A 56418-nucleotide genomic window follows, 5' to 3' on the forward strand; every position below is an offset into this window, starting at 1 on the left:
TCCCCGACGGCTCACCGTCGCGCCGCAGCAGGATGAACAGTCGTCGATAGCCGAACCGGCGGCGTTCCTGGGCAAGCCCGCGCAGGCGGTCGCGCAGGCCGCTGTCGTCGGGCCGAACGGAGCGGTAGCGGATCATGGTGCGATCCACCGCGATCACTGCACAGGCCCGACGCTCGCTCATCGCGAAGCCACTCCGCAGATGGGCGACAGCTTCCCGCTTGGCGGCGGGCCCTACCATTCTTTTCCCAGAAGATCGCGGAGCGCGGCCTCGTTGAGCATAGATTCCGCCAGCAGCTTCTTCAGCCGGGCGTTTGCTGCGCTGCCCTTCGGGTCTCATCCTCAAGCGCCTTCAGCCGCCGGGCCTCCGACACATCCAGGCCGCCGTACTTGGCCTTCCATTTGTAGAACGTGGCGCTCGAAATGCCGTGCCTGCGGCACACATCCGCCGTCGCTGCCCCGACCTCCTGCTCCTTCAGGATGCCGGTGATCTGTTCCTCGCTGAACCTGCTGCGCTTCATGTCGTCCGTCCTTTGATAGGCCGGACTCTACTTCAAACTGGAGGAGATTTCTCAAGGCAGGTCAGTCAAAATCGAGTTTCCGGAGGCGTCCAAGTTCCATAGCAGGTCAAGCCTCACGCAGTTTGCCGATGATCTCCTCAGCTGTATGTCTCTTCTTCGGCATCGAATGTCCCCTTCATGGTTCGTTGAATTATTACATTCAACCTGGAGCCATTCACGGGGGGAGGGTCATCATCCCCATCCAATGAAATCGAATAGGGCGGTCAGAACAGAATCCACCGTCGCATCATCTTCCATACAGTTATATTTATTCTCGGAAATACACCAATCCGAAAAAATCCGGTTTATATCCGTAATGCCGGAGGAAGCCAGGGCGTCGGCATCGGACAGCCAATTATAGCACGGGCTGAAGCCGCATTCGGGGTTGATGGCGGTACTGTTCCATGCGACCGCCCCTTTTCGGTAAGGTAGCCTGCTCCGCCCCAGAACCACACTGTAGATACCGATGATGTGGATATCCGTGGCGCCACCGAGCTGGACGGGGCCGCTATCCGTTGAAATGAGCACATCGGATTTTTTCATCAACGACAGCGTGCCGAAGAGGCTCAGTCGATTGACGGCGTTTAACAGTCCAGGGACCTCAAGGGTATAAGCACCACGGCCGGGAACGTCGTTGGAATTACCGATTGCAATGACCTGATGACCTTGCCGCAGTATTTTATCGCATAAGGCCGACCAATTCCCGATATCCCACGTCCGATTCAAATCTCCTTTCGCCACATGCAGCAAAATCCTTTTCTTTCCGGCAGGGACCGCCGGAAAGCCCGCCAAAATACTTTCGGATTCCATTTCCCCACGGTCGGTCTCCAGGACAATGTCCTTCATCTCCGGAGACGCGGTTAGGCCGAAGTAATCGAGATAGGCATCGATCTGATGCTTGCCTGCTATGCCAAACGCCGCAGGATTGAGGTTTGCCCGGTGCACACCCCCGCTATCCCCATACCTGTCGTAAAGGATACCCAGCTCATCATCGCCGGTAAAAACCCCGCTCAAGTATGGGCAAGACTCCGCAAGATCCTTATATTGTGGCACCGTAAGGAGATATATAGGCTTCCCGGAGATTTCCTTCAGGGCCTTTGCCGCCCCCAATGTCATCAAGACATCGCCCATTCCTCCATGGCGCTCGAGGCAGATCGCCCCCAGGTGTTCGAGCGACCTCCCGTGGTGGAATGGTTTGCGGGCTCTGAGAGTTATCCGGGTCCACTGAACAACATTCATATTGGAGCGGGCATTGTGGGCCAGATCTTCCTGGGTTAGCTTCCCGCTATTCAGGATATCCATCCAATACTGATCGAAAAACGACTCCACGTTCGTCGTTTCGAAATCCACCTCGATGTATTTTGCCAGTGGCGTCCCCGGAAGCTTCGACGCTTGCCACCGCTCAACCAGGCTAAGATTAAAGCACTGGAACATCTCGGGAGTTATCGGGCGAACGTGTGTGGGGTCGCCGAGAAAATCCGCATGTGCCGGATGAGGCACATGGATTTCGATGATGCCGTCCGGCTTGGCGATACGATAAATCTCGGAGATTATATTGAGGAAAGATATCGAGTCCCGCCCGAGATGCTCCAGAACATGTTTGAGCAGAATAATATCCGCGCAATTATCTTCGATGGGCCAGGGGGTTTTCTCCAGGTCGAACACAAGATCCGGATCGGCTGCTCCAAAAAAATCCACATTCAGCCAGCCAGGCCGATAATCGCGACCGCATCCAAGATTTATCTTCAACCCACTCTCCCCCGATGGAGCTTTCATCCGTCCCGGGGCAAGCAATAGTGGAGCACTACTTGTCCCAAGGCGGAGCGTTTTCGGTGAGCTTCCTAGCTTGACATCGCCCCACCTTCACCAGCATCAAGCCGAGATGCCCTGAGAGCCAACGATACCCTTCTCATTGACACATGAACACATAAACCGATGTGCCACGGGAATCGTCCTCCGGCCTGAAGTAGAGTCCGGCCCAGACCCGCGCCGCCCTCGCGGCCCGGGTGGCCGGCGACGGCGGCACTAGGCCGTAAACTCATAAACAGGCTTCCCTCTCGTGCCGCGCCGTGATTCAACGATTCCTCCTGGCATGGAGGGCGTTGATGGCGCGGCGACGGTACGAGTTGACGGATCACGAATGGTCGATCATTGAGCCCTTGCTGCCGAACAAGCCCCGAGGCGTGCCCCGTGTTGATGACCGTCGGGTCCTGAACGGCATCCTGTGGCGCTTCCGCACGGGTTCGCCTTGGGCCGAGGTTCCCGAGCGCTACGGCCCATCGACCACCTGCTACAACCGGTTCGTCCGTTGGCGCAAGGCGGGCGTCTGGGACCAGCTTCTGGAGGAAATCTCCAAGGCTTACGATGGTGACATCATCATGATCGACTCGACCTGTGTCCGCGTTCACCAGCACGGGGGCACGGGAAAAAAGGGGCTCTCGACAATGGCGGCATGGGACGTTCCCGTGGGGGGCTCACCAGCAAAATCCACGCGCTCGTCGATGCGGAAGGCCGTCCCGTCACCCTGCGCCTGACCGCCGGGCAGGTCCACGACAGCGTCGAGGCCGAAGCCTTGCTCGATGGAGCCTTGGGCGACGGCTCAACCCTGCTGGCCGACAAGGGCTATGACAGCAACGCCATTCGGGCCTTGGCCGAGAAGAACAAGACCTGGGCCAACATCCCGGTCAGGTCCAACCGCAAGGGCACCTTCGCCTTTTCCGCCTGGGTCTATCGCCAGCGCAATCTGGTCGAACGCTTCTTCAACAAGATCAAACACTTCCGGGGGATCGCCACCCGCTATGACAAAGACCCACGGAATTTCCTCGCCGCCGTAAAGCTCGTCGCCCTGCGCATTTGGTGCGCCGCGTAATGAGTCTACGGCCTAGCGTTTGGCAGCGGAGCGATCTCCTCATAAGGAGCCTTGTCGGCCTTCGGCTTCTCGAAGCCAATCAGCGGATTCTGACCGATATTTCGATTATCCTTGTCGCCCCGATCTTTGTTTTCCTCCTTGGCGCGATCTTCGGCGTTTTGCTGCTGAAGCTTGTCGAGTGCGGCATTTTGAACAGCAGACAGGCGAAGGGTGCCGGTTCCCCAACCGTCCTTCAGAGCGTCCCATTGCGGGCTATTTAAGGGAACGATGCCAGCACGCATGGCGCTAACCAAAAGGTCCGCATCGTTATAAAGGTTGCCCCGGATGTTCGCCATCAGGTCCGCAACTCGCTGTGCGTCCGAGGCCAGCATGTCCGAGCCATAGATGCCGCGCCAGACTGTATTGTTGGAGTTGTTGGTGAAGGGTTGCGGGTCTGTGATGCCGGCCAGGGTCGCGGTCGGATACAACAACGCGGCGAAGATTTCGTCAGCGCTGGCGTTTCCGAACTTCCGATAGGCTTGGATCATGATGTTGGCGCGGATTTGGCCTTCGCCTCGGGTCAGGCTGCTGCCATATGATCCGCTCCACAGTAAGTTATTCGGATCATTGGTGATAGCCACATCCCGGACGGTGTAACCGTCGAGCACATCTTTATAGAGTTGATTGGCGAGCGCCTGCGGATCGGTGTAGCCCTTATAGCGATTCCAGGCATTGAGCATGACATCTGCCTGAATCTGGGCGGCTGTCGCCGTGCCGCCATTGGCGGTTTTCACCGCCAGCCAGTAGCTGTTGGTGCTGTAGGAATCGGCCCAGTTGTTGGAAAGGATAGTTGCATACAACCCCTGAGCATCAAGCCCAATCAAGGGATTGTTGTTTTGGGGCGGGTTGGGATCGACATTACCACCCCCGCCATTGCCGGGGTTGCTGTTGTTTCCGCCTCCACTTCCGTTACTGGCTGAAGCGACTGACTTGAGGGTCGGAGCGCTGCCCGCCGTCAAATTCCAGACGGAGGTATCCCATCCCGCGTTGATGAAGGTGGTTGGGTTGTTTATCTGGGCGGTAGTCAGGCCGGTACCGCCACCAGAACTGGTGCTTTGGCCGGTGGTTTCAACGTTCCAAAAGCTGTTGGTGATTGCCGTATTTAGACTCCATCCGACCAACCCACCGTGTGCAGATGCATCCGTTGGCGATATTGATCCAGAGGAAAAGCTGTCACTAATTGATCCTGCATTGGCCCCCGCAAGTCCACCAATATATGGGCCACCAGTTAATGCGCCAAAAAACAAGCTATTGCTGATTGCCCCCGTATTCTGACCGGACAATCCTCCCGTATTATATGCGCCTTCTACTGTTGCCGTTGACATGCTTTCACTAATTTCTCGTGAATTTGATCCCGACAATCCGCCGACATTGTTTCCAGGGCTATATACGGTACCAGATGTGTATCCATTGCGAATTGATCCTCCATTTATTCCAGCTATACCGCCAGCCTGACCTCCTGTTGCCCTAACAGCGCCAGAGACGCCGCTATTAATTATATAGCCATCATTCTGGCCCGACAATCCGCCAACAGTAATATTTCCTGTAATGCGGGCACTGTTAAGGAATAAATTTCGAACTCCGCTATATTGACTAATGATGCTAACAAGGCCAATATAGTACCCGCTGCCATATGACATTGTCATATCAGATATGCTATGTCCAAGGCCGTCAATAAACCCATAAAAAATCTGCGGGCTTACGTTGTTACCATTGGGGACATAGCCAATCGGCCGGAATCCATCACCATTATTCCATGATGACGTCATAGACGCATCAATGTTATTCGCCAATGCATAATAGCCATTAATATAATTTCCAGTAGAATAATAACCATCAGAATTGATCGCTTGGAGCTGCTCTACTGTTCTGATCAGCGTGTAATCATTCCCACTGATCCTCAGCCCCCCCGTCCCGGTAAAGGTGACGGAACCATTACTGCCCGTCAGCACATTCCCCGTCCCGATACCCGTATTATCCGGGGTCATATTCAGTAGACCGCTGCCGCCATGGGTGACGGCGGCATTGACCTGAATGTTGCGATAGGCGCTGAGCGACAGATTGCCGCTGCCGGTCCAGCCCAGAGCCGAAGCGACGATGATATCACCGCTGCCGGAACTGGCGGTGCCGGGACCCGAGGTGCCGTTGGCGGTGGTCAGCAGCGAAACATTGGTGCCGGTATTCAGGCTGCCGCTGATGGAAGATGCCGCATCGGCATCCACAGTCAGGTCGTAGGGATCGAGCAACCATTGGCCCGCAAGACCGCGACGGGCCGAAGCGTCGATCCGGATATCCGAGCCGCACTTGGCCCGAAGCAGCGGCATCCCGACATCCCAGCGGTTACCGTGACCGCAATGCTTTCGGGCCAGATCGTAAAGCCTGCGTTCTAGACCCATGGACAGGCCGAAATAGTCAGGGTCGATCGTGAGTATCCGTCTCTCGCTGACGATCGCCCGGAAAAGCCAAGCATTCAGGGCAATCTCGACAGCCGCCCGTATGCGGCCCATCTGGCGAAATGATCGCCCCACGTTGCGGATAGAGCGCAACAAGGCAGAAAAAAATACATTCCTCATTCGCTGGCAGTGCGGCCTTGCGGCAATCACCGCCGAAGCAGAAGACCCCGATTGGGCGCCCAAGCTATCGGCCGACGAAGCCGCGCTTGCAGCCCGCTACACGCAGATCGAGCTCAACGGCGTTCCTGCATCAGGATCTAGTCGCATCAACAGGCTCAGCCAAAGAAGCATAAATGGCACTTTTTTTCTGCCCGAGAGATTGTCGGCTGCTATTCCCTGGATATACGAACCAGCGTCATCATCGTGTGCAAGTAATATTTTGATCACGTGCCGCAGGCGACTAAGCGCCACTGATTCATTCTCATTTTTCCGGAGACGTCGGGAGTTTGTCTCAAGCCAGGTCCGCAAACATGGAACAAAGAGGTTCGCAACTGCGGCGGGAGCGTGGCTTAGATCCTGAAGAAAAGTTGGGAATCCCTCTGGCCCAACAATGGCATCAAGCTCTTCCTGGAGATCGGGGCTAAGTGTCTGCTTAACCGCATCCGGATGTGCTTCCGTCAGGCTTTCAAGCCAATGGGGAATAACCATGCTCGAACGTCGACTTAGCCAATTGGGGCCGACCAAGAGCGGACAGGCAGTCAACTGGTTCGCCGCTCTATTTGGCGATCATGGAGACCTCCTGATCGACCTGAAGCATCCAGAATTTACGCCAGCCCTGCTCCTACGTCTCATTCGGCTAGCCTATCGCTACATCCGCCCAGCGGACGACATCAATCATGAAGGGGTTTTCACTCCCGGCCCCCGGGATGACGCCCAGAGCGCACGCAACACCATTCTAAGCGTCGTCTGACCTGCCTTGGAAATCTTCCTCCAGTTTGAAGTAGAGTCCGGCCCATCAGAGGACGGACGACATGAAGCGCAGCAGGTTCAGTGAAGAACAAATCATCGGCATCCTGAAGGAGCAGGAGGCCGGGGCGGGGACGGCGGATGTGTGCCGCCGGCACGGCATTTCGAGCGCCACTTTCTACAAATGGAAGGCCAAGTATGGCGGCCTGGAGGTGTCGGAGGCGCGGCGGCTGAAGGCGCTTGAGGATGAGACCCGAAGGGCAGCGCAGCAAACGCCCGGCTGAAGAAGCTGCTGGCGGAATCCATGCTGAACGAGGCCGCGCTCCGCGATCTTCTGGGAAAAAAATGGTAGGGCCCGCCGCCAAGCGGGAAGCTGTCGCCCATCTGCGGAATGCTTTCGAGATGAGCGAGCGTCGGGCCTGCTCGGTCATCGCAGCGGATCGCACCATGATCCGCTACCGCTCGATCCGGCCGGACGACAGTGCCTTGCGCGACCGCCTGCGCGGGCTTGCCCAGGAGCGTCGCCGGTTCGGCTATCGACGGCTGTTCATCCTGCTGCGGCGCGACGGGGAGTCGTCAGGGATCACCCGCATCTACCGGCTTTACCGCGAGGAAGGGCTGGCGGTGCGCAAGCGCCGCACTCGGCGCAAGGCCATCGGCACCCGCGCGCCGATCCTGGTGGAGGCCAAGCCCAACGCCCGCTGGTCGCTGGATTTCGTCCATGACCAGTTGGACAACGGGCGGCGCTTCCGCGTGCTCAACATCGTCGACGACGTGACGCGGGAGTGCCTGGCTTCGGTGCCCGACACCTCGATCTCGGGCGTACGGGTGGTCCGCGAGCTGACGGCGCTGGTGGCCCGGTGCGGCAAGCCGGAGATGATCGTGTCCGACAACGGCACCGAGTTGACCAGCAACGCCGTGCTGAAATGGGCGCAGGACCACTGCATGCAATGGCACTACATCGCCCCCGGCAGGCCCATGCAGAACGGATTCGTCGAGAGCTTCAACGGCCGCATGCGCGACGAACTGCTCAACGAAACGGTGTTCACCAGCATGGCCCAGGCCCGCGCCGTCATCGCCACCTGGGTCGCCGACTACAACACGACCAGGCCGCACTCGGCCCTGGGCTACCAGACACCGGCGGCCCACGCTGCCAAACTCAAAGCAATGGGGCCGGCCTCTCCGCCCCTCCGGGGCTCCGAGCCCGGCCCCATTGCTCAGACCGCGCCACACGGCGTAACTTCGCCCAAGGCTCTACTTACGGCCGGATGAAACTTCCAAGGCAGGTCACTCCCCTCAGCTTTATCCTGTCATAGGACGGGGTGTGCTCAAAATTCGGCGAGGTCACAGATGCTCGGATCTGCTCGTCGGTCATCACCTTTCGGACCTGGGCATCGTGCGGATGCGTTTCTCCCCTATGGATCGCCTGAGCGATTTCCCAGTGTTCGCGCTGATAAACGGACGCCGGGGTGGTCTCCCTGAGGATGTCATGAAAGACGTCATGATAGGTGCGGAGGATATAGAACCCGTCCTCCCCATTTCGATTGAATGCATGCCAGAACTCGCTGGCCGGCCGGTCCTGCCCGATGATGCTCGCGCCGGCAATGAATATCTTCTGGTAGTTCTCAAACCGGCGCGTCATGCCGGCCGAGAAACTCGACATGCTCATTTCCTCCAGAAAGACCGACTCGGCACTGACCAGTTCAGCCGGAATCGTCCACCATTTGATCTGAGTCCGTCTCCCCAGGCGCGGATCAGACAGCGTTCCTCGGACAGCATGGATCAGGACGTCATACTGGAACAGGCCATCCTCCACGTATCGAGTCTGAAAGTCCTCGCTTATGCTGTAGAAAAACGAGTTCTCATGCATGTGTAGGCGGTCAAGATAGGGAGAGTGTGACCAAGCATAGATGAAATGAGGCAGATCAAGGCGTGCCATGGCTGTCTTCGTCGCTGTCCGGATGTCATCCAGATCGGAAAGCGCGAGGATCTCTTCCTCGAATTCCCTGACGCATTTCTTCATGCGGAACATCTGGAGACCTGCATGCCGATGAACCTATCGGCAGGATATCACGGCTCTCGGCCATGTCATGCATCGCCCCTACGCCAATCTACGCCAATACCCCTTCCATTTCTGAAGTGTCCGCCGCTGGGTTGTTCCTGCTGAAAGCACGGCGGTAGGTTGGCGGCAGAACCACCTTGCCGGGGCGAACGACCCCAGCGAAGGATTGCGGACCCCACCGATGCACAATGCTCTGTCTCCCGACCGCATGACCGCCGCCGAGCGCCTGGACGAGGTCGCCGACATCCTGGCCGTCGGCCTGATCCGGCTGAAGGCGCGGAAGTCCAGTCGTCTATCTGCTGACCGCGGAGAGAGTTCCGTCGACTTCACGGCCCGCCAGAGCGGTCATGTCCCCGTCAACCGACGGAGGAAATCATGACCGAGGAACCCCTGCTGGCCCGCCTTGCCGCCCTGAAGACCGCACCAATCCCGGACCTGAAGTCGCTGTGGCGCGACCTGTTCGAGGTCGAGGCACCGCCCTACAACCGCACTTTCCTGGAAAGCCGGCTGGCTTACCGCCTTCAGGAACTGGCCTATGGCGGGCTGGCGGTCACCACCATCGCCCGCCTCGAAAACATGGCCGAGGATTTCGACACCACCAAGGGCCGCCGCAAGAAGGAACTGGACCGGCCCATCGCCGGCACAAGGCTGGTGCGGGAATGGAAGGGCGTCGAGCATTGCGTCACCGTCCGCGAGGATGGCTTCGAATACCAGGGCCGCCCCTACCAGTCGCTGTCGGCGGTGGCCCGCGCCATCACCGGCACCCGTTGGAACGGCTTGGCCTTCTTCGGCCTCAAGAACTGGAGGAAGGGGGCATGAAGACCGCCGCGCCCAAGCCGATCCGCAAGCTGCGCTGCGCCGTCTACACCCGCAAGTCCACCGAGGAGGGGTTGGAGATGGAGTTCAACAGCCTCGATGCCCAGCGGGAATCCTGCGAAGCCTACGTCGCCAGCCAGAAGGCGGAAGGCTGGGTGCTGGTGCCAACCCATTACGACGACGGCGGCTTCTCCGGTGGCACCCTGGAACGCCCCGGCCTGAGGCGTCTGCTGGCCGACATCGAGGCCGGGCTGGTCGACGTGGTGGTGGTCTACAAGATCGACCGCCTGTCGCGTTCGCTGATGGATTTTTCCAAGCTGGTCGAGGTGTTCGACCGCAACGACGTCACCTTCGTCAGCATCACCCAGTCGTTCAATACCACCACGTCGATGGGCCGCCTGACGCTCAACATCCTGCTGTCCTTCGCTCAGTTCGAACGCGAGGTGATTGGCGAGCGGGTGCGCGACAAGGTCGCCGCCTCACGGCGCAAGGGAATCTGGATGGGCGGGCCGCTGCCCTTCGGCTACCGCTGCGCCGACCGCAAGCTGCTGGTGGTGGAGGAAGAAGCCGCCATCGTCCGCATGATCTTCGAACGTTTCGTCCGCCTCGGCTCCGCCACCATGCTGGTGCGGGAACTGGCCACCGAGGGCGTCACCCGCCGCGGCAAGAAACTGGACAAGGGCGGCCTCTACAAGATGCTGGCCAATCCGCTCTATATCGGCAAGGCGGTCCACAAGGGCGTGGCCTACGACGGCGAACACCAGCCCATTATTGATCAGGCCCTATGGGACAAGGTCCGCTCCATCACCGAGGTTTCCCCCCGTGTCCGCGCCAACCGCACGCGGGTGCAGACGCCGGCCCTGCTGAAGGGGCTGATCTTCGCCCCCGGCGGCCGCGCCATGACTCCCAGCCACACCCGCAAGAAGGGGCGGCTGTACCGCTATTACGTCACCACCAGCATCATCAAGGAAGGCCCCGAGGCCTGTCCGGTCGGTCGCGTCCCCGCCGCCCAGGTCGAGAACGCGGTGATCGATCAGTTGCGCTCGCTGCTGCGCACCCCGGAGATGGTGGCCCGCACCTGGAAAAGCGTCCGCGCCGAGGGCGAGGCCATGACGGAGAAGGACGTCGCCGCCGCCCTGGGCCAGCTTGATCCCCTCTGGGACGAACTGTTCCCCGCCGAGCAGGCCCGCATCCTCCAGCTTCTGGTCCAGCGCGTCGATATCTCCACCGACGGCGTCCGCATCGCGCTGCGCACCGAGGGGCTGGCCCAGCTTGCCGGCGAACTGAAACCCGCCAAGGGGCGGAGGGCCGCGGCATGACCACCGTGTTCGTCCCCATGACCTTCCGCCGCATCGGCGGACGCAAGCGCATCGTCCTGCCCGATGGCAGCCTGTATAATCCCGAGACACGGGTGCCGGTCGACAGCCCCATCGTTCGGTCGCTTGCACGAGCCTTCCGATGGCGGCGCCTGCTGGAATCCGGGCACCATGCCTCCATCAACGAACTGGCCAAGGCCGAATGTGTCGACCGTGCCTTCGCCAGCCGCGTCCTCCGCCTGACCCTGCTGGCCCCCGACATCGTCGAGGCCATTCTCGCCGGACGGCAGCCCGAGAAGCTCACCGTACGGGCTTTGCTGGAGCCGTTTCCGGCGGAGTGGGCGGAGCAGCGGCGGGTGTTGGGTCTGGGTGGATGAATGCTTTACCGCCAGACCTGGACGCCCGCCATGCCGGTGGCCACGCTTCAGCCCGACGCCTGCCGTGCTGCAGACCACAGAGCGCCGATATTGCAGCGATGATCGCCCGTTGATATTGTTGGGCATCGGCTGACCGGCCGTGCCGTCCACACTTGGCGAAGCCTTCGGGGCAAGGGTCTTTATCTCCTGGCATTCTCTTTTCGAGCGCCCAGGGCCAAGTGGACACGTCTTTCTCCGGCGCGAGAAGGAGGATGGCATGCGTTATCACTTCCCGAATCTGACCCGTCCGAAGAAGGCCGCGAAGCGCCTTTCTGCGGCTTTTCCTGAACTGCAATTAGCCCGCATTCAGCGGGCCATTGCTGTGGCCTGCGGCTACCGCGACTGGCACGAGCTTGAAATCAGCCACGCCGCCGCCGAGCCGAGCGTACTGGACGAACTCCTGACAGAGGCCGCCTTCCGGGAACGGGCCGTCGCCATGTCGCGCAGCTTGGCAGCGGCGTTGAACGTCCAAGACGGCGACGTGCAGGCCACCTTGCCCGACATGAGGCTGAGCGGGAATCGTGCGTTCACCCGCGAAGACCACGAAGCCATCCGGACGGCTTGTTGGCGGGCTGGGCCAATTCCCTGGCAGGCAGGTCGCCATCCTGGAGCGATCTTCCGCATCAAGAGCGCGGGTTTTTCCAAAACCGAGGCCCGTTGGTGGCGCAAATCCAGTGGCGGCGTAGGTTTCATCGACCACTCGACTTCCAATGGCGTATGCGCCACGTTCGAAGCGGTCGTCCCCCGTACCCGGATGGAAGACTTCGTGCCCCGGCGCTTTTGGCTACCGTATGGCTGGATGGAGAAGAAGGATGGCAGCCGGGTGCTGTTTTCCCGCGACTATCTCCCTCTCTGGCGAATCACCGACGGCAAGGTGGAGAGGCTCAAGCCAACATCAGATGTGTCGGCGTTCCGAGAACGGCATTGGTTCCGGGAAGGGGATGGGCCGTGGTCCTATGGCCCGGCCAGAGAGGCCGCCGAGCGGATGCTCGCGGACTACGGCGTCACGGCGCTTCCGCGGCTGGCCGACGTTCTACCGATACTGATCCAGGATGAGTACATCGACGTCAAAGGTGCCGCCAGGGTTCTGGATGGCGTGCGGGAACTGACATAGGTCTGGGGCAACGGGGGAGAGGTCGGTCACGGCCTTTCCCGACCGCCCACGACCGCCGTCAGCCACTGCGACAGGTCGAAAACGGGGATGGCAGAGTCCATCAAACCCAGGCGGATATCGGCGTATCGTCGGCTGGTCCGGTCGCAGGCGAGCATCGACCAGCGGGTTCGGTCATCTTGGTCGGGGCAAGCTGGCGACCAGACAACCCCGACGTTCTCTGTGCCTCGGACGCCGATCTCTCCCAGCTTCGATGCCAGCTTCCAGGCGCCGTCGTCCGTGGGCAGCAGGGCGATCCAATAGTCCTCGGTCAGCACCTTCAACGCCGCCAGGTCGAGGACCAGCGGGGTGATCCTGGCCGGGATCGGTGACCGGTCCAGGAAGGAATAGTGGTGCAGCCAGGCGATCCTCCTGGCCGTGCCGCAGTTGCGAGCGATCAGCCTGCCGCTCCAACTTTCTTCGTACAGGTTGAAGCGCCCTTCCCGGACACAGCCAGACTCCGCCCAGACCCGTTGCCGGATCATGGCGATGTTGTCGGCGCTCGGTTCCAGCTTGCTGATCGAATCAGAAGTCGGCCACAGGCGCGACAGATTGCCGATGAACCGGCCCTTGGAAGCCGCCAGGCCCGTGATCTCGCGGAACCCCACTTCAGTGTCTCGCTCGGAGCCCTTGGTCATCAGCCCGGCCAGTGCCCCCTCGACGGCACCTGAGCGGTCCAAGACTCCGCCTTGAAGGTGATGGAGGATCTCGTAGGAGGTGGTCAGGTCCGGATCTTCGATGAACCGCCATTTGGTCGGCCCTTCGACAGCCCAAACGGCTTGCCTGATCGCCCTCGGCGAGGCTAGGCCGTAAACTCATAAACAGGCTTCCCCTTCGTCGCGCGTCGTGATTCAACGATTCCCTCTGGCACGGAGGGCATTGATGGCACGGCGGCGGTACGAGTTGACGGATCACGAATGGTCGATCATCGAGCCCTTGCTTCCGAACAAGCCTCGCGGCGTGCCTCGGGTTGATGACCGTCGGGTCCTGAACGGTATCCTGTGGCGGTTCCGCACGGGCTCGCCTTGGGCGGAAGTTCCCGAGCGCTACGGCCCATCGACCACCTGCTACAACCGGTTCGTCCGCTGGCGCAAGGCGGGCGTCTGGGACCGGCTTCTGGAGGAAATCTCCAAGGCTTACGATGGCGACATCATCATGATCGACTCGACCTGTGTCCGCGTTCACCAACACGGGGCCACGGGAAAAAAGGGGCTCTCGACGATGGCAGCATGGGACGTTCCCGTGGGGGGCTCACCAGCAAAATCCACGCGCTCGTCGATGCGGAAGGCCGTCCCGTCACCCTGCGCCTGACCGCCGGGCAGGTCCACGACAGCGTCGAGGCCGAAGCCTTGCTCGATGGAGCCTTGGGCGACGGCTCAACCCTGCTGGCCGACAAGGGCTATGACAGCAACGCCATTCGGGCCTTGGCCGAGAAGAACAAGACCTGGGCCAACATCCCGGTCAGGTCCAACCGCAAGGGCACCTTCGCCTTTTCCGCCTGGGTCTATCGCCAGCGCAATCTGGTCGAACGCTTCTTCAACAAGATCAAACACTTCCGGGGGATCGCCACCCGCTATGACAAAGACCCACGGAATTTCCTCGCCGCCGTAAAGCTCGTCGCCCTGCGCATTTGGTGCGCCGCGTAATGAGTCTACGGCCTAGCCACCTGAACACCACAGAGGCCGCCCGCGCGGTCGGATGTACCGCGCGCTATGTCCGAATGGTACGCAACCAATAACCGTGCACACGAAATCTCTTCGTTTGCACACAGAGCGTCAGAGCCCCCCGAGAGCCAGAGCGCTACATAAGGCAAGCCATGCCCAAGACCAATGTTTACGATGACGAGGAAGTGAGGGAGTTCGTTGACCAGCTACATCGGCTGGCGACCTACAGTGAAATGGCAGAGGTTTGCTTAGAGAAATTCGGACCGGACAGGGCTTGGTCGCGCTCGAAAATCGTCCGCTATTGGCAAACCGAGCGGCCAGCCCACAAGGGCTACCGGAACCGGATCGACGGCAACAAGGAATTGCGCAATTTCATTGACGAACGTTTGGGGAGACTGACCCTGGACGAGTTGGCGACTGAATGTGTGAAGGAGTTCGGAGCCAAGAACTCGCCTTCACGGTCCAGCATTCACCGCTATTGGGACCGAGTTCGGCGACGGCGCAAGTAGCCGCTCTTGAAAGCGACAATCGGAGAGCATATTGTGAAGCCTGCTGAGGAGCAGGTTGTCCACCAACCCTCCCCTCTCCTCAGATAAGGGCCTGCCGGGTGGACCGGACAGACCCTTAGCATTTCAGGGGGGCCGATCCCGCCAAGTCGCGGTCTATCGCGGTATATCCCGCCTCTCCACGACCTTCCTGACAAGATTCTACAACCTTATTGAAACTCACAGCCAGCGGGCCAGCCTCCCCCCTCCCCCGGGTTCGGGTTCGAGGACCATCCGCCAGAACGCGGCCGAACCCTGTCGGGCCGCCTCCACCGGATCAGCCCAGGTCAGCGCGCCCACTCGCCCGTTCCCCAGGACCTTGCAGCCGCAGGCCATGGCTTCGGCCGCCAGCCGCCCGAAGCCATGATAGGCCACCGGGGCCATGACCACATGGCGGTAACGGTTCAGCAGCGCCGGCATGGCCTCGTACTCCACCGCGCCATAGGCCAGGACGTCCATGTCCAGCCCGTTCGCCCGCATTATGGACTCGGCCTCGGGGCTGTTGTGGCGCAGCGGGTCGGCGAAGGCCAGGGCGCGGTCCGGGCGGTCGGCCCAGGGCACCATAACGCGAAAGCGCTCCAGGTCGATGGGGGGGGCGATGACGCGGGTGTCGCGCGGTAACGCGATGATCGAGCCGATCACCCGCCTTTGGCCCGGCGACAGGAAGCGGACCACGGAACAGCTCCGGTAGAGGCGGCGAAAGGCATCGGGAATAGCGCGGCCGCAGCGACAGCCCAGGTAGCCCAGGGGCTCGGCCCGGACACAGCGCGCATCGCGCATGGCGCAGGGCTGAACGTCATGCTCGGAGACCACGCTCCGGCCGGAATAGCCGCGCAGGCGCGTCGCCCACAGGTCGGCGAAGGCGTATTCCGCCTCCTCTCCCAGGCCGCCCTCGGGCCGCAATCCGGCGATGACCACCGCATCGAAGCGGTCGAGCCCAGGGTCTGCGTCGGGTGTCACGGCAAAGACCTCCACCCCGGCCGGCCGTTCGGCCATCAGCTGGGACAGCGTCAGTTCGGCCCCCCCCCTGGTGGACGGCAGCGGCCTGGCATGGACGAACAGGACCTTCATCGCTCTCCCCGCCTCAGGCCGCCCAGGCCTCGGCCAGCGCCGCTCCGACCAGGGCGGCGCTGGCATTCCAGCAATATCGCAGGACATGCCGCCGCCCGGCCTCGGACAAGCGGCCCCTCAGCTCCTCGTCCTCGGCGATGCGCGCCAGGGCCGCCGTCCACGCCTCGACATCGAGCGCGGGCAGTATGAGGCCGCCCGGCCCCGCCGTCTCGGGCAGGGCACCGGCATCGGACACCAGGACCGGGCTGCCCCGGCACAGGGACTCGGCTACCGGCATGCCGAAGCCCTCGTAGAGCGACGGCGTGCAGTGGGCCAACGCCGCGCCGTAGAGGCCGGGCAGCAGGTCTTCGCGCACATAGGACAGCAGGCGCAGTTCGCCCCTGGCCATCAGGTCACGCCACGGGCGACCGCCGCCCCACTCGCCCCAGCCGCTGGCCCCCGCCAGCACCAGGGGGACTCTTTGCCGCAGGGCCTGCGGCAGGCGGGCATAGGCAGCGACCAGGGTGTTCAGGTTCTTGCGCGGCTCCAAGGTGCCGACACAAAGGAAATAGGACCGCTCGACCAGTCCCAGCTCCGCCAACGCCGCCGGGCCGGCCGGTGCGCTCTCCAGCAGGGACGGCCGCAATCCGGGCGGCGCCACCCGGATCTTCTCGGGCGCCACGCCGTAATGCCCGGCCAGCTCGCGGGCGGTGAAGGGGGAAACGGCGATGATCCGTGGCGCGGCCTCCAGCACGGCGCCCAGACCGGCCAGCCAGGCCAGACGGCTGGGAGGATGGGTGCCGGGATGGCGAATGAAGGACAGGTCGTGAACCACCGGCACACAGGGCTCGAACGAATAGGTGGGGCGAAAATTGGGCGCGAAGCACACCGCCCGCCCGCCCGGCACAACCGGCTTGCCCAGCCGCCACAATCCGGCCCGCACGGCATGCCAGGCCAGTCTCGCCCCCGGCACCCGCCGCAGCAGGCTGCCGGAGAGGTTGGGCGGCGGACGCAGGTTCCGGTTCCAGCCCAATCCGGTGAAATAGCGCCATTCGGCATGTCCGAGGGTCGAGGGCAGGCGCTCGATGATGGCCCTCGCATAGTGCCCGACCCCGGTCAGGGGCGGCATGAGGCAGGAGGCATCCACCAGGACCCGCATGGTCAGCCCGCCTCACGCATGGTCGTAGAAATGGGGAGACAGCCGCCGATACACGGCAATTCCCACGGGCAGCCACACCAAGCCATGCAGCGAGGCCACCATCATCAATGGCCAGGCCAGCGTCCCCTCCAGCAACAGACTTCGCCAGGCCTCCATCAGGCCGGCAAGGGGATTGAGCATCATCATGCCCCGCCATCCGGCGGGCACCTGATCGAGCCGGTAGATCACCGGCGTGCAGTACAGCAGGAAGGCCAGCACGACGCGGACCAGATGCTCCATGTCCCGCAGCACCATGTTCAGACTGCCCACCAGCAGGGTCAGGCCCAGCAGCACGACGGCCTGGATGGTGAACAGCACAACGATGCCGGGCAGCCAGTCCCATTGGGGATGGATGCCGTACACCGCCAGGATCACCGCCACCACCGGCAGCGAGGCGGCGAACTGCCAGCCGTCCTGCAGCACTTGCCCGGCCGCCAGCAGCCAGTGGGGAAACCGCACTTTCTTGATCAGGTCGCGGTTGCCGGCAAAGGCCCTCGTCCCCGCCACCACCGAATTGCCCGCCCAATGCCAGGCGAACAGGCCGCTCACCAGAAAAGCCACCATATCCTCCCGGCCCAGCGGCAGCACCACATGAAAGGCGAAGGCGAAGACCAGGGTCAGGCCCAGCGGATGGCCCAGCGACCAAAGATAGCCGAGCCACGAATTCTTGTAGCGCACCTTGATCTGCATGGCGGCGATGACAAGGCCCATTTCGGCCAGACGGCTGCTTGTTCCCGTCATGGCAGGGAATCCGCCGCCGGCGGCAGCAGGCCCAATGCCGCCAGGACATCTCCCGGCGGCCCGTCATGGGTGATGCGGTGCCGGCCCACAGCGATCATCCGCCGGCAATTGGCCAGGATGTCATCCACCAGATTGCTGACGATGACCAGGGTGACCCCGTCGGCATTGAGGCGGCGCAGCCGCTCCTCGCAGCGGCGGCGAAACTCCACGTCCCCCACCGCCAGGGTTTCGTCCAGCAAGATGATGCCCGGATCGGCATTGACGGCCACCGAAAAACCCAGCCGGGCGACCATGCCCGAGGAATAGGTGTAGACGGGCTCGTCGATGTAATCTTCCAGCCCGGCGAATTCCACGATCTCGTCGAAGCGCGCGGCCACCTCGCGGCGCCGCAGCCCCAGCAGCACGCCGTTGAGCAGCACGTTGTCGCGGCCGGAAAGGTCGGGATGGAAGCCGGCACCGAGTTTCAGCAGGGGCACGACCCGTCCGCTCACCCGGACCTGGCCGGCGCAGGGCCGGGTCACGCCGGCCATCAGGGCGAGAAGGGTGGTCTTGCCGCAGCCATTGGGGCCGAAGATCCCGACCGCCTCGCCCCTGCCGATGTCGAGGGAGATATCCTCCAGCACCACGTGGCGGGCCGCAATCCGCTCCGGCCGTCGCCGCAGCAGGGAGTACAGCGCGGCCTTGACGCCACCGCCCTTCCGGCTGGCGGGAAAGCTCTTGCTGACCCTGTGAAGGCTGATGACCGTGCTGTCAGATGACGAGGTGTTCGTTCCGCAGGAGGGTGACATAGCGTTCAACCTGCTCCTCCAGCGCCGGTTGCGGGCCATAGGCCTCCGCAAGCAAGCGGACGATATCGCCCACCGCCGTCTCGCCGTCGCACAATTCATAAATCAACATGGCGATAGGGTTGAGATAGTGTACCCGGCCACGCCCGGCATCGTGCACCACGATGCCGCCGGCCGCCTCGGCGACTTCCAGATCGTCACGCCTGCGCGGAAGCCCTGGCGTCACCCCTCGCCGCCCCCGCCCGATCCAGCGGCATAGGCGGTGCTGCCCACATGGACGTTGATGGAATCCATGTCGAAGGACACCATGGCCGGCACCGCGAAGGCCGAACCGGCCAGCAGACGCTTCATGAACTTGCGCCGCTTGGGGTCGACCCGTTCAAGCACCTTCTCGTCATCCATTCGCTGAATCTCCCGCCCGACAAGAACCACGGAACAGATCAAACAGTAGCGTCTTCGATTCCTCAAGGGAGCCATTATACAAGAGGAACGTCCTCGAGCAATGAATCAGGCGAAACGGCGCCGAAAGCCAGGTGATGGACCGGTCGGGAAAGGTGGTTCGGCGCGTCAGGCGCCGCACCGCCTTGGTCGCCTCGAGGGGGGCGATCCTGGATGACTGCCCATGGGCCGGCCGGATGAACACGATGTCGTCCACCAAGCCGGTGGAAATCCGCCATGGACGGCCGAGATCGCGGGGAGATATGGCCCGCACGGTCTTCCCGTCCGGATCGGGCTGGGCCGGCAGGTGGGGCCGCAGGGCGGTGAGGCCGGGAATCAGCCGGAACGTGCCCTCGCGGGCATGGAAGCGACGCGGCCACGGCGTGGCCATCAGCCTGTCGTCGATCAGCACCATTTCGTCGGCGTGGACCTCCACCCCGTCAGCCAGCAGGCCCAGCATCAGCGTGGTCTTTCCCGCCCCCTTGCGGCCGACGAACAGCACGCGGCGCCCATCCAGGGTGGCCAGGCCGGCATGAACCCGCATGTGCGGCGCCAGGCTATCGTGCACCGCCTGGTGCAGGACGCTGTAAATCAGGTCGCGGGCACCGTCGGGATCAAGGGCGATACCGGCCGGTGCCCCGTCGGCCGACACCACCAGCCGTCCCGGTGACCGCGTCTCGACCGCGAAATGTATCCGGGCGATGGCGTCTCCGCCCTGTTCGGCATCCTGGGCGAGAAAGCGCAGCGAGTGGAGCAACTCGGACGAATCGCACGAGATTTCCACCTCATGGGTGAGCAGTCGAAAGCGCAGTTCACCCCCCGTCATGGCACCCCCCGCCGGGAAGCAGTGATCGCAGGATCGCCGGGGCCAGGTCCAGCGGCTCGCCCGCCCAGGGAAAGCGGAACTGGACCATGCCGGGGCTGCCGTTGAGCTCGAGGATGGCCCAGTTGCCCACGCCCGGAGGCTCGTCCGGGCGCGACAGGATGGCATCCACCGCGGCGATCCGCATTCCCGGCAAGGCCTGACACAGGCGCTCGATGTGGCTGGCGTAGCCGGGGTGCTGTCCGACGATCCCCACCAGACTGTCCCCTCCCATGGCGGCGTTCGACGCCTCGCGCAGGTGCACCCGCCGGCCCAGGGCGGGAATGCTCGTCTCGTCGAGTCCCTGACGGGCCAGCATTCCTCTTTCCAGCTCGCCGATGGTCACCGGCCCCTGGCCGGTTTTCCTGTATTTCAGCCGGTTCTTGCGGGCCAGCAACCGAAGGATTGTCGACCGGCCGTTACCCTCCACATGGGCGGGGCGGTCGACGCGGATTCCGACCACCCGGGGACGGATATAGAAAAAACGGACGGCTTGGCCGGGAACATGGTCTTCCACCAGAAGGCGCTTCCCCGCGGCCGCGATGCGCTCCGCCGCGTCCCCGATGGCGTCAGGATCCGTCAGGTTGGGAAAGACCTTTTCCCCCAGGCTGCCGTCCACGGGCTTCAGGCACACCGGGCGGCGGCGCGACAGGGCGTGGGCTATTGCCGCCCCGGCCTCATGCGGGGGGAAAGCCATGCCTTCGGGCACCGGAAAACCGAGAATCCCCAGCACGATTTTCGATGCCAGCTTGTCGATGGTCATCGGCCGGCAGCCGGCGTTGAGGTGACGGCAGTCCTGCAGGGGAGCGCCGGGCGGGCCGACCAGTATTCTTCCGGCCTGGAAATGGGCGATGCGGTCGGGCAGGTCGACGGCCAGCCACCAGCCCGGGTTGACCGCGCCGCCCGGCGCGGCCTCGTGACGAAGAGCCCGAGCCGGCAGCTCCAGGGCACGCGCCGCCTGACACAGGCAGGCGACCTGAAGGTCGCCCTTGCGGGCGAAGTCCAGGGCCAGCCCATCGGATTGGAAGGCCGACAGGATCGGGCGAACCGTCATCAGGCGACAATGGGGGCGGGCGCCGCCCAGTCGGGGAGGAGCAACGCATCCATAAGGGCGCCGGCCACATCCTGGGGCTCCCCCTGCCAGGGGAAGTGAAAGGGCACCATTCCGGGACTGCTGTTGGCCTCCAGAACCACGTAATTGCCGTCGGCGGCCGGAGCGGTGGGGTCCAGAATCTTGGTGTCCACGGCGGTCACCCGCAGCCCGGCGATGGCGTTGCACAGGCCTTCGATCTTCTCGACATAGCTGGGGTGCAGGAGGTCGCGGCAATTGATGCCGTCGCCCCCCCTGTAGCCGTTGGACACGGAACGCAGGAACAGCCGGACTCCCTCCGGCGGCACATGGTCGAGCCCAAGCCCCAGACGCTCCAGGTGGAACATCAGGTCGTCATCGATGGCGATGGGGACATGGCCGGTGCGGCGCACCTTCTCCATATTTTTCGCCTGGATCAGTTGCCCGATGGTGGACACGCCATCGCCATCCACATTGGCCGGCAGGTCCATGCGCACCCCGGCCACCCGGGGATGGATGTAATGGAAACGCACGGCGGCGCCGGCCCAGGACCGCTCCACCAGCACGACACGCCCGCGCGCCGTCACCTGGCGAAATGCCCGCCGCCAGTGCGCCTCTTCGCTCAGATTGGGAAAAACGTCGGTGCCCTTGCCCCGCCCGTTGGACTTGATGCAGATCGGACCGCCCAGCCCCCGGCAGTAGGCGATCGCATCCTCCTCGTTCTCGGCACGGAACAGGCGCCCCTCGGGCACGGGAAAGCCCAGGATGGTGAACAGATCCTTGGAGACCTGCTTGTGGTTGGTGACGGGCACCAGCATGCCGTTGATGTGCCGGCAATCCTCCCGCCCGACGCCGGGGGGACCGACAATCAGCCGTCCCTGCTTGAAATAGGCCACCTTGTCGTCCAGGCCCAGACGCAGCCAGGGCTCGCCCTCGCAATCCGTGACCGCGTCCAGTCTTGGGCCATCGATACCCCGCCGGCGCGCCGCCCGGATCAGGCAGGCGGCATGGAGGTCTTTCCGCTCGACAAAGTAGCCGGCCAGCGGATCACCAGCCAGAAACACCTTGACCCTGTCCGTACCGTATTCTTCCATGCCCCCTCCGTCGTGCCCCCGAATGTGCAGCCTCCAAGACGATGCTGCAATCATGCTGGTGGCGTAGGAAGGAGAATCGGCTGATGAGCGCCATGGTGCCGCGATCGGGCGTCTGGGCCGCGATGACGGCGGGTCTCGGCGCGGCCTGCCTGCTGCTGGCCGGTTGCGGCGCGTATTTCCTGCCGCGCCAGCAGAAGGCCTCGGCCATGGCGGCGGCGGCCGGCTGGGACTACCGGCTCCTGACGGCGGGGCCGTTCGCCCTGGCCAGCGCCACAGGTCCATCGGCCCAGGGCAGCCAGACCCTGACCGTCTATCTCGAGGGCGACGGTCTGGCCTTTCTGGGCAATGGCCGGAGCTCCCCCGATCCCACCCCCAATGATCCCTACGGCCTGCGACTGGCCTTGTCCCATCCCGGGGGACAGGCCGCCTATTTGGGCCGGCCGTGCCAGTATTCCCTGGTCGCGGCCTGTACCCCCCGGTACTGGACCAGCCACCGCTATGCCCCCGAAGTCATCGCGGCCGTCGGCGATGCGCTGTCGCAGTTGAAGCGACGAACCGGCGCGCGGCGGCTGATCCTGGTGGGGTATTCCGGCGGCGGCGCCCTGGCCGCGCTGCTGGCGGCCAGACGGGACGACGTGGCGGCCCTGGTCACCATCGCCGCCAATCTGGACCTGGGGGAATGGACCCGGCGCGAGGGGCTCACGCCGCTATGGGGCTCGGAAGACCCGGCAACCCAGGCCGCCGCCCTGCGGGGGCTTCCCCAGGTCCACCTGGTGGGGGGCCGCGACGAGGTCGTTCCGCCCTATGTGATGCGCTCGTTTCTGGCCAAGATGGGACCGGGAGCGACACCCGCCATGGAACTGCCCGAATTCGGGCACGATTGCTGCTGGGCCGACGACTGGGGCCGTCTCGCCCGCCTGCCGGCCATCACCGCGTTGCCCGGCTGGCGATCACCGTGACCCACGCCATGGATCGCGCCGACCTGCTCGCCCCCATGGCCCCCGAATTCCGGCTGCTGTGCCTGGCGGCGAGGGCAGCGGGACCAGAGGAATTCGCCGCCACCTGCGCCAAGGTCGGGGATTGGGGCGCGGTGTGGTCGGGAGCGCTGTTTCATCGGCTTGTCGCCCCGCTTGAAGCCACCATCGGCCGGGCGGCCCCCGGCGTGGTTCCCAAAGGATTGGTGCAGGACCTCCAGCGGCAGGTGATCGTCGAGAGCCTGCAATGCCGCAAGCTGGCCGCCGAGCTGACCGTGCTGGTCCAGCGGTTCGAGGCCGCCGCAATCCCGGTCCTGGTCCTCAAGGGCATCGCCCTGTCCATCCATCTCTATGGAGCGCCGGCCAGCCGCGGGCTCGGCGACATCGATCTCCTGGTGGCCCCAGCCGAGTTGAAAAGGGCGGACAGGGTGCTGCGCCAGGCCGGATACCGGCGCAAGGGCGCGGCGTTCATCGAGTACCCCGCCGGTCCCCGACATGCCCGCATCAAGGACATCTGCTACGTCCATGGCGACACCAAGGTGGTCGTCGAACTGCATCAGCGCCTGACGGAAAACCCCCACCTTCTGCCTTGGGCGCATGAGGACCTCTGGCGGCAGAGGGAATTCGTGGAGGTCGAGGGCACGGCGGTCCCGGTGATGCCCGCCCACCTCCTGCCGGTCTATCTGGCCGTTCATGGCGCCGGCCACTGCTGGGAGCGCCTGCGCTGGCTTGCCGATCTGGCGGATCTTCTGCGCCCCGGCCGACAGGCGAAGCAGGCGCTCGCCACCGCCCGCGAGATGGGCCTGGCAAGGCCGTTCGGCGACGCCCTTGCCCTATGCCATCATTGGCTCGGCCTGCCGGTCGACGCATCCCTTCTGCCGGCACCAGGGACCCTGTCCCCCTTCATCCGCCGCTTCTTCGCCGGCAACCGCTGGAATCATTCCCCTCGCCCGGGTGACCTGGAATGGCTGCGGCGGCAATCCCTGTGGGGGCGCCTCCACCGTCTGTCGCTGCGGACCGAGTGGCGTTACCAGGCATGGGAGCTGGTCGCGACATTGATCTGGCCGCCCGACTGGGAGGTCATCCGCCTGCCCGATTCCCTGTTCTGGCTATACCCCGCGTTGCGGCCGCTGGGATGGATTCTGCGGCGCCGTCATCGGCCATGACCGGCCCGCTTCCCGGTGCGACCGAGTGATACCCACCACACCGTAAGCAACCTTATTATATATACGACAATCAACCCAGGGTCATATTTGAAACAACGACAGGCCCATCGATAACGGCGCAGCTCACTACAAGTTGGAACAAGATATTACCGATCCGGGATCGAAACGCCATTGCCAGTGCCGCACGGCTTCATTAATAATAATTCAAGTCTATGTCCGACGACTCCGCTGTGGGGGCAAATTTGAAGAAGCTAACGCTCCTTGTAGTGGCTATTGCAAGCATGGCCGGTTCAAAGGTCATGGCTGCCGGCACCTATAACTCCACCAACTCGGTCGCTTCACCCCAGGTGTCGCAGCAGTCGTCATCCCAAACCGCGACGCAGATTTCGTCGCGGATCAGTCAGGCGGTGTCCGGCGCGACGGGCGGTACCGGCGCCACCGGCGGCTTTGGTTCCGGCGGCGGCACCGGTGGCGGCACGGGCGGCTTCGGTTCCGGTTCCGGTGGCGGTACCGGCGGTACTGGTGGCGGAAGTGGTGTTGGAGGCTCGTCCCAGGGCAGTTCCCTCGACGACGGCGTGATCGGCCGCTCGGCCGGTTCCGCCGACAAGGCGTTCGGGCTGTGGTTCAATGTCGGAACGGCGCGGGCCAGCGACACTCACGCCTTCGAGTCGTTCCACGGCACCATCGCCACCTTCGTGGGCGGCGCCGATTACCGCGTGAACGACAAGATGTTGGTGGGAATGGCGGTCGGCTATGAAATGGCCCGCATCACCACCACGTTCAACAACGGCGCCATGACCGCCGACAATGCGGCGATCGCCCCCTATTTCGGCTATTCGTTCAACGACTATCTGAGCCTGGATGCCACGGTCGGCTACGCTTTCGTCAATTACGGGCTGACCCGCAACAGCGGCGCGATCAAGGGCAGCACCGATGGCGGCCGTGTTTTCTCGTCCACCAATATCACGGCGCACACCAGCCTGGACAACTGGCAGCTGAGCTCCGGGCTTGGCTATCTGTATCTCCTCGAGCACCAAGGCAGCTATACCGAAGTGGGAGTCGGGGGGAACGCGGTCTCGGCGGTGAACATCCGCCTCGGGCAGTTGCGCTCGGTCAACAAGATCGGCTACCTGGAGAAGACGGAATGGGGCTCGATCATGCCCTATCTGCTGGTGCGCCCCGAGTATGACGTCAGCAAGACTCCGGCGTCCCTGCTCGACGCCGCGACCAGCACCAAGGCCACCGGCGACCGCTTCGGGACGACGTTCGGCCTGGGCCTGGGCATGAACATTGGTGACGACAGCTCCGTCACCCTCGAAGGCACCACCAGCCAGTTCCGCCGCTACCTGGGCATGGATGGACTTTCGGGCACCATCCGTCTGGCATTCTGAGCGTCCGGGACTACCTTCTTAAAGGAGAGGCGCGTTCGCCCGGCGGATGCGCCTTTCTTCTTACGATTGCGGCATCTGCGGCGGATCACGGAAACGGGTGGAGTTGATGAAGGTCGCCATCATCGTCGACTGGCTGTCGGTGATCGGTGGAGCCGAGCGGGTCCTGGCCGAGATGACGGCGCTTTATCCCTCGGCCCACCTCTTCGCCGTGGTGGATCATCTGCAGGACCGCGCCATCCTGAACGGCTGCCCGGTGACCACGAGCTTCGTGCAGGGGCTGCCGGGAGCCGGCCGCCACTACCGCCGTTATCTGCCTCTGATGCCGTTGGCGGTGGAGCAATGGAACCTCGGCGGCTACGACCTCGTTCTGTCCGCCAGCCATGCCGTCGCCAAGGGCGTCATCTCCACCCCCTGGCAGGTCCACATCGCCTACATCCACACCCCCATGCGCTTCGCCTGGGACCTGCAAGACGAGTCCCTGGAACAGGCTGCCCTCAGCCGCCCCGGAGGTTGGATCGCCCGCTGGCTGCTGCATCGGCTGCGCCTGTGGGATCAGATTTCGGCGCAACGTCCCGACCACCTGATCGCCAATTCCGCCTTCGTCGCCGACCGCATCCGCAAGTATTGGCGCCGCGAGGCCGAGGTGATCCATCCCCCGGTGGCATGCGGGCGCTTCGAGCCCAGAGCGAGCCCCGAGGATTTCTATCTCAGTGTCTCGCGTCTGGTGCCGGGCAAGCAGATCGAATTGCTGGTGCGGACCTTCGCGGCCATGCCGGACCGCCGCCTGGTGGTGATCGGCGACGGACCGGAATTGAAGCGGCTCCGCCGGATGGCGAGCCCCAACGTCAGCATCATGGGCTGGCAGCCGGACGAGGTGGTCGCCGATCACATGGCCCGCTGCCGGGCCTTCATCCTGGCCGCCACCGAGGATTTCGGCATCGCGCCGCTGGAGGCCCAGGCGGCCGGGCGGCCGGTGGTGGCCCTTGGGCGGGGCGGGGCCCTGGAAAGCATGAACGGGCTGGACCACTCACGCCCCAACGCCGTCTTCTTCGCCGAGCCGACGGTTGCCTCCCTGCGGGACGGACTGGACCGGTTCGAAGCCAACGCCGCCCGGTTTTCGCCCCATGAGTGCCGCGCCAATGCCGAGCGCTTCGCCCCGCAGCGCTTCCGTGACGCGCTGGCCCAGGCGGTGAACAAAGCCATGGCGGCCCAGGGACGGCGGTCCCCATGATCGCGGGGATCGTCGCATGCGTGGCGGGACTGGGGCTCGGCCTCGGCTCGGTGGCGTTCTCCCTTCCCGTTTTCGCCCTGGGCGTCTGGCAGCAATCCGAACCGATGGTGGTGGCGGCCCATGCCGGCGCGGCCTTGTGCTGGCTCGGCCTGGCCCTCGCCTGCCCCCCCACCGCGCTGGCCGAGCGGCTGCGCTCGCCCCTGGTGCTGCCGCTGCTAGCCCTGGCCCTGTGGGGAGCGCTTGCGGCCCTGTGGTCCGATCACCCGCTGCGCTCCATCCTGGGACCGCCGCAAAGTGGCGAGGGGGCGCTGTGGAGCCTGGATACCGCCGCCTATGTGGTGGCGGCCTGGTGGCTGAGGGATTGCCGCCCCGCCGCCTTCCGCCGCCTGGCCTGGGGCGGAGCCGTCGCCGTTCTGGCGGTCGGACTGGTCAATGCCCCGATCCTGCGCTCGGCCACCATCCTGGGGGCGCTGCCATCCTTCTTCAGCTTTCCCAAGTTCCTCGGCTTCAGCGCGTTGGGGCTGTTCCCGGTGGCGTGGCTGCTGCGGGCCCAAGGTCGGCGTGGCTGGGTTGCCATGCTGTCGGCCGGGGTCGCCGGCCTGCTGCTGTCGGATAACCGCTCGGCCATGAGCGGGCTTCTGATGGCCGCCCTGTTCCTGTTCCCGATAAGCGGCCCTGCCCATCATGATCGCCGCCGCCTCGTTCTGCCCCTTGGCGCCTTGGCGGTCACGGCGGCGGCCGTCCTGCCCTACGTCGTGCTCCGCCATGCCGACTGGTTCCACGGCAGTTTCTCCCTATGGTCCCGATCCATATTGTTGGGCGCGGTGGATGGCCTGATCTTCGACGGCGCCCCGGCGGCGCTGTTCGGGCACGGCTGGCACGCTTACCAGGAATTCCTGGCCCGGGGCATCGCGGAGACCGGTATCTCGCTGGTGGATGGGCAATGGAAGGACCTGACCCGCGACGAATTCCACGCCCATAACGGGGTCATCCAGGCCGCCTTCGCCATCGGCCTGCCGGGTGCGTTGCTGATGCTGCTGTCGCGCGTCGCCATTGTCTGGGGGGCGGCAGGCGCCGCCGCCGGCATGGCCACGGCCTTCGCCGTCTGCCTGACCCTGACCGAGGCCACCTGGTTCATGCTGGCGGCCAGCCTGGCTTATCTGGGCCTGGCCATTGCCGCCCTGGCGCCGCCGCTGGAGCCCGCACCGGCCGCCGCCGGGCGTGGCGGAGACGCCGCCCGAATCTTCGCCCTGGCCTCGGCCCTGGTCGGATGCGGCCTTTCGGGGCTGTTGCTCATCCATGCCCAGGCGACGCGCCAACTCATAACCTGCATCAAGGCGGACCAATGCCCGTCGGCCCCGGTTCCCGACCATTTCATCGGCGGCGGCAGCGAGATCGCGGCCCTGATCAATACGGTGGTGGGAGGCCGAACGGGAGCATTCAACAATCAGTCCCTGGCCATTTTGGTCCGGCGCATGGCTCTGCGACGGGACCGCCCGCCATCAGCGCTTCTGTCCCTCGCCCTGTGCCACGTCTTCGGACGGGCGGCGTTTCTGCCCCGGACATCGCGCTTCGGCGCGCTGACCCGCGAGGACGAAACCCTGTGGCGCGATGAGGTCCTGCGATTGCTGGAGGTGGCACCGGGCCGGCAGGACATCGCCGCCATCCACCTCAACTGGCTTGTCCAGCAGGGGCGCGAAAGCGAGGACACGATCGTTCTTCCCGAACTGGAACGCCGCTTTCCCGACCATCCCGTGGTTCAGTGGTTTCGGGGATTGCGCATGATCGCCGGGGCCGATGCCGGGCAACGGCGGGCCGGCCTGATCCGCTTGCGCCAGGCCCTGGACGGTGGAATCAAGCGCTTCGTCGTGGTCCCGGCCGAGATCGAAGCCGGCATCAGCAACGCCGGACTTGCGCCGTGACGCCCAACGGCATCCGGCTGATCCAGGGATTAGCCATGGTGGTCAGCGGCACCCTGGCCTATCTGATCCGGCACGCCACGCTGGCCATGCCGCTACGCTATGGCGTGGCCATCGCCGCCGGATCGCTGCTGATGATGGGAGCCCAGCGGCTGCTCTCCCGCTTCCCCCGGCAGAGCCCGTCAGCTGACCTGTGGCGTCATGCCGAAGCCGTGGCGAGCATCGCCGCCATCCTGGTCACGGCCGCCTTCGCGTTGAAGGTATCGACCGGCTTTTCACGCTTGTGGGCGGTCTACTGGATGGCATCCTCGTGGTTCTTCCTGGCGGCCATCGACGCCGTCTGGGAGCGGTACAGGGCACCCCGGCGGATCGTGGTGGCGGGACCGGCCGCGTTCACCGAGCCGATCAAGGCCCGCCTCACCTCGGGTGCGGTCGCGGACATGGAATTCATGCCTCTGCCCGATCTGGTCCGGTGGCTCGACCGCCACGAAACGGTTGACGGCCTGGTCGATGAAATCATCGTGGTGGGCCCGGTGCCGGACGATGCGGTGCGGTCCGCGCTGATTCTTGCCCTCCACGGGAATCCGGTGGACTTGCGCTACTGCGTCGACCTTGGGGGCCTCCTTCCCGAGGGATGGGCCAACACCCCCCTGGGCGAGCTGACGGTGCCGCTGGCGCCAATTCAGCCCCTGAGGCAGCGCATGATCAAGCGGTTGGAGGATTTGGTGCTGACCCTCCTTGCCCTCCCCGTCCTGTTGCCCGTTTTGGCGGCAATCGCCCTGATGATTCGTCTCGACAGTCCTGGGCCGGTGCTTTTTCGCCAGCGTCGCCTGGGGCTGGGAGGGCGGGCTTTCACCATTCTCAAATTCAGGACCATGCTGGACGATGCGTCGTTGCAGGCCGAGGCGCCACAGGCCCGGAAGGGAGACGACCGCATCACCCGGTTGGGCCACCACCTCCGCCGTTCGGGCCTCGACGAGCTGCCGCAGATCTTCAATGTACTGAAGGGAGAGATGTCTCTGGTCGGCCCCCGCCCCCATGCCCTTCCCCACGACGTGCAGTGGTCGGCGGCGGTCGCGGGCTACACGAGGCGCTTTGAAATGAAGCCGGGGATCACCGGACTGGCCCAGATAAAAGGATGCCGTGGTCCTGTTGACCTTGGAAGGCCCATCGAGGATCGCTTGGCGATGGACATGGCATATATCGCATCCTGGTCCCTAGCCCTTGACCTCCAGATCATCATCAAGACGGTCCGGAATAGATTGGCTGGCGATACCCCGGACCTCTGAAACGGCCCCCCCCTGGAACCGTCATGCTCCAGGGGGGGGGAATCGCGCGGACCATGGCGGAGGGCCTACGCCCGCCCACCGCCCGGCACCTTCTACAGGGTCATGCGAGTCGAAGACGGTGAGGTAGCCGTCGATGCGCCGGGTGGTCACCTCCCGCTGGGGAATGGTGGTGCCGAGCGCCTTGGCGACGTGTCGTCACATGCCGCAATGATAAGCGCAAGAGATATGACGAAGGGCAGAGAAAAATGTTTGGATCGAATGGGCATCTTGGTATCCCTGGCCTGGCGGGGCCGGCTCATGAACTCTGGACGACGGCCCGCACGTACTGTACCGTATCGTACAGTTTTGGCTTTAGCAATGCGGTTTTCGGCGGCAGGGAAAGGCATCCATGAGAGACGAGCGGAAAGCGGTCCCCGGTAAACCCCAGGCACGTGGAATTGCCCGCAGGGCCGCCATGCTCAGGGCGGCGACGGAACTGTTCCTGGAGAAGGGATTCGAACGCACCAGCCTGAGCGATATCGTCGATCGCTCCAAGGGGTCCCGCAGTACTCTTTATGAGTATTTCGGCAATAAGGAAGGCCTGCTGCGGGCCATGGTCGAGGACACTGCCGCCATGATGCGTCAGAACGTCGGCATCGACAGCGTTGCGCAGGGCATGACCGAAGCCGGGCTGGTCGAACTGGGGGTTCGCTTCATCCGCGCCGTCCTGGCGCCGGATGTCGTCGCGGTCTATCGGATCGTGGCCAGCGAAGGCCGTTGGGTTTCGGGCATCGCCGAACTGTTCTATCAGGCGAGCGTCCAGGAACAGAAGAGCCGCCTATCCGACTGGTTCCGGCAGGCACGGTCTTCCGGGGGGTTCAAGGACATTTCCCCCGACGACCTGACGCGCCTTTTCGTCGGGATCGTCCTCGCCGACTTCCACGTTCGGCATACTATCGGCCTGGACCCAACCTGGGACGACGACGAGATTCAGCGCCATACCAAGCTGGCGGTGGGGATTTTCCTGGCCGGAATCAGGTTGCCGCCCGACTGAATGGAGAAGAGGGAATGACCTTTCATGCCCCGAACCAAAATTGTCGAAGCCGCCACGAGCCATCAGTCAGGCGACAGCGCCGCTAAACGTGGCAGGACGGTTTCACGAGCCTTGGTCACATCGTCGACAAAATCGATCTCGGTCCATGAAAGGTCGCTGATGTCGGTGGCGGCGAACCGCTCGGGTTCGGCCAGGATCAGGTCGCGGATCGCTTCCTCGTATTCCAGGCCGGTCTGCCCCTGTTCCACATACCGGGCACAACGGTCGGCCAGCAGAATCGCCATGGCGGGAGAGAAGCGGAAGAAACCGACCGATTCCCCGTGCCAGTCATGGGCATGCTCGGGCTTCTTGCGGAAGTCGACGATCCGTTCGTTCCGCAAGCAGATCTTCACCGGCTCGTCGCCCGGCTCGATCTCGCGGTCCAGCAGCAGCACGTTTTCGGCCGGAGCGGCCAGCAAGCGGCCGATCATGGCCGGATCGTACAGCACGTCACCATCCATCAGGATCACCGGACGACCGCACCGCAGCCGTTCGGCCTGCACCCATAACGATACCAGGCTACCCAGCCGGAAATCGGGGTTTTCGATCAGGCGGACCCGGCCTTCCAGGCCCAGCCGCGCCACTTCCCGCCGGATGGCGTCGCTCTGATAGCCGACGGTCAGCCCGATATCCTCGACGCCATGGGCCATCAGGGCGTCCAGATGGCGCTCCAGCAGGGTCTTGCCCCCGAATTCCAGCAGCACCTTGGGGCCGGGAATCGCGCCATCCAGTCTGCGGCCGACACCGGCGACCAGCAGGATGACGGCCGGGGAAGATTTCGACATGTTATCGCTGAAACTCATGTGAACCCCTCTTCACGCGGCCTTCATTTCGCCGACGATGTCCGCGACGGCTGCCAGCAGGCGCTGGAAATCGGCCGGATCGATAGCACCGATACAGCCGATACGGAAGCTATCGGCCCGACTGAGCTTGCCGGGATAGATCAGGAATCCCCGCCCGGCCAAGGCCCGGTAGAAATCCTCGAACCTGAACCAGCCCTCGGCCGGGCTGTGGAAGGTGGCGATGATGGGCGCCTGCACGGCGGGGGCGAGGAACAGCCGGAATCCAAGCCCGGTCATGCCGGCCGCCAGGGTGGCGAAATTCTCCTGATAGCGCCGCAGCCGGGCCGGCGGACCACCTTCGGCCTCCAGATGGCGCAATGCGGCGACCAGCGCCGCCACCACCTGGACCGGCGGAGTGAAGCGCCATTGTCCGTTGGCTTCGAAGCCGCGCCACTGGTCGCAAAGATCGAGGCTGAGGGACGGGCAGACATTCCGGGCGGCGGCCAGCGCCCGCCTGTCGATCAGGGCGAAGCCCAGCCCCGGCACCCCCTCCAGGCATTTGTTGCTGGAGGCCATGATCGCGGTGGCCGGATGGCGCCTAAGATCGATGGGCAGGGCGCCGAAGCTGCTCATGGCGTCCACCAGCAGCGCCTTGCCGTGACCGAGGACGATTGCGGCAATCTCGGCTAGGGGATTGAGCAGTCCGGTCGTGGTCTCGCAATGGACCATCGCCACATGGGTGATGGACGGATCATCGGCCAGCGCCCGGCCGACGCGGGCGGGGTCGACCGGCTGATCCTCATTCCAGGACAGGGTCTCCACCTGCCGGTTCAGGCGGTGGCCCATGGCGGCCATCCGCTCGCCATAGGCTCCGTTGACCAGCACCAGCAGCCGGTCGGCCGGCCCGACCAGGGTGGCGATGGTCGCCTCGACGATGAAGGTGCCGCTGCCCTGCAACGGTACCGCCACATGGCTGCCCTCGCCATGGACCAAGGCCAGCAGCCTTTGGCGCATCTCCGCCGTCAGGGCGATGAAGGCCTCGTCGCGCGACCCCCAATCGCGCAGCATGGCCTGGCGGGTTTCCGGGCGGGTCGTCAGCGGTCCCGGGGTCAGCAGGATGGCGGGCTGGGTCATCAGGCGGCGTCACCGGCTTCACCGGTCTGAAGGGCCTGGACGGCGATCAGCCGGCGAAGACGCCATCCGGTCAGCAGCGCCATCAGCGTCGCTCCGATGGCCGCGCCGACCAGGATCGGCAGCAGCCAGTTCAGCCAGGCCAGCGGCGCGAACAGATACAGCAGATCGTCGATGTCGAAGCCGAAGGCACCGGAATAGGCCTTGACGGTCAGGTTCTGCCGCTGCTCCAGGACTTCCGACCAGTGGCCGCAGAGGAACAGCGACACACCGGCGATCAGGCCGAGGACAATGGCCCAATCCCCCAGGGAGGAGTTGCGCAGGCCGACGCCAATGGCGACGAAGAACACCGGATTGACGATGTTGTCGACCAGACAATCCCAAGCCCGGCCTTCCGGCGTCGCCATGTTGCCGATGCGCGCCAGTTCGCCGTCGGCCCGATCGAGAAAAGCCGAAAGCAGCCATAGCCAGCCGCCCCACCACGTCCACTCGGAATCCCCCGGCAACAGCGCGGCGGCGGCCATCAGGCCGGTGATCAGGCGAAGGGTGGTGATGTGATTGGGGGTGACCCCGGTGCCAACCAGCGGGCGGACCAGCGGGCGGGCCAGTCGATGCGTCCACGAACCACCCATCATGACGATGTCTCCTCTATCTTGGATGGCGCGGCACCGACCAGACGCCGCCCCTCGATCCATTGCCAGGCCAGCAGCCCCGGAACCCCCAGGAACAACTCGCGGATCCGTTTCAACAGCGACAGCTCGATGGCGCTCTGCGGCCCGATGCCCAGAAGCCCGCACACCAGGATGAAGCCGCCTTCCTGAATACCCAGGGCGCCCGGCACCGCGAACCCCAGGGCACGGATGGCCTGACCCAGGCTTTCGATGATCAGGGCCTCGCGCAGATCGACCGGCACGCCGACCACGTGCAGGGCGGCCATGACCTCGAGGGCGCCCAACAGCCAGGACATCAGATGGTGCCCGGTCCCCAGGACCAGCCGGCGCGGCGATTTGTACAACTCGACGATGGCGAGATGCAGTCCCGCCACATCTTCCAGCCCCTTCCAGTTCTGCCGGCGGGCCAGCCGCAGCAGGGCGCTTTCCAGGACGAGGAACAGCCCCATCCGCTGGGCCAGGATGAAAGCCACGACGACGCCCAGCGCCGCCAGAACCCCGCCGACGATCCAGTGGACGGTTCCCATCGTGTCGGGATTGGCCATCAGCAGGCCCAGGCCCAGCACGGTGAAGATCACCTGGCTGAGCATTTCCAGGGTGAGATCGACGGTGACGGCGGCGCCGGCCTTGTTGAGCGCCACGCCGCGCAGGGCCATCAGGCGGGCGCCGACGAATTCGCCGCCGATCTGGGCCACCGGCAGCAAGGCGTTCACCCCTTCCCGGATCAGTCGCAGGCCGAAGACCACCGGACGCGACGGGACCTGGGGGGAAATCACCACCGAGCGCCACGCCAGTCCTGACGAATAGCTCTGGGGGAAATGCAGGGCGATCACCAGGAGGATTCCCCATCCGGCATTGGCGATACTGGTAGCGATTTCCGCCCCGCCATGCATCATCACCAGACCGATGGTGAGGGCCAACCCGATCAGGGTGGACAGGATGGCGGTTACCTTCATCGGGCGGCACCCTCGCCCAGGAAGTCCCGGAACCGCCGGGCAACCTCGCCGGGGCCGATCGTCGGCCGCCCCAATTTGGCCAGCGAACCGGGAGCGATGCGGACATGGATCAGAGACGGGCCGGATTGCCGGGCTGACCGGTCCAGCGCGGCCTCGAACCCCGCCAGGCTTCGGCAGGAGGCGGCATGGCGGTAGCCGCAGGCCAGGGCCACCGCGGCGAAATCCACCGAGGCGGAAACCGTGGCCTGCCCGCCGGTGGAATCGTGGACGCCGTTGTCCAGCAGGATATGAACGAGATTGGACGGGGCATACGATCCGATGGTGGCCAGGTTGCCCAGCTTCATCAGGGCGGCGCCATCGCCGTCCAGAACCACCACCTTGCGCCATGTGTTGAGCGCCACGCCCAGCCCCATGGCGCTGGCTCCGCCCATGGAGCCGACCTGATAGAGATGCTGGCGCCGGTCGGCCAGGGTGAACAGCTCGCGGCCGCATTTGCCGGTGGTGGCGATCACCGCCGTGTCATCGTCGGTGCGGGCCAGAAACCGCTCCAGAACCGCGATGCGGCTCGGCGGTTCCCCGGCGGCGGGATCGTCGAACCGCTGGCCCGGCTCGGTCTGCGGCGATGGAGCGGGCAGCAGGGGCTCGTCCGCGACGCTGTCCTTGGCCATCACCAGGGCATAGAGACCCCCGGCGCGCAGATGGTCGGCGGCCAGGGCCAGGGCCGGGGCCAGGGCGGCGGCGTCCGTGGGAAACGGCGCGGTTTCGACTCCCACCAGTCTCAACAGATCGTGGGTGATGGCGCCCATCACCGTGTGCTGCGGCTCGTCCGCGACCCCCGGCTGGCCGCGCCAGGTGGTGATCATCAGAGTCGGAACGCGGAAGGGAGCGTTGAGCGACGTCAGCGGGTTGACCGCGTTTCCCAGGCCGGAATTCTGGCACATGACCACGCCTTGACGCCCGGCCAGCCACGCGCCGGCGGCGATGGCCACGGCCTCGCCCTCGCTGGTCGCCCCCACATAGCGCAATGTCCGGTCGTTCAGCACGCCGTTGATCAGGGGCGTGAGAAAGCTGCACGGGACTCCGGTAAAGAAGTCGAATCCGCATCGGCCGGCCTCGGCTATGAACTCATGGGCGGTAATCATCGATGGATCGGCCAGACAGGGGGTTCGAGGGAATCAGGCGAAGTTTCGCGCATCCGCGACGTCGGTCAGGGTATCCACGTCCAGCCAGTGGGCGGTGATGAAATGTATCATTACCGGATATTTCGCAGCCAGCCGGGTAAACAGCAGCGGCAGGTCGGCGGTCTCCAGAAGGCCCTCGGCATCCATCGCCGCGATTTCGTCCCCGACCCAGCCGGCCCCCTGGGCGCTGAACCGCGCCAGTCCGATCCACTCCCCCGTCATGGCCTCGGGCGGAATGTCCGTCGACATGGACATCAGGTGCACGGACAGGTCGTCCAGGTAATCGCCGGAGAACGGACGGTCCGTCACCACCAGATCGCGGGGTGTTCCAGCGGGCTTGGCCTTGCCTCCCGACGCATCCACCGTCAGCACGATATCGCCCGGGGTTTCCAGCAATCCCTCCAGGATATAGTCGCGGAACAGGACGTCGCCATAGACGACGATGGTCTCGCCGTCGATCATGTCGTCGGCGCAAGCCAGCGAGAACACCTCGCCGGTTTCGGCATGGCGATCATTATCGATGGTCCGGATGCCCTTCAGCGCCACCGCGTCCTTGAGGGCTCCCCGGACTACCGCGATATCGCGGATTCCGGCACCCGACAGAGTGGTCACCAGACGCTGCAACAACGACTGCCCCCGAATGTCGATCATGCATTTGGGATGCAGGCGGGTCAGTTCGCCGAGGTTTCCCGCCGATGCCGCCAGGATGATGGCCCGCGCGGTGGCCTTGCCGGGCAGATAATGCCGTTCGGCGCTTTCCAATTCGGCATTGCCGACCAGATGGAAGATATCCTTGACCCCGGAGATGCGTCCTTCCACCTCTCCCAGGGATTCGCTTTCGAAAATCTGCCGGCTGGTCTCACGCATGGCGGAAATGGCGGCCCGCAGATTGTGATTGGCCCAGATGATGGTGGAAATGCCGGCCTGACGGAACACGTCGGAGGGGGTGGCATGATACATGGTGGGAACGATCACCAGGGGAGCCCGGTTCTGCCAATGCTTGGCGAAAGTCAGAATCTCGCCCGCATTGGACTGCTTGGAATGGATCAGGATGGCATCGGCACCGGCCGCGTGATAGGCCTCGGCCCGCCGCAGAGCCTCATCCATGCCATGGCCGGAAATCAGGGCCTCGACCCGGGCGACCAGAACGAAATCGTCGTCGCTCTGACTGTCCTTGCCGGCCATGATGCGGCCACAGAATTCGTCGACATCGGCCAGAGGCTGCCTTTCGCCGATGAAGGAGTTGGTCTTGGGGAACAGCTTGTCTTCGATGCACACGCCGGCGATCTTGCGGTCGCACAGTTTGCGGACCAGACGGCGGACGTTGTTGAAATTGCCATAACCGGTGTCACCGTCCACCAGAATGGGCCGGGCGGTCGCGTCGGCCATGTATTCCAGCACGTCCAGAACCTGAGTCCACGAGGCCTCGTTGCTGTCGCGCAGGCCGAGGCTGGCCGATATGGTCAGTCCCGAGGCCCACAAGCCCCGAAAGCCGGCCTCCTCGACGATTCTGGCCGACAGGCCGCTATGGGCCTCCATCAGGAAGGAGAGCCGGGGCGAGAAGATCTCTTCGCGAAGCGCGGCAAATCTGGTGCGGGGGGGAATGGCGGCTTCACCGAGGGCCAGGATGGTTTCGCGCTCCGCCTCCATATGCGGTGCGTCGATGTCGTCATCCACCGTCGACAGGGCGACAGAGGACTCGCTGACCACGTCGTCAAAGGAATTCACCTCGGTGATAGACATATCGAGTCTCTTCTCATCTACGGCAGACCGAGGATGCCCCGTCGTTCAATTGGCCGGTAAGCCGGCTGCAAATGTCCGAATGGCACTTGCCGTCACAGGTGGCCAGGACCGCAAGCCTCAAAAATAAGGATGGAAAACGGGCGGCGCGAGATAGACATGTCGGGTATCCCGAAAAGACTGGCGGCACACACGGCGGGGGCGGGCACGGAGGGCAGATGACATACTGTACGGTTTAGGCCGTAGACTCATTACGCGGCGCACCAAATGCGCAGGGCGACGAGCTTTACGGCGGCGAGGAAATTCCGTGGGTCTTTGTCATAGCGGGTGGCGATCCCCCGGAAGTGTTTGATCTTGTTGAAGAAGCGTTCGACCAGATTGCGCTGGCGATAGACCCAGGCGGAAAAGGCGAAGGTGCCCTTGCGGTTGGACCTGACCGGGATGTTGGCCCAGGTCTTGTTCTTCTCGGCCAAGGCCCGAATGGCGTTGCTGTCATAGCCCTTGTCGGCCAGCAGGGTTGAGCCGTCGCCCAAGGCTCCATCGAGCAAGGCTTCGGCCTCGACGCTGTCGTGGACCTGCCCGGCGGTCAGGCGCAGGGTGACGGGACGGCCTTCCGCATCGACGAGCGCGTGGATTTTGCTGGTGAGCCCCCCACGGGAACGTCCCATGCTGCCATCGTCGAGAGCCCCTTTTTTCCCGTGGCCCCGTGTTGGTGAACGCGGACACAGGTCGAGTCGATCATGATGATGTCGCCATCGTAAGCCTTGGAGATTTCCTCCAGAAGCCGGTCCCAGACGCCCGCCTTGCGCCAGCGGACGAACCGGTTGTAGCAGGTGGTCGATGGGCCGTAGCGCTCGGGAACTTCCGCCCAAGGCGAGCCCGTGCGGAACCGCCACAGGATACCGTTCAGGACCCGACGGTCATCAACCCGAGGCACGCCGCGAGGCTTGTTCGGAAGCAAGGGCTCGATGATCGACCATTCGTGATCCGTCAACTCGTACCGCCGCCGTGCCATCAATGCCCTCCGTGCCAGAGGGAATCGTTGAATCACGACGCGCGACGAAGGGGAAGCCTGTTTATGAGTTTACGGCCTAATCAGATCAGTCCCATAGACCTCGGGTCCATCATCAATGCCCATTAAGGGGGTATCTGGCCATTGAGGTCGGCCAGAGGCTCAAAGGAGATCATATCGTGGCTGTAAGAGCAGACCAGCCAGGGATGAGATCGATGGGTGGATTCCCGCGACACCCAGACAGATCAACGGCCGATCGGCACTCCCGTGTTCCAAGGGAGTGCTCCAAAATGCCCGCGAGCGCCGCCTCCGCCCCCAGGCCGGCATCGAGTTCCAGGCCGCCATCCGGCGGTTTCGCGAGGTGGTGGGCAAGAATCGCCCGTGAATGTTTTGTGTCGGCTCAACCGCGTCATGGAAGCCGCCGCCAACCCTCATTAGGCTGCGGCGAAATCACGCGATCCGCCCCCAGAGCAAATTGGAGCTCCCCATGGAATTTTTCCGCCGCCTAACCTTCCTGGTCTGCGCTCCCGCTTTCGACACCGATGACCTGGAGGGTGTGCGGGTCCAGCAGATCATCACCGAGGTCGAGAGGCTGGGGTTCGAGGTGGTACGGGCCCGGCGGATCGAGGATGCGGAAATCGCGGTACAGACCGATGCCGCCATCGGCTGCGTCCTGGTGGATTGGGAAAAAGGCGGCAAGGGGGCCGAGGCCACCGCCCTGATCAACCTGATGCGCCGTCGCGGCCTGGAGATGCCCATCGTCATCCTGGTGCGCGGCGAGCGCTTCGAGGACATTCCCGTGGATGTTCTCGACTATATCGACGGCTACGTCTTCCTGGCCGAGGAAACCCCGGAATTCATCGCCAAGAATCTGGTCAGCCGGCTGAAGCAATTCGCCGAGACCCTGAAAACCCCGTTCTTCGGCGCCCTGGTGGATTATGCCGAGGAGGGAAACCAGTTGTGGACCTGTCCCGGCCACAATGGCGGCATCTTCTACAACCGCAGCCCCATCGGGCGGATCTTCGTCGAGCATCTGGGCGAGGCGGTGTTCCGCGACGACCTGGACAATTCCGTCCTGGAACTGGGCGACCTGCTGACCCACGAGGGGCCGGCGCTGCAGGCTCAGAAGGAAGCCGCCAAGATATTCGGGGCCGAGAAGACCTATTTCGTCCTCAACGGCACCTCGGCCTCCAACAAGATCGTGCTGTCGGCGCTGGTGGCCGAGGACGATTTGGTGCTGTTCGACCGCAACAACCACAAGGCGGCTCATCATGGCGCCCTGCTGCTGGGCGGCGGCATTCCCATCTTCCTCGAGACCGACCGCAACGCCATGGGCATGATCGGCCCCATCTACACCGAGGCCTTCGACGAGCAGGCCATCCGCGCCAAGATCCGCGACAATCCTCTGGTGAAAGATCCCGAGGCCTGGAAGAAGCCCCGCCCCTTCCGGGTGGCGGTCATCGAGCAGTGCACCTATGACGGCACCATCTACAACGCCGAGCGAATCCTCGAGCGGATCGGCCATTTGTGCGACTACATCCTGTTCGACGAGGCCTGGGCCGGGTTCCTGAAGTTCCACCCGCTGTTCCGGGGCTGCTACGGCATGGGGCTGAAGGACCGCCTGGACGAGAACTCGCCCGGCATCATCTCGACCCAATCAACCCACAAGCAGATGGCCGGTTTCTCCCAGGCCTCGCAGATCCACGTGCGCGACCGCCATATCAAGGGCCAGAGCCGGCGGATCGAGCACCGCCGCTTCAACGAAACCTTCATGCTGCACGCCTCCACCTCGCCCTTCTATCCGCTGTTCGCCTCCCTGGACGTAGGCGCCCAGATGATGCGGGGCCGCTCGGGCGAGGTGCTGTGGGACGACACCATCGATCTCGGCATCGAACTGCGCAAGAAGATCAGGGCCATCAAGCGGGAGTTCGCCGAGAAGGAAAAGGACATCGCCCGCCATTGGTTCTTCGAGCCCTTCGTGCCCGATCGGGTGGTGTCGCCCGACGGGGGCGGGGCGACGGTGGCGTGGGAGGACCTGCCCACCGAGACCATCGCCGCCGATCCGCGCTGCTGGGAATTCTCCCCCGGCGCCCAGTGGCACGGCTTCAGGCACGCGACCCGGTCCGGCTATGCCATGACAGACCCCAACAAGCTGACCCTGATCACCCCCGGCTTCGATCGCAAGACCGGGGCCTACGCCGATTACGGCATCCCCGCCCCGGTGGTCGCCCAGTATCTGCGCGAGAATCGGGTGGTACCGGAAAAGAACGACCTCAATTCCATGCTGTTCCTGCTGACCCCTGGGGTGGAATCCAGCAAGGCGGGTACCCTGCTCAGCACCTTGGTGGCCTTCAAGCGCCGCCACGACGAGAACGCCCTGCTCGACGACGCCATCCCCGAATTCGTGCAAAAGCGGCCGCAACGCTATCGCGGCCTGCGCATCCAGGATCTGTGCGCCGAGATGCATGCCTTCTTCCGCGAACGCAACGTCAGCACCTTGCAACGTGCTCAGTTCTCACCCGAGCATCGCCCCCACATGGTGATGCGCCCCAACGACGCGGTCCGCATGCTGACCCGCAATCAGGTGGATTACCTGCCCATCGACCGGATCGAGGGGCGCATCGCCACCACGCTCTGGGTGGTCTATCCCCCCGGTATCGCCACCATCATCCCCGGCGAACGCCTGTGCGAACGCGCCAAACCCATGCTCGACTACCTCAAGATGTTCGAGCGGAGCGCCAACCTGTTCCCCGGCTTCGAGGCCGAGATTCAGGGGCTCTACCGCGAGATCGAACATGATGGCTCGATCCGCTTCTACACCTATGTCGCCAAGGAGTAGGGGCGGACCCCAAGCATGCGGCAGATCACATCCCGGACCATCACGATCCGGCCGTCAGCCGACGGCGACGTCCCCGCCATGCTGGAGATCTATCGCCACCATATCCGGCCGAGGTCTGATACCAAATCCTGATGAGCCGGACTCATCGGGATTTGGTTAGGCCCAACGGGCCGCGCGCCTTATGGCGCGGGAGGCAAGGGCGCCCGCGCCCGCCCGCCGATTGAGGGCGAGCCCGGTGATCGGTTGCGATCACTGGGATATGGTATGAACGTTCATCACGTAGAGAAACAGGCGCTTTTCGATGTGGACCTGGATATTCCCACCGGACAGGTCAACGCCCTGATCGGGCCGTCTGGTTGCGGCAAGCCCACCTTCCTGCGCGGCATCAACCGGATGGACGACCTGGTCGCCGTCGCTCACGGCGGCGGCTCCCTGTTCCTGGACGATGTCGACATTCAGTATCCGTCCACGGATATGGTGCGGTTGCGGGCCCAGGTCGGGATGGTGTTCCAGGGGCCCAATCCGTTCCCCAAATCCATCCACGAGAATGTCGCCTTCGGGCCGCGCCGTCATGGCCTTGCCGCCAACGCCGCCGAACTGGACGAGATCATCATCTCCAGCCTCGGCAAGGCCGGATTATGGGATGAGATCAAGGACCGCATGGGCGAGACCGGCACCAGCCTATCCGGGGAGCAGCAACACTTCGCCTGCGCTATTTCCGGCCCAGCAGAGTATTGGTCCGCGCCACCGCCTCACGGGCGGCGCCCAGCAGACCTTCCTTGGTGATCACCGCCGCCGTGGAAATGGTGGTGATCTCGGCGGCCCGGTCCAGCAGGTCGAAGGCCTGGGCCAGTTCTCGGCCGGCCTCGATCAGGCGGGTCCAGTTGTCCATGATATCCTCCCCTCTTCTTGCTTGGTTGGCACAACATCGAAAATCAGGCTGGTCGGGGAACGGGAGCGGGGCCGATGGCAGGTGACGTTCATGGCGGCACCTCCCCCCGAACAGGGATGAATCCATCCGTTCCCCGGACCGAGCCGGGGAAACGGAAACCTTCAGCATGTGGACGGCGGATGTTCGATCAGACGAACACCGAAACCGTCCTCACATACTGAGGCGACGTTCAGGATTGAATTGGGAGATCGCGCCCAAGACGTGGGTCGTCAACATGTCCACCTCCCTTTCGGGTACCGGCCCATTTCTGCCGGCTCCTCCAAAAAGGACGCGATCGTCGTCGCATAACCTACCAAGGGCCATCGGCACGTGCGTGTGCGTCACTAATGTGACTTTAGCCCCTCCCCCGGCAGGGCGCAATATGGAGAATTATTACAATTTTCCAGGGGCTTGGAGAGTCAGGTACTGCCACAGGATGGAGGCCGCCGCCAAGGCGGTGATCTCGGAAACGTCATAGGCCGGCGCCACTTCAACCACGTCCATGCCGACGAAATCAATCCCCGCCAGGCGGCGCAAGATGGCCATCACCTGCCAGGTGAACAGCCCCCCCACCTCGGGCGTGCCGGTACCCGGCGCCTGTCCCGGATCGATGGCGTCGATGTCGAAGCTGAAATAGGTCTGGCCGTCGCCGACCACCCGGCGGATGGCATCGGCCACTCCTTCCGGCCCCTGAAGGTGGACCTGTTCAGCGGTAACGATGGTGACGCCCCGCGCCAGCGTCCAGTCGTGCACGTCCCGGGGCATGGGGGAGCGGATACCGATCTGGATCATGCGCCGGGGGTCGACCAGCCCCTCCTCGATAGCGTGGAAGAACGGCGAGCCATGGGCCAGGGGCTGGCCGAAATTGTCCGGCCAGGTGTCGATATGGGCGTCGAAGTGGATCAGCCCGACCGGGCCGGTCCGCTTGGCCAAGGCGCGCAGCAAGGCGAGGGTGACGGTATGGTCGCCGCCGATGGCCAGCAGATGGCCGATGCCGCCGGCCTGTCGCTCGATCATCTCCAGCGACAGGGGGATATCGCCGAGCGCCAGGGAGAAATCGCCGATATCGGCGATGGCAATGTTCGCGGGATCGGTCCAGCCGGCCGGGTTGGCGCCATCGGCCAGCATGCGGCTGGCCCGGCGCACCGCGTACGGCGCCTCGCGGGCGCCGGAACGGTTGGTCACGCCGAGATCAAAGGGAATGCCAGCGATGCAGAAGGTTGCGGAGTTCGGGTCCGACGTGCACCCGCCGAGGAAACTCGGCGGCAGGGAAAATGTCGGCGGCACGCTTTCCTCCCTTGAACGTTTCGCCCGCTCCGGCGGGCTTTGCCGTCCTTAGCCTACCCCACAGGCTCAGAACCTCCATCACCGATTCCGTTCGGGCAATGACGCTGTTGTGAAAGGCCTGGACCCGGGTCACATCCTCTCCCACCCAAGCCGGCTTGGGAACGGCCTGCCAGGGATGCATCAGTTCCACTTCGGCCAGGCACAGGCCGGCATGGCGGCCGAGGAACCGGTCGATTTCCCAATGCAGCCCGCCCTCGCTCCAGTCGTGACGGAATTTCTCCACCGGCCGGAGGGGGCACAGGCCCAGCAGAGCCTCGGCCTGCTCTGGAGGGATCGGATATTCCGCCTCCCAGCGGGTGCCGGCGACGACGGGGGTCTTGACGGTGATGGTCCCTCGGGACTCGGTCCAGCGCACCCGCAGGGTGATGCCGGAAGCGGCGGGGAAATAGCCCTGGCGGATCAGACGCCCCGGGGCCTGCCGGGGCCACCCGTCATGAACCAGGAACTTGCGTTCCGTCTCGGTGCCGAGGATCAGATTCGCCATGGTCCGGCCCACCCATCGCGCCGAATGGAGGCGGCGAGTATCCACCCGATCATCCGCGCGGCGCAAGCGCCGCGACGGCCGCCTTGTCGGTCTTGAAGACGTGTTCCGTCAACCATTCGCGCAGGAAGGCCAGCATCTCCATGGACAAGGTGGCCTTGCCGCCGCGGAAATCCTCGATGAAGCCGCCGACCTTGTCCAGAAGGTCCCGGTGGGTCTGGCGGTGTCCCGCCAGACTGGGCAGCCCGCCCTCGGCCCAGATCCGCTCCTCCCTGGCGAAATGCTCGGAGGTATAGGAGGTCAGATTGTCCAGGATGCCGCCCAGCACGTCGCGTCCCTTGGACTGCATCATGGCGGCGCTCAGCGCGTTGACATAATGCACCAGCCTCTCGTGATCGGCGTCGATCACCGCATTGCCGGTCAGCCAGTTGTCGCCCCATTTCAAGCTGGGCATGCCGTCCTGGACCCCCATCAGGAAGTTGTCCACCGTGGCGCGCAGGACTTCGGACTGGCCGGTCATCCGCGTCGAGGTATCCAGCATGGCCGAGGCGGAGGCTTGCATCTGCGCCGCCTCTCCGACCACCCAATTGATGGAGGAGGCCACCAGGGAGGTGCCCTGGGCCGCCTCCTGGGCCGAGCGGGCGATCTCCTTGGTGGCGGAGCCCTGCTCCTCGACGGCGGCGGCGATGGAGCCCGAGATCTGGTTGACGCTGGTCACCAGGGCCGAGATTTCACCGATGGCCTCGACGGCGGCCTTGCCGGCCGCCTGGACCGAGGAAATCTGCTGGGCGATCTCGGCGGTGGCCTGGGTGGTCTTGTCGGCCAGTTGCTTGACCTCGTGGGCGACGACGGTGAAGCCGTGGCCGTGCTCGCCGGCCCGAGCGGCCTCGATGGTGGCGTTCAATGCCAGCAGGCGGGTCTGGTTGGCGATGGTCTGGATGAAGGTGACCACGGTGCCAATCCGGCTGGAGGCCTCGAACAGCGACTGGACGATGCCGTCCGTCCGCCTGGCGTTGTCGGCGGCGGTGACGGCGACCTGGGACGCCTCGTTCACCCGGGCCGAGATTTCCTCGATGGAATAGGCCAATTGCTCGGCCGCCGCCGCCATGGCCTGAACATTGGCGGTTGCCGCCCCCGAGGACCGGTCGACGTCGCGCATCCTCTGCACGGTCTGGGAGGCGAAGGCCTCCATGTCGCGGGCGGTGGCTTCGGTATGGCCGGCCGAATTGGCCACGCCGCGAATGATGGCGGCCACATCGGAATCGAAGCCGGAGATCAGGGCCTCCAGTTGCTGGCTACGCAATTCCTTGGCGGCCTGATCGGCCTCCTGGCGGACCCGCAGTTCCTCCATCTTGAGGGCGTTGTCCCGGAAGACCTGGACCGCCTTGGCCATCAGCCCCACCTCGTCGGCCCGGTGCACGCCGGGGATCTTGATCTGGTTGTTGCCCGCCGCCAGACGGCTCATGGCCTCTTCCATCAGCAAGACCGGCCGGCCGATGGAGCGCCCGGAGACGACGCCCATGGCCACGATGGCCAGCAGCGTCAGGACGCCCATCGCGGCGATCGTCACGGCAGCCTGATTGCGCGTCCGGTCCTGGCGCAGGGTGGCCTCGGCCATGCCGGACTGGGCCATGCCGGCGAAAGCGTGGATACGGGGCTGCAAGGCCGCGAACATGGTTCGCAATGTCGCGATCTGGGTTTGCCGGTCGAGATCGGCCTTGCCGTAGGACGCCATGATCGTCGAATACCGCGTCGCCATGGCGCGAAAGTCGTCCTTGGTGGAATTGGGCAGGGAGGCGGAATCGATGCCGATATCGAACTGGGCGGCCAGCCCCCTGCCTTTGCCGAGATAGGTCTCGTCCTGGTAGAGCATGAAGTCCTTTTCCGCATCGCGCAGGCGGAGCATGCGGACCTTCAGGTCGTCGGTGTTGGGCCACATGCCCAACTCGCCCTCGATGGCCTTGACCGCGGCGCGGAGTTGGCCCCGCAGACCGTCGCCTTCCGTCAGGCCGAGAGTGAGAGTGGCGTCGGCGACGATCTTGAACTGTGCGGCGGTCTGGCTGATGGCCGTTTCCAGGCCCTCGACCTCGGCCCGGTGACCGGCGGCGGCGGTCGAGGCCTTGATCGCGCTCAGGGCGCCATCCACCTGGCGGTAGCGGGTCTCGAAATCGTCGATGAACTCGGGGCGGCGCTCGGCGGTCAGGCCATTTGCGGCGGTCTGCATGGCCAGCGCTCCCGCCCGGATGTGGCTGGATTGCTCCCAGAGCCGCTGGTAGTCGGCCTGTTCGGCAATGGCTCCCGAAATCTGGCGCTCGCTCAGCCCATAGACCGCCCCCAGCAGTACGCCGGCCACGGCGACCAGTCCGATCAGGATGGTGAAGCGCGCCTGGATGCTGATATCGCGCAGCAGGGGGATGTCGCCGCTATGCCAGGATGCGGCCATCCCATCCCGCGAGGCCAGACCAAGCCTGCCCCAGGACAAGGCCTTGCGGATCGAGGCTGTGTCTGGAAGGGCAAAGCTGCGCCGAATCGACGCAGCGAAGGTGGTTACGGCTGGCTCCGTCATCCTGGTCTTCTTTCCAAATTCCCAGGCGTTCAGCCGGCACCGTGCCAGCCTGTGCCCAATGAACCTGGGGCGTATTCTTAGAAGGCCAGACGAAAGTGTGGGTTAATATTACGTTAATGTAGTGTTTCATCTTTGTGTCAGCGGCGTCATCGACTCCGTCACCAAATAATCACTTTCCGTCCGATGGCTCTTTCCTCAGGGTGATGTGATTTTTCTGTATTCGGGATGGAGGCTGTGCCTTGGACGACATCGATTGCGCTGCGGAACGAATCGAAGCCTTCAGGAACGTGGCGCTGAGGGCCGTTCTGGACAGGATGGCAGGTCCGCGCTCGTCTGGAGTTTGCAAGACCTGCTACGAACCGATCGAGCCCCAGCGAATTGCCGTCAATCCTCATGCCCGACACTGCAGCTTTTGCGCGGCCGAGGAAGAGGCGGCGGAACGCTATGCCCGGTTGTGCGGGCCTCGGCGGGCCTGATCGGCGAGGAGCATATCGCAGGCGGCGAGCAGCGCCACGCCTTCTTCAAGGTGGCAGGTATCAAGCCTTTCGCCCCACAAAAGGACTGGAGCGCCAAGCGGACGCTGTCGTGCATGGCAAGCGCCTCGGTCGCGGTCGTCCTGGATTACTTTGGACCGGTGATCGTCTTGAGTTCCTCCATATTCTCCTTCACCCGCTGGTTCAGGATCGCGGCGGCCTTTTCCGACGCGGCGGCAAGCATCTCGGACATCCGACACAGGTTTTCCAAGGTGTGTTCGGTGGCCGTCCTGGCGATCTCGGCCTGCTTGGAAAACGTAGCCTCGGGGGTGGAGACCAGTTCGGCGCTCTCCCGGATGGCGGCGTGGAGAATCTCATTCTGCCGGTTGAAGACCGCGTGGAACGCATCGATGGCGTGCTGATTTGCCTCTTCCAGTGCCGCGAGGTTCTTCATCTGGCTTTCCAGCATGGTCTTCACGCTTTCGTTGGAAACGGGCAGCGAAGACAGCAACTTGGCGAAATCGGTTCCGATCCAGAAATTCTGCAGCACGAATCACCTCCACCCCGAATGTCATAGCCGGGGGCATTATCGATAGGTGACCTTCGAAGATTGATGAATGTTTAGTGTCATCGGAAGGCGCCAAACGACTGGCCGATGACCGTTCGGTGACAAGTTTCCCGCAGATGAAAGGCGCCCTTGAATCCGACGAGTCGGTTCAGCATGGTCCTTAGCCTTCCATATTCCCCGCGAGGACCGATGTCGCAAATGGCGGTCACCGAGTTGCTGAACAAGCACCGAATCATCGAGGACATGCTGCGGGCGCAGCCCTCGCGGCGCCCCGAGCTGGTCGAAGCAGTCGTGCAGAATCAGCATGTCGCCGAACTGCGGATGCTGCTGTCCCGGCTGTCGTCGGGCGAGATCGGCCGCACGCTGGAGAGCGTCTCGCCCGACGACGCCAAGCTGCTGTGGCGCCATGTGGCCCAGGACCGCATGAACGATGTGCTGTGGGAGGTGTCTGGCGTACTCGGCGAGCACCTGGCGGGAAACGTCGAGCCGCAGTTCCACCGTGGCGAGGTCACAGCGTGCGAACTTGTCGATGGCCGGATGCGCATCGTCCAGGTGGTATCCCGCAGCGAGATGGAACGGTTGCAGCCGATCTGGATCGATGTCCTCGGCGCCTCCAAGTCGGAGCGGGGCTGGCTCGGCCGGCATTTCGGCCTGGACTTGCCCGATCCCGAGGACCTTACCGATCTGGAGGTCAGCGCCCGCTTCTATGTGGAAGAGAACGGCGAACTCCACCTTCACTCCAACTTCCTGCTCGACCGCGACGGCCATTCCCGCAGCGTGCCGGTGGCGTTCATCGTCCATGCCGAGATCCTGTTCACGGTGCGCAGCGAGGAGCTGCCGGTATTTCGCCTGCAGCGGCTGCGCATGCGCAACCAGCCGGGTGAGATATCCGACTGCAAGGACCTGCTGCTGGCCCTTTACGGGGCCGACGTGGAATATTCCGCCGACGCCCTTGAAGGCACCTACGAGACGCTGCGCCGGGTCGGCCGCAAGGTGCTGAGCGAGAATGTCAGCGATTCCGATGCCGCCCGCATCCTGGGAAACATCGCCGAGGAAGAGGATCTCAACGGCCGGATTCGTGGCAACATGCTCGATACCCAGCGGGCGGTATCGTTCCTGCTGCGGGGCAGGCAGCTCCGGTCCACCCAGATGGAGGATGCCCGCGAGATCATTCGCGACATCGAATCCCTCAACACCCATACCGCCTTCCTGTTCGAGAAGATCAATTTCCTGATGGACGCGACGGTGGGCTTCATCAACATCAACCAGAACCGCCGCGTCTCCCAGCTGACGGTGGCCGGTGTGGTGTTCATGCCGCTCAACGTCCTGGCCGGCATCGGTGGAATGTCCGAGTTCTCCATGATGACCCAGGGCATTCCCTGGCCCCTGTCCTACGGCGCCTTCACCGCCGGGATGATCCTGGTGGGATGGGGAACCTACACGATCTTGAAGGTGTTCGAGGCCAGGAACGCCAGGAAGGCGGCAAAGGCCTGACGACCGCCGGCGAAGGGCCGGCTGGCCCCGGAAATATCCGGCCACCCCGCATTCACCCGGAACAAGGCCCGAACACCACCGGCACGACGATCAGCAGGCTTTCGCCGCCCGGTGGGGGCGGAAATGGCGCGGCTCGCCGGACCGCGGCAAGTCCCGCCTCGTCGAGAATCTCGGCGCCGCTGCGGCGGGTCACGGAAATGGTCCGGCCATCGACCGTGCCATGACTGTCGATATGCAGGCGAATATGGACGGTACCGGCAAGGTTCGTCCGGCGAGCCATGGACGGATATTCCTGATTGGCCCGCAGCTTCTGCCCGACCTTATCCAGATAGCGGTCAAGAGCCTCGCTCGATGCCCCGTTTCGCATCAGGGCGAATGGCGAGGGGAGGCGGTGCAATATGCTCGTCATGGCGGTATCTCTGTCTTGGGCTTGTCCAAAAAAAAAGCGGCCGGATGGCCAAAACCACCCGGCCAGAGTGCGGCCTCAGTTACGGGAGGCTGCGCCATCGCGTCATGTCGATCCGGTGGCGCTCTCGGGAGGGCGCTGAAGGCCGATCGCCCCCCGAGGATAGGCATGCTTTTCGTGCCCGTAGCGACACGTCGCTATATCAAATTAAGTATAACGTATCACCGGTCGGCGCCCCCGGCCAGAGAATTACGCGACGGAAACACCGCCCCTGGCTTCAAAGGTTTCACGTCCGGGTTCGAGTCCGAGCGTCAGGACGCGCGACACAAATCGGAATCTCCGCTCCCCACCCCGCCCGGTTCCTGGCGATACAGCCGTATCAGCAGATCGATAAGCGACCGTCGCTCGTCGGACGAGAGGACGCGGGTAAATTCGTCTTCATGCTTGAGCACCAGGGTTTCGATCCGCTTCAACGCCGCCTCGGCCTGGCCCTGGAGGGCGCCGCGTTGGCGCTGGCCTCGGAACTGGCGGCCTTTCCCGAATTCGGCGTGTTCGCGCTGCCACCGGCGCTGGCCGAAGCGGGCAGCTTTCGGGTGATCTTCTTCATCCTGACCTTCTTCTCCATCGGCCTGCTGTCCAATTTCCGCACATTGTGGAGCCAGGGAATCGGCAAGCTGGCCGCCGTCTACGTCCTCAGCCTGTTCGGCTTCATCATCTGGGTGGGGCTGCTGGGCCGCTACGTTTTCCCGGTGTGAAGCCATCCCCTCCGGTAATACCGGACCGAGCCATCCGGCACATCGCCCCGCCCGCCCCAAGATGTTTACCTGGTAAACAATATTCTTGCCCCGGAACGGCCGCCGCCTGTACGGTTGAATCCGGGATTGACGATTGGAGCCGGCCCCTGGCCGGGGAGACAGGCGATGACGTTCGATGGCAGCGCGATCATGGTGGCCGATCCGCCCATAGCGGTCGCGGCAGTCTGTTACCCGCGCGGCCAGGGAATCAACGACATGGTGACGGCCTTCGCCCGGAATTTGGCCCGAAGCGGCGTCAGGGTCGGCGGACTGGTTCAGCGACGGGCGGCGGCCGACCGCCGCTGCGCCGGAGACATCTTCCTGGCGGACCTGGGAACCGGCGCGGACTTCCGGGTTTCCCAGGACCTGGGCCGCGAGTCCGAGGGATGCCGGATCGACCCGGCGGCCATCGCCGAAGCCAGCGGTGTCCTGCGCCGCGCCATGGCCGAGGCGGTCGATCTGCTGATCGTCAACAAATTCGGCAAGCTGGAAGGCCAGGGGGGCGGCCTCGCCCACGAGATGGTCACCGCCGCCGCCGCCGGCATTCCCATCCTGACCACCATCCGCGAAGACCGCCTGGACCGCTGGAACGACCTCATGGGGGATACCGCCTCCATCCTGGGGCCGGCCCCTGAGGAGATGGCGGAGTGGTGGCGCCGGGTTCAGGCCGGCAGGGCGATGGAGAGATGCGGGGTTCCGCCTCAGGTTCCCTCCGGCCTTGGGGTGGAGAGAACCGGCCAATAGGCGCGCAGCCACACCAGGAAGGCCGCCGACCACAATATGGCCGCCGGCAGGTGGGCCGGTCCGGGCGGCCAGGGCACCAGGCCGAGCGGCGGCAGGGTCCGCAGGATTACGGCGGCCACCGCCAGGCCCAGGGCCAGCGGCACGGCTCGCGGCACCGGCAGGGTCCGCCCGGTGTGCATCAGGCTGGCGATGGAGAAGACCGCCAGCACGCCGAGCCCCAGCCCGCCGATGAACGCCAGATGCAGCGCGGGAATTTCCGGTAGCGGCGCGCCGAGCCGGGCGGCACCGGCCAGGATCAGTCCCAGCCCGCTCAACAGGCTGGCGCCCATCAGGGCCAGAATCTCGGCGCGGAACGTCTCGCGCCCGACGAAGGAATCGGCCATGCGGTCGAGGAACGCCGCCCCCGCCGCCACCAGCAGAAAGCCCGTCACCGCCTGGGACCAGCCGGCAAGGATGCCGCCAACCGCCACCAGGACCAGACCGGGCGCCAGATTCAGACGCCCCGGATGGGGGCGGAAGGGAGTCGTCTCGCGGCTGGGATCGAGCACCATGTTGGTGACCGGCACGGTGACCCGGGCCAGCACCAGCCCCAGCAGGCCGACGAACAACAATCCGGAAATCAGCAGCCCTTTCTGGGCCAGGGCGCCGCTTCCGGCCATGAACGCCGACCGTGTCACGGCTCCGGCGATGGTCAGCAGGATCAGCCAGAACAGCGGGCCGAACAGACGGGCCGACGGCTTGCTCCGCCAGCATGCCGCGCAGTAGACCACCAGCGCTCCCAGCCAGAGGATGTCGGCCACGCCGCCGGCCACCGCCAGCAGGTCGCTGCCGACGAAGCCGGCCAGCCGGCCGATACCCCACGATCCGGCCAGCAGGAACAGCGGCCGGCGGCGCAACGGCGGCGTGTCCGTCCATTCCGGCACCGCGGTGGTGATGAAGCCCAGCAAGGCCGCACCGTAGGTGCCGAACAGCATCTCTCCGGCATGCCATGCCGATGGAGGAATTTGCCCTGCCACCGGCATGCCGAGGCCGTGCCCCCCCGTCCACAGCAGCGGCCAGACAATGGCGTGCAGCGCCGCCAGGGGAAAGAACAGTCGCAGCCCCTCGTCACCGAGGATGCCAAGATGGGACAGGCGGATCATGGCAATCGTCTCTCGTCCACGTCGTGGATGTGGCGGAACAGGTCATCCTCGGCCAGGAAGCGGGTGACCAGGCGGTAGAGCTCGCCATCGTCGCGCTCGCCGGGCTGGCCGGGAATCCGGCGCTCGCCGTTGATGCCGCGGCCGTGCAGGTCCATCACCGCGACGCGATGGGCGACCCGTACCGCCTCGATCAGGTCGTGGGTGATGAACAAGGCCCCGAAATGGGCGGCGCGGGCGGCGGCGATGACCAGATCCTGCATCCGCCGCTTCAAGGCCACGTCCAAGGCGGTGAAGGGCTCGTCGAAATAGACGAAGTCCGGCTCGACCGCCAGGGCGCGGGCGATGGCGGTGCGCTGCCGCATGCCTCCCGACAGTTCCACGGGATACTTTCCGAGATCGGCGGAATCGAGCGCCACCCGGGCCGCCGCCGCTTCCACCTTCAGGCGCCGTTCCCGCCGCCCCATCCCGCCCGCCCGCAGCGGGTAGGCGATGTTGTCCCCGGCGGTCGCCCAAGGCAGCAGGCGCGGCTCCTGGAAGACCATGCCATGGCGACGGTAGCGGCGCTCGACCCGCCCGCGCAGCGGCGTCAGCACCCCGGCGGCGATCTGCGCCAGGGTGCTCTTGCCGCAGCCGGAGGGACCGACCAGGGCGACCACTTCACCGGCCGTCACCTCCAGGCTGACCCCGCCGATGACCGTACGGCCGAGATAGGCGTGGTCGATCTGGCGAAGGGCCAACTGGGGTGACGTCGGGTCCATGACCATTTCCTCTTCCTAGAACTTCGCCTTGATACCGGCGAAGAAGGATCGACCGTCGGCCGGCAGGAACGCCGGCTGGGCCGACGACGACGCCTGATCGACGATCTGGGTGGCGGTGGTGTAGGTCTTGTCCAGCAGGTTGCGGACCTCGCCGTAGACCTTGATCTTCTCGGTCACGGCGTAGGAGCTGCGCATGGCCACCGTGGCATAGGGATCGGCCCACAGGGTGTTCATATTATCCACCGGGGTCTTGACCGGTACCCAGGCGACCTCGGCCTGAGTCGTCCAGGCCGGCGTCAGGTCGTACTGCACCACCGTGTTGACCTGATGGCTCGGCGCCCCGGCCAGACGCCGGTTGCCGCGCACCGGGTCATCGTCGAAACGGAAATCCTGATAGGTATAGGCCAGACGGACGCCAAGCTGCTCGGTCAGCTGCGCCGTGCCGCCCACCTCGGCGCCCAGATGGCGGGTGCGGTCGGCATTGAAGGCGCCCAGCGACGCCCCCGTGCTGTCGCGCAGGCTGAGGATCTCCTTTTCCAGCCACGAATGATAGCCGACCACGTCGATGCCGACGATGCCGGCCTGGCCGCGCCAGCCCGCCTCGATGGTGGTGCCGGTCTGGGCCTTGATATCCTTGGTGACGAACGAGGTCGGACCCGAATTGGCCGTTCCGCCGCTGGTTCCCAGCAGGTCGTCGTGGGAGGGCGGCTCGAAATTGCGGCTGACCGCGCCGAACACCATGTGGTTCTGGATCGGGCGGTAGGATAGGGCCAGGCTGGGAGCGAAACCGGCATACTCGCGCGAATAGCTGGTGTCCCGTCCGGCCGTGGAGCCTACCGCCCCGGTGCTGGCGTTGTAGGTGGCGCGGGCGGCGGCGCCCAGCTGATCCTTGTTGTCGCGGGTGGCGTAGGCGAAGGCCAGGGATGGCGACAGGGTGAACTTCTCGGCGAACGGCAGATTGGCGCCGGTATTGGCGGCCAGCGTCGTAGCGTCGAGTTCGTTGCGGCCGAACAGCGCGCCCCGGCCTCCCCTCTTGTTATGGTAGTATTCCCGATCCGCATTGCCGACAACATAGCGTACGCTGGTCTCGATCAGCGGCAGCGGCTGGCTGGCGTCCGGCGCGTAGGCATGGCGGACCACCGCCGTGAAATCGTCGCCGCCGGTGACCTGCACGCCCGCCGATACCGGCGCCCTGAATTCGTCGTCGGTGCGGGTGTAGCCGGCCGCCACGTCCAGGATGTGGTCGCCCAGGGCGGCGGTGGTGCGGTCGCCCAGCCGGAATTGAGTAGCGTCGCGCCGGGGCTGGTCACGCAGGATGTTGATGCCGACGCCCACCGATTTCGGCTGGTTCTCCATCACGCTTTTGGGGATCGGCCCCGGAATGTCGAAGGCCAGATCGGTATAGCCGGCATACAATCGGGTGGTGACCACGTCGGAGAGCTTGGCGCCGGCATTGGCGCTGAAGCCCGTCCGGTCCGAGCTGTTGTAGTTGCGATAGCCGTCGCGCTGGCTGCGGTCCACCATCACCAGGGCATCCAGATTATCCATCTGGCCGCCCACCTGGGCGGTGGCGTTGATCTGGCCGTAGCTGCCGCCTTCGAAGCTGGCGGCGGCGCCCGGCGTCGAGGAGCCGGTGGGCGAGACGAAGTTGAGCGCGCCGCCCAGAACCGTGGCGCCCAGTCGGTTCGAGGCATAGCCGCGATAGACTTCGATCCGGTCGGCTTGCCGGGGAGCCGCGAAGCCGACGATGTACGAGCCGTCGGCCCGGTTGATGGGCAGGCCGTCCTGCAGGGCCAGCAGGCCGCGCTGGGCGGGATTTTGCTGCATGCCCGATCCGCGAATCTCGACGCGGGGCTGGTCGTTGCCGCCGAAGAAGCCCTGCACCACCACGCCCGGCACGCCGGAAAGGGCGTCACCCACCCCGACCACGGCCTTGCCCTCCAATTGCTCGGCGGTCACCAGCGCGGTACCGCCCGGAATGGCCTCGAGACGCTGGCGGGCCAAGCCCTCGGGAGTTTCGCGCTTGCCCTCGATGGTGACGGTTTCAAGGTAGACCACCGATCCCGGCGTCACCGATTGCGCCAACGCACCGACCGGCATCACCGCCGCCACCATTGCGGTGGCCGTCACCGCCATCATTTCGCCGCCGAGCCGCATCACGGCGCGGCGACGACCGTCCCCAACTGCACTGCTGGAAGTCATTTACCCGTCTCCAAGTCTGCGAACGCCCGCGTTCGGGCCGCGCGACGCCCCCTGGTATGAAGAGACGCGGCCGGTCGCATCGCCCGCGCGCCTACCGCCCCGAAGTGTCATGCGGTGCCTCACGCGCCTTGCCGTGGCGCGAGGATGCCGTCCGGAAGCAAATCCCTCAATTATGAGAATGAGACTCATCCGCAATTTCGTTTCGTAGACCGGCCACCCGAGACCGTCAAGCAGGCCTCTCGATAGGCCTACCCTATCCAATCCGGAGGCCCTCACCGTTTCACCCCCCAGGGGCGGGCGGCATCGCGCCAGCGTTCCAGCTCGGCGTGAAGGGGGCGCAGAAGCAGGTATTCGATGGTCACCAGCCCGGCCACCGCCAGCAGTATCCAGGCCAGGGCGCCGGCCACGTCCAGGTTGGAGCGCGCCACGGCCAGGGCGCCGCCCATGCCCCCGATGTTGAGCAGCAGTTCGGCCATCACCGCCACCTTGATGGCACCGCCCAGCGAAACGGTCAGCGACGGAAAGACGAAGGCCGCCACGTGGCGCAATCCGATGGTCCACAGGCGGGTCAGAGGACCGGCTCCGAAGACGCGCGCCATATCGTCCAGCCCCCGGTCGCGGGTCATGGCGCCTTCCGCCGTGGTGACGAAGATCAGCGGCGCGCAGGCGACCACGACGGTTACAACCACCGTGCCGTTGGTCGAGCCGAACCAGATCATGGCCAATACGATCCAGGCGATGGGAGGCACCCCCAGCAGCAGGGTCAGGATCGGTCGCGACAGGCGCATGGTGGCGGGGGAGTAGCCGGCCGCCAGCCCGCCGGCCATGCCGACGAAAGTGGCCAGCACGAAGCCCTGGGCGGCGCGGCCCAGCGTCAACGCCGCGAGCCTCCAGGTATCCGGCTCCCCCAGCAGAGCCCAGCCCATGGACAGAACGGCCAACGGCGCCGGCATGATGAAATCGCCATAGCGCTCGTTGCCCGCCTGCCACAGGGCGCCGAACAGGGCCATTCCCGTCAGACCGGCCCATCCCGACCAGACGAAGCGACCCAGCCGCCCCAGACGATCCACCACCGCCCTGCCCATCATGCCCCCGTCAGAGATAGAAGTCCGCCGACGGCAGCCTGCC

52 protein-coding genes and 4 pseudogenes (1 of these 56 only partly in view) are annotated in these 56418 nt (G+C 64.6%); 23 read left to right on the forward strand and 33 right to left on the reverse strand.

The window, feature by feature from the left end; translation table 11 throughout:
- Both CP958_RS01110 and CP958_RS01115 read right to left on the reverse strand, forming a co-directional pair.
- Positions 1-518, reverse strand: a pseudogene (locus tag CP958_RS01110) (transposase); the annotation flags it as partial.
- 231 nt (positions 519-749) lie between these two features.
- Positions 750-2306: a glycosyltransferase family 9 protein gene (locus CP958_RS01115; RefSeq protein ID WP_170958785.1), complete on the reverse strand. Its 1557-nt coding sequence runs from the start codon at positions 2304-2306 to the stop codon at positions 750-752.
- Between the two features lie 356 nt (positions 2307-2662).
- On the opposite strand from CP958_RS01115, the pseudogene CP958_RS01120 reads away from it, so the two are divergent.
- Positions 2663-3426 (forward strand): annotated as a pseudogene (locus CP958_RS01120) (IS5 family transposase).
- Between the two features lie 5 nt (positions 3427-3431).
- Here the strand turns inward: CP958_RS01120 and CP958_RS01125 are convergent.
- Positions 3432-6101, reverse strand: coding sequence for a replication initiator protein A (locus CP958_RS01125; protein ID WP_141400373.1), 2670 nt, complete (start codon positions 6099-6101; stop codon positions 3432-3434).
- A gap of 33 nt (positions 6102-6134) precedes the next feature.
- A complete protein-coding gene (locus CP958_RS25685) occupies positions 6135-6566 on the reverse strand; it encodes a hypothetical protein (protein WP_141400374.1) in 432 nt (143 codons plus the stop codon).
- Between CP958_RS25685 and CP958_RS01130 the strand changes: the two genes are divergently transcribed.
- Positions 6565-6828 (forward strand): hypothetical protein, encoded by a 264-nt coding sequence (locus tag CP958_RS01130; protein ID WP_141400375.1) that lies wholly within the window; start codon positions 6565-6567, stop codon positions 6826-6828. The genes CP958_RS25685 and CP958_RS01130 overlap by 2 nt on opposite strands.
- A 61-nt stretch (positions 6829-6889) precedes the next feature.
- Positions 6890-8096, forward strand: a pseudogene (locus tag CP958_RS01135) (IS3 family transposase).
- Here CP958_RS01135 and CP958_RS01140 read toward each other — a convergent pair.
- Positions 8083-8856 (reverse strand): hypothetical protein, encoded by a 774-nt coding sequence (locus CP958_RS01140; protein WP_096700189.1) that lies wholly within the window; start codon positions 8854-8856, stop codon positions 8083-8085. The pseudogene CP958_RS01135 and the gene CP958_RS01140 sit on opposite strands and share 14 nt — an antisense overlap.
- Positions 8857-9067: 211 nt before the next feature.
- Here CP958_RS01140 and CP958_RS01145 point away from each other — a divergent pair, with 211 nt between their 5' ends.
- The 5 genes from CP958_RS01145 (at position 9068) to CP958_RS01165 (ending at position 12548) form a co-directional block, all read left to right on the forward strand.
- The gene (locus tag CP958_RS01145; RefSeq protein WP_096700190.1) at positions 9068-9265 is read left to right on the forward strand and encodes a hypothetical protein; all 198 of its coding nucleotides are present in this window, start codon (positions 9068-9070) and stop codon (positions 9263-9265) included.
- Positions 9262-9705 (forward strand): DUF2924 domain-containing protein, encoded by a 444-nt coding sequence (locus CP958_RS01150; RefSeq protein WP_096700191.1) that lies wholly within the window; start codon positions 9262-9264, stop codon positions 9703-9705. The genes CP958_RS01145 and CP958_RS01150 overlap by 4 nt, the downstream gene beginning before the upstream one ends.
- Positions 9702-11021 carry a recombinase family protein gene (locus CP958_RS01155; protein ID WP_096700192.1) on the forward strand — a complete coding sequence of 440 codons (1320 nt, stop codon included), beginning with the start codon at positions 9702-9704 and terminating at the stop codon, positions 11019-11021. The genes CP958_RS01150 and CP958_RS01155 overlap by 4 nt, the downstream gene beginning before the upstream one ends.
- The gene (locus tag CP958_RS01160; protein ID WP_096700193.1) at positions 11018-11395 is read left to right on the forward strand and encodes a hypothetical protein; all 378 of its coding nucleotides are present in this window, start codon (positions 11018-11020) and stop codon (positions 11393-11395) included. Before CP958_RS01155 ends, CP958_RS01160 begins: the two co-directional genes overlap by 4 nt.
- A 256-nt stretch (positions 11396-11651) precedes the next feature.
- Positions 11652-12548 (forward strand): hypothetical protein, encoded by an 897-nt coding sequence (locus CP958_RS01165; protein WP_096700194.1) that lies wholly within the window; start codon positions 11652-11654, stop codon positions 12546-12548.
- A 26-nt stretch (positions 12549-12574) separates the two neighbouring features.
- Here the strand turns inward: CP958_RS01165 and CP958_RS01170 are convergent, their stop codons facing one another.
- The gene (locus CP958_RS01170) at positions 12575-13222 is read right to left on the reverse strand and encodes a hypothetical protein (protein ID WP_141400376.1); all 648 of its coding nucleotides are present in this window, start codon (positions 13220-13222) and stop codon (positions 12575-12577) included.
- A gap of 244 nt (positions 13223-13466) precedes the next feature.
- Between CP958_RS01170 and CP958_RS01175 the strand changes: the two are divergent.
- Together CP958_RS01175 and CP958_RS01180 are read left to right on the forward strand one after the other, a co-directional pair.
- A pseudogene (locus CP958_RS01175) lies at positions 13467-14230 on the forward strand (IS5 family transposase).
- Between the two features lie 170 nt (positions 14231-14400).
- Positions 14401-14757 carry a hypothetical protein gene (locus tag CP958_RS01180; protein ID WP_096700196.1) on the forward strand — a complete coding sequence of 119 codons (357 nt, stop codon included), beginning with the start codon at positions 14401-14403 and terminating at the stop codon, positions 14755-14757.
- Positions 14758-14973: 216 nt separating this feature from the next.
- Here CP958_RS01180 and CP958_RS01185 read toward each other — a convergent pair whose 3' ends face one another.
- The 9 genes from CP958_RS01185 to CP958_RS01225 are packed head-to-tail and all read right to left on the reverse strand — an operon-like array spanning position 14974 to position 22030.
- Positions 14974-15864 (reverse strand): glycosyltransferase family 1 protein, encoded by an 891-nt coding sequence (locus CP958_RS01185; RefSeq protein ID WP_096700197.1) that lies wholly within the window; start codon positions 15862-15864, stop codon positions 14974-14976.
- 13 nt (positions 15865-15877) lie between these two features.
- Entirely contained in the window at positions 15878-17002 is a 1125-nt protein-coding gene (locus tag CP958_RS01190; protein ID WP_096700198.1) for a glycosyltransferase family 1 protein, read from the reverse strand.
- A gap of 12 nt (positions 17003-17014) precedes the next feature.
- Positions 17015-17782: an ABC transporter permease gene (locus CP958_RS01195; RefSeq protein ID WP_096700199.1), complete on the reverse strand. Its 768-nt coding sequence runs from the start codon at positions 17780-17782 to the stop codon at positions 17015-17017.
- Positions 17779-18570 (reverse strand): ABC transporter ATP-binding protein, encoded by a 792-nt coding sequence (locus CP958_RS01200; RefSeq protein WP_170958786.1) that lies wholly within the window; start codon positions 18568-18570, stop codon positions 17779-17781. The genes CP958_RS01195 and CP958_RS01200 overlap by 4 nt, the downstream gene beginning before the upstream one ends.
- A complete protein-coding gene (locus tag CP958_RS01205) occupies positions 18533-18793 on the reverse strand; it encodes a PqqD family protein (RefSeq protein WP_170958787.1) in 261 nt (86 codons plus the stop codon). The genes CP958_RS01200 and CP958_RS01205 overlap by 38 nt, the downstream gene beginning before the upstream one ends.
- Positions 18790-18969 (reverse strand): hypothetical protein, encoded by a 180-nt coding sequence (locus CP958_RS01210; protein ID WP_096700202.1) that lies wholly within the window; start codon positions 18967-18969, stop codon positions 18790-18792. The genes CP958_RS01205 and CP958_RS01210 overlap by 4 nt, the downstream gene beginning before the upstream one ends.
- Positions 18962-19831: a hypothetical protein gene (locus CP958_RS01215; RefSeq protein ID WP_096700203.1), complete on the reverse strand. Its 870-nt coding sequence runs from the start codon at positions 19829-19831 to the stop codon at positions 18962-18964. The genes CP958_RS01210 and CP958_RS01215 overlap by 8 nt, the downstream gene beginning before the upstream one ends.
- The gene (locus CP958_RS01220) at positions 19818-20921 is read right to left on the reverse strand and encodes a hypothetical protein (protein ID WP_096700204.1); all 1104 of its coding nucleotides are present in this window, start codon (positions 20919-20921) and stop codon (positions 19818-19820) included. Before CP958_RS01220 ends, CP958_RS01215 begins: the two co-directional genes overlap by 14 nt.
- Positions 20921-22030, reverse strand: a complete 1110-nt coding sequence (locus CP958_RS01225) for a hypothetical protein (protein WP_096700205.1) — start codon at positions 22028-22030, stop codon at positions 20921-20923. The genes CP958_RS01220 and CP958_RS01225 overlap by 1 nt, the downstream gene beginning before the upstream one ends.
- 83 nt (positions 22031-22113) lie before the next feature.
- On the opposite strand from CP958_RS01225, the gene CP958_RS01230 reads away from it, so the two are divergent.
- The 7 genes from CP958_RS01230 to CP958_RS01260 all read left to right on the forward strand — a co-directional run bounded on the left by CP958_RS01230 (position 22114) and on the right by CP958_RS01260 (position 31033).
- Positions 22114-22989, forward strand: coding sequence for an alpha/beta fold hydrolase (locus tag CP958_RS01230; protein WP_170958788.1), 876 nt, complete (start codon positions 22114-22116; stop codon positions 22987-22989).
- Entirely contained in the window at positions 22986-24170 is a 1185-nt protein-coding gene (locus CP958_RS01235) for a nucleotidyltransferase family protein (protein WP_170958789.1), read from the forward strand. The genes CP958_RS01230 and CP958_RS01235 overlap by 4 nt, the downstream gene beginning before the upstream one ends.
- A 281-nt stretch (positions 24171-24451) precedes the next feature.
- Positions 24452-25561 carry an autotransporter outer membrane beta-barrel domain-containing protein gene (locus CP958_RS01240; RefSeq protein ID WP_096700208.1) on the forward strand — a complete coding sequence of 370 codons (1110 nt, stop codon included), beginning with the start codon at positions 24452-24454 and terminating at the stop codon, positions 25559-25561.
- 106 nt (positions 25562-25667) lie between these two features.
- Complete coding sequence (locus tag CP958_RS01245; protein WP_170958790.1) at positions 25668-26792, forward strand: glycosyltransferase; 1125 nt, start codon at positions 25668-25670, stop codon at positions 26790-26792.
- On the forward strand, positions 26789-28714 hold the full coding sequence (locus CP958_RS01250) for a hypothetical protein (RefSeq protein WP_096700210.1): 1926 nt from the start codon (positions 26789-26791) through the stop codon (positions 28712-28714). The genes CP958_RS01245 and CP958_RS01250 overlap by 4 nt, the downstream gene beginning before the upstream one ends.
- Positions 28711-30000, forward strand: coding sequence for an exopolysaccharide biosynthesis polyprenyl glycosylphosphotransferase (locus CP958_RS01255; protein WP_096700211.1), 1290 nt, complete (start codon positions 28711-28713; stop codon positions 29998-30000). Before CP958_RS01250 ends, CP958_RS01255 begins: the two co-directional genes overlap by 4 nt.
- A gap of 388 nt (positions 30001-30388) precedes the next feature.
- A complete protein-coding gene (locus CP958_RS01260; protein ID WP_096700212.1) occupies positions 30389-31033 on the forward strand; it encodes a TetR/AcrR family transcriptional regulator in 645 nt (214 codons plus the stop codon).
- 62 nt (positions 31034-31095) lie between these two features.
- Here the strand turns inward: CP958_RS01260 and CP958_RS01265 are convergent, their stop codons facing one another.
- The 7 genes from CP958_RS01265 to CP958_RS01295 form a co-directional block, all read right to left on the reverse strand.
- Positions 31096-31875 carry a phosphocholine cytidylyltransferase family protein gene (locus CP958_RS01265; RefSeq protein WP_096700213.1) on the reverse strand — a complete coding sequence of 260 codons (780 nt, stop codon included), beginning with the start codon at positions 31873-31875 and terminating at the stop codon, positions 31096-31098.
- A 12-nt stretch (positions 31876-31887) separates the two neighbouring features.
- Positions 31888-32988, reverse strand: coding sequence for a 2-aminoethylphosphonate--pyruvate transaminase (locus tag CP958_RS01270; protein ID WP_096700214.1), 1101 nt, complete (start codon positions 32986-32988; stop codon positions 31888-31890).
- Entirely contained in the window at positions 32988-33620 is a 633-nt protein-coding gene (locus CP958_RS01275) for a CDP-alcohol phosphatidyltransferase family protein (RefSeq protein ID WP_170958791.1), read from the reverse strand. The genes CP958_RS01270 and CP958_RS01275 overlap by 1 nt, the downstream gene beginning before the upstream one ends.
- On the reverse strand, positions 33617-34612 hold the full coding sequence (locus tag CP958_RS01280; protein WP_096700216.1) for a lysylphosphatidylglycerol synthase domain-containing protein: 996 nt from the start codon (positions 34610-34612) through the stop codon (positions 33617-33619). Before CP958_RS01280 ends, CP958_RS01275 begins: the two co-directional genes overlap by 4 nt.
- Positions 34609-35754 carry a phosphonopyruvate decarboxylase gene (gene aepY / locus CP958_RS01285; protein ID WP_096700217.1) on the reverse strand — a complete coding sequence of 382 codons (1146 nt, stop codon included), beginning with the start codon at positions 35752-35754 and terminating at the stop codon, positions 34609-34611. The genes CP958_RS01280 and aepY overlap by 4 nt, the downstream gene beginning before the upstream one ends.
- A gap of 33 nt (positions 35755-35787) precedes the next feature.
- Positions 35788-37536, reverse strand: a complete 1749-nt coding sequence (gene aepX / locus CP958_RS01290; RefSeq protein ID WP_242442675.1) for a phosphoenolpyruvate mutase — start codon at positions 37534-37536, stop codon at positions 35788-35790.
- Between the two features lie 248 nt (positions 37537-37784).
- A protein-coding gene (locus tag CP958_RS01295; RefSeq protein WP_096700011.1) for an IS5 family transposase occupies positions 37785-38548 on the reverse strand; the annotation gives its coding sequence in 2 pieces (ribosomal slippage) (positions 37785-38218 and positions 38218-38548; 765 coding nt in all).
- Positions 38549-39032: 484 nt separating this feature from the next.
- Between CP958_RS01295 and CP958_RS01300 the strand changes: the two genes are divergently transcribed.
- Both CP958_RS01300 and CP958_RS01305 read left to right on the forward strand, forming a co-directional pair.
- Positions 39033-41384, forward strand: coding sequence for an Orn/Lys/Arg decarboxylase N-terminal domain-containing protein (locus tag CP958_RS01300; protein WP_096700218.1), 2352 nt, complete (start codon positions 39033-39035; stop codon positions 41382-41384).
- A 264-nt stretch (positions 41385-41648) separates the two neighbouring features.
- Entirely contained in the window at positions 41649-42170 is a 522-nt protein-coding gene (locus CP958_RS01305; protein ID WP_096700219.1) for an ATP-binding cassette domain-containing protein, read from the forward strand.
- Here CP958_RS01305 and CP958_RS01310 read toward each other — a convergent pair.
- The 4 genes from CP958_RS01310 to CP958_RS01325 form a co-directional block, all read right to left on the reverse strand.
- The gene (locus CP958_RS01310) at positions 42097-42276 is read right to left on the reverse strand and encodes a hypothetical protein (protein ID WP_096700220.1); all 180 of its coding nucleotides are present in this window, start codon (positions 42274-42276) and stop codon (positions 42097-42099) included. The genes CP958_RS01305 and CP958_RS01310 overlap by 74 nt on opposite strands.
- Positions 42277-42708: 432 nt before the next feature.
- Positions 42709-43602, reverse strand: a complete 894-nt coding sequence (speB, locus tag CP958_RS01315; protein ID WP_096700221.1) for an agmatinase — start codon at positions 43600-43602, stop codon at positions 42709-42711.
- Positions 43508-44146, reverse strand: coding sequence for a CYTH domain-containing protein (locus CP958_RS01320; RefSeq protein WP_096700222.1), 639 nt, complete (start codon positions 44144-44146; stop codon positions 43508-43510). The genes speB and CP958_RS01320 overlap by 95 nt, the downstream gene beginning before the upstream one ends.
- A gap of 49 nt (positions 44147-44195) precedes the next feature.
- Positions 44196-46586 carry a bacteriohemerythrin gene (locus CP958_RS01325; RefSeq protein ID WP_170958792.1) on the reverse strand — a complete coding sequence of 797 codons (2391 nt, stop codon included), beginning with the start codon at positions 46584-46586 and terminating at the stop codon, positions 44196-44198.
- A 437-nt stretch (positions 46587-47023) separates the two neighbouring features.
- Between CP958_RS01325 and CP958_RS01330 the strand changes: the two genes are divergently transcribed.
- Positions 47024-47185, forward strand: coding sequence for a TraR/DksA C4-type zinc finger protein (locus CP958_RS01330; protein ID WP_242442680.1), 162 nt, complete (start codon positions 47024-47026; stop codon positions 47183-47185).
- A gap of 145 nt (positions 47186-47330) precedes the next feature.
- Here CP958_RS01330 and phaP read toward each other — a convergent pair whose 3' ends face one another.
- Complete coding sequence (phaP, locus tag CP958_RS01335; protein ID WP_096700225.1) at positions 47331-47732, reverse strand: TIGR01841 family phasin; 402 nt, start codon at positions 47730-47732, stop codon at positions 47331-47333.
- 216 nt (positions 47733-47948) lie between these two features.
- Here phaP and CP958_RS01340 point away from each other — a divergent pair, with 216 nt between their 5' ends.
- On the forward strand, positions 47949-49244 hold the full coding sequence (locus tag CP958_RS01340; RefSeq protein ID WP_242442676.1) for a magnesium and cobalt transport protein CorA: 1296 nt from the start codon (positions 47949-47951) through the stop codon (positions 49242-49244).
- 52 nt (positions 49245-49296) lie between these two features.
- Here CP958_RS01340 and CP958_RS01345 read toward each other — a convergent pair whose 3' ends face one another.
- Positions 49297-49653, reverse strand: a complete 357-nt coding sequence (locus CP958_RS01345; RefSeq protein ID WP_096700227.1) for a TonB family protein — start codon at positions 49651-49653, stop codon at positions 49297-49299.
- A gap of 437 nt (positions 49654-50090) precedes the next feature.
- On the opposite strand from CP958_RS01345, the gene CP958_RS01350 reads away from it, so the two are divergent.
- Positions 50091-50405: a hypothetical protein gene (locus CP958_RS01350; protein WP_197706328.1), complete on the forward strand. Its 315-nt coding sequence runs from the start codon at positions 50091-50093 to the stop codon at positions 50403-50405.
- 165 nt (positions 50406-50570) lie between these two features.
- On the forward strand, positions 50571-51188 hold the full coding sequence (locus CP958_RS01355) for a DUF2478 domain-containing protein (RefSeq protein ID WP_096700228.1): 618 nt from the start codon (positions 50571-50573) through the stop codon (positions 51186-51188).
- Here the strand turns inward: CP958_RS01355 and CP958_RS01360 are convergent.
- From CP958_RS01360 to CP958_RS01380, 5 genes are all read right to left on the reverse strand, one after another.
- Entirely contained in the window at positions 51146-52330 is a 1185-nt protein-coding gene (locus tag CP958_RS01360; protein WP_096700229.1) for an NnrS family protein, read from the reverse strand. The two genes, CP958_RS01355 and CP958_RS01360, sit on opposite strands and share 43 nt — an antisense overlap.
- Positions 52327-53088 carry an ATP-binding cassette domain-containing protein gene (locus CP958_RS01365; protein WP_242442677.1) on the reverse strand — a complete coding sequence of 254 codons (762 nt, stop codon included), beginning with the start codon at positions 53086-53088 and terminating at the stop codon, positions 52327-52329. The genes CP958_RS01360 and CP958_RS01365 overlap by 4 nt, the downstream gene beginning before the upstream one ends.
- A 15-nt stretch (positions 53089-53103) precedes the next feature.
- The gene (locus tag CP958_RS01370) at positions 53104-55290 is read right to left on the reverse strand and encodes a TonB-dependent receptor (protein ID WP_197706329.1); all 2187 of its coding nucleotides are present in this window, start codon (positions 55288-55290) and stop codon (positions 53104-53106) included.
- A 272-nt stretch (positions 55291-55562) separates the two neighbouring features.
- Complete coding sequence (locus tag CP958_RS01375) at positions 55563-56378, reverse strand: ABC transporter permease subunit (RefSeq protein ID WP_242442678.1); 816 nt, start codon at positions 56376-56378, stop codon at positions 55563-55565.
- Positions 56379-56385: 7 nt separating this feature from the next.
- Positions 56386-56418, reverse strand: partial view of a PhnD/SsuA/transferrin family substrate-binding protein gene (locus tag CP958_RS01380; RefSeq protein WP_096700232.1) — the 3' end only. 960 nt of this gene lie beyond the right edge of the window; the window shows 33 of its 993 coding nt (coding positions 961-993); its start codon lies off the right edge, out of view; it ends in the stop codon at positions 56386-56388.

Source organism: Magnetospirillum sp. 15-1 (genome assembly GCF_900184795.1).
Taxonomy (GTDB): domain Bacteria; phylum Pseudomonadota; class Alphaproteobacteria; order Rhodospirillales; family Magnetospirillaceae; genus Phaeospirillum.

What these genes read in the sequence shown, in the direction of transcription:
- CP958_RS01130 (WP_141400375.1), top strand. Translation starts at nt 6,565, where the DNA reads ATGCTCGAACGTCGACTTAGCCAATTGGGGCCGACCAAGAGCGGACAG.
- CP958_RS25685 (WP_141400374.1), bottom strand. Translation starts at nt 6,566, where the DNA reads ATGGTTATTCCCCATTGGCTTGAAAGCCTGACGGAAGCACATCCGGAT.
- CP958_RS01140 (WP_096700189.1), bottom strand. Translation starts at nt 8,856, where the DNA reads ATGTTCCGCATGAAGAAATGCGTCAGGGAATTCGAGGAAGAGATCCTC.
- CP958_RS01145 (WP_096700190.1), top strand. Translation starts at nt 9,068, where the DNA reads ATGCACAATGCTCTGTCTCCCGACCGCATGACCGCCGCCGAGCGCCTG.
- CP958_RS01150 (WP_096700191.1), top strand. Translation starts at nt 9,262, where the DNA reads ATGACCGAGGAACCCCTGCTGGCCCGCCTTGCCGCCCTGAAGACCGCA.
- CP958_RS01155 (WP_096700192.1), top strand. Translation starts at nt 9,702, where the DNA reads ATGAAGACCGCCGCGCCCAAGCCGATCCGCAAGCTGCGCTGCGCCGTC.
- CP958_RS01160 (WP_096700193.1), top strand. Translation starts at nt 11,018, where the DNA reads ATGACCACCGTGTTCGTCCCCATGACCTTCCGCCGCATCGGCGGACGC.
- CP958_RS01165 (WP_096700194.1), top strand. Translation starts at nt 11,652, where the DNA reads ATGCGTTATCACTTCCCGAATCTGACCCGTCCGAAGAAGGCCGCGAAG.
- CP958_RS01170 (WP_141400376.1), bottom strand. Translation starts at nt 13,222, where the DNA reads ATGACCAAGGGCTCCGAGCGAGACACTGAAGTGGGGTTCCGCGAGATC.
- CP958_RS01180 (WP_096700196.1), top strand. Translation starts at nt 14,401, where the DNA reads ATGCCCAAGACCAATGTTTACGATGACGAGGAAGTGAGGGAGTTCGTT.
- CP958_RS01185 (WP_096700197.1), bottom strand. Translation starts at nt 15,864, where the DNA reads ATGAAGGTCCTGTTCGTCCATGCCAGGCCGCTGCCGTCCACCAGGGGG.
- CP958_RS01190 (WP_096700198.1), bottom strand. Translation starts at nt 17,002, where the DNA reads ATGCGGGTCCTGGTGGATGCCTCCTGCCTCATGCCGCCCCTGACCGGG.
- CP958_RS01195 (WP_096700199.1), bottom strand. Translation starts at nt 17,782, where the DNA reads ATGACGGGAACAAGCAGCCGTCTGGCCGAAATGGGCCTTGTCATCGCC.
- CP958_RS01200 (WP_170958786.1), bottom strand. Translation starts at nt 18,570, where the DNA reads ATGTCACCCTCCTGCGGAACGAACACCTCGTCATCTGACAGCACGGTC.
- CP958_RS01210 (WP_096700202.1), bottom strand. Translation starts at nt 18,969, where the DNA reads ATGGATGACGAGAAGGTGCTTGAACGGGTCGACCCCAAGCGGCGCAAG.
- CP958_RS01215 (WP_096700203.1), bottom strand. Translation starts at nt 19,831, where the DNA reads ATGACGGGGGGTGAACTGCGCTTTCGACTGCTCACCCATGAGGTGGAA.
- CP958_RS01220 (WP_096700204.1), bottom strand. Translation starts at nt 20,921, where the DNA reads ATGACGGTTCGCCCGATCCTGTCGGCCTTCCAATCCGATGGGCTGGCC.
- CP958_RS01225 (WP_096700205.1), bottom strand. Translation starts at nt 22,030, where the DNA reads ATGGAAGAATACGGTACGGACAGGGTCAAGGTGTTTCTGGCTGGTGAT.
- CP958_RS01230 (WP_170958788.1), top strand. Translation starts at nt 22,114, where the DNA reads ATGAGCGCCATGGTGCCGCGATCGGGCGTCTGGGCCGCGATGACGGCG.
- CP958_RS01240 (WP_096700208.1), top strand. Translation starts at nt 24,452, where the DNA reads ATGGCCGGTTCAAAGGTCATGGCTGCCGGCACCTATAACTCCACCAAC.
- CP958_RS01245 (WP_170958790.1), top strand. Translation starts at nt 25,668, where the DNA reads ATGAAGGTCGCCATCATCGTCGACTGGCTGTCGGTGATCGGTGGAGCC.
- CP958_RS01250 (WP_096700210.1), top strand. Translation starts at nt 26,789, where the DNA reads ATGATCGCGGGGATCGTCGCATGCGTGGCGGGACTGGGGCTCGGCCTC.
- CP958_RS01260 (WP_096700212.1), top strand. Translation starts at nt 30,389, where the DNA reads ATGAGAGACGAGCGGAAAGCGGTCCCCGGTAAACCCCAGGCACGTGGA.
- CP958_RS01265 (WP_096700213.1), bottom strand. Translation starts at nt 31,875, where the DNA reads ATGAGTTTCAGCGATAACATGTCGAAATCTTCCCCGGCCGTCATCCTG.
- CP958_RS01270 (WP_096700214.1), bottom strand. Translation starts at nt 32,988, where the DNA reads ATGACCCAGCCCGCCATCCTGCTGACCCCGGGACCGCTGACGACCCGC.
- CP958_RS01275 (WP_170958791.1), bottom strand. Translation starts at nt 33,620, where the DNA reads ATGATGGGTGGTTCGTGGACGCATCGACTGGCCCGCCCGCTGGTCCGC.
- CP958_RS01280 (WP_096700216.1), bottom strand. Translation starts at nt 34,612, where the DNA reads ATGAAGGTAACCGCCATCCTGTCCACCCTGATCGGGTTGGCCCTCACC.
- aepY (WP_096700217.1), bottom strand. Translation starts at nt 35,754, where the DNA reads ATGATTACCGCCCATGAGTTCATAGCCGAGGCCGGCCGATGCGGATTC.
- aepX (WP_242442675.1), bottom strand. Translation starts at nt 37,536, where the DNA reads ATGTCTATCACCGAGGTGAATTCCTTTGACGACGTGGTCAGCGAGTCC.
- CP958_RS01300 (WP_096700218.1), top strand. Translation starts at nt 39,033, where the DNA reads ATGGAATTTTTCCGCCGCCTAACCTTCCTGGTCTGCGCTCCCGCTTTC.
- CP958_RS01305 (WP_096700219.1), top strand. Translation starts at nt 41,649, where the DNA reads ATGAACGTTCATCACGTAGAGAAACAGGCGCTTTTCGATGTGGACCTG.
- CP958_RS01310 (WP_096700220.1), bottom strand. Translation starts at nt 42,276, where the DNA reads ATGGACAACTGGACCCGCCTGATCGAGGCCGGCCGAGAACTGGCCCAG.
- CP958_RS01320 (WP_096700222.1), bottom strand. Translation starts at nt 44,146, where the DNA reads ATGGCGAATCTGATCCTCGGCACCGAGACGGAACGCAAGTTCCTGGTT.
- CP958_RS01325 (WP_170958792.1), bottom strand. Translation starts at nt 46,586, where the DNA reads ATGGCCGCATCCTGGCATAGCGGCGACATCCCCCTGCTGCGCGATATC.
- CP958_RS01330 (WP_242442680.1), top strand. Translation starts at nt 47,024, where the DNA reads ATGGCAGGTCCGCGCTCGTCTGGAGTTTGCAAGACCTGCTACGAACCG.
- CP958_RS01340 (WP_242442676.1), top strand. Translation starts at nt 47,949, where the DNA reads ATGGCGGTCACCGAGTTGCTGAACAAGCACCGAATCATCGAGGACATG.
- CP958_RS01345 (WP_096700227.1), bottom strand. Translation starts at nt 49,653, where the DNA reads ATGACGAGCATATTGCACCGCCTCCCCTCGCCATTCGCCCTGATGCGA.
- CP958_RS01350 (WP_197706328.1), top strand. Translation starts at nt 50,091, where the DNA reads ATGCTTGAGCACCAGGGTTTCGATCCGCTTCAACGCCGCCTCGGCCTG.
- CP958_RS01355 (WP_096700228.1), top strand. Translation starts at nt 50,571, where the DNA reads ATGACGTTCGATGGCAGCGCGATCATGGTGGCCGATCCGCCCATAGCG.
- CP958_RS01360 (WP_096700229.1), bottom strand. Translation starts at nt 52,330, where the DNA reads ATGATCCGCCTGTCCCATCTTGGCATCCTCGGTGACGAGGGGCTGCGA.
- CP958_RS01365 (WP_242442677.1), bottom strand. Translation starts at nt 53,088, where the DNA reads ATGGACCCGACGTCACCCCAGTTGGCCCTTCGCCAGATCGACCACGCC.
- CP958_RS01370 (WP_197706329.1), bottom strand. Translation starts at nt 55,290, where the DNA reads ATGACTTCCAGCAGTGCAGTTGGGGACGGTCGTCGCCGCGCCGTGATG.
- CP958_RS01375 (WP_242442678.1), bottom strand. Translation starts at nt 56,378, where the DNA reads ATGATGGGCAGGGCGGTGGTGGATCGTCTGGGGCGGCTGGGTCGCTTC.